Origin of the sequence: Inhella proteolytica (assembly GCF_016093275.1) — a bacterium.
Taxonomy (GTDB): Bacteria; Pseudomonadota; Gammaproteobacteria; order Burkholderiales; family Burkholderiaceae_C; genus Inhella; species Inhella proteolytica.
Genome location: NZ_JAEDAK010000009.1, coordinates 169,803 through 219,400, shown reverse-complemented (window position 1 = coordinate 219,400; position 49,598 = coordinate 169,803). Strand labels below are relative to the sequence as shown.

At 69.6% G+C, this 49,598-nt stretch carries 52 protein-coding genes (1 of these 52 only partly in view); 33 read left to right on the top strand and 19 right to left on the bottom strand.

Annotation, left to right across the window (positions count from 1 at the left end; genetic code table 11):
- The 9 genes from I7X39_RS14465 to I7X39_RS14425 all read left to right on the top strand — a co-directional run.
- Positions 1-1,125 (top strand): aminotransferase-like domain-containing protein (locus I7X39_RS14465; protein ID WP_198111873.1); only part of this gene is annotated, 1,125 nt, incomplete at its 5' end.
- Between the two features lie 85 nt (positions 1,126-1,210).
- Positions 1,211-2,665 carry a Kelch repeat-containing protein gene (locus I7X39_RS14460; protein ID WP_198111872.1) on the top strand — a complete coding sequence of 485 codons (1,455 nt, stop codon included), beginning with the start codon at positions 1,211-1,213 and terminating at the stop codon, positions 2,663-2,665.
- An 18-nt stretch (positions 2,666-2,683) separates the two neighbouring features.
- Positions 2,684-3,496 (top strand): SDR family oxidoreductase, encoded by an 813-nt coding sequence (locus I7X39_RS14455; protein ID WP_198111871.1) that lies wholly within the window; start codon positions 2,684-2,686, stop codon positions 3,494-3,496.
- Positions 3,496-4,068, top strand: a complete 573-nt coding sequence (locus I7X39_RS14450) for a dihydrofolate reductase family protein (protein ID WP_198111870.1) — start codon at positions 3,496-3,498, stop codon at positions 4,066-4,068. The genes I7X39_RS14455 and I7X39_RS14450 overlap by 1 nt, the downstream gene beginning before the upstream one ends.
- A gap of 12 nt (positions 4,069-4,080) precedes the next feature.
- Complete coding sequence (locus I7X39_RS14445) at positions 4,081-4,779, top strand: hypothetical protein (protein ID WP_198111869.1); 699 nt, start codon at positions 4,081-4,083, stop codon at positions 4,777-4,779.
- Between the two features lie 71 nt (positions 4,780-4,850).
- Positions 4,851-5,270: a GNAT family N-acetyltransferase gene (locus I7X39_RS14440; protein ID WP_198111868.1), complete on the top strand. Its 420-nt coding sequence runs from the start codon at positions 4,851-4,853 to the stop codon at positions 5,268-5,270.
- Between the two features lie 26 nt (positions 5,271-5,296).
- Positions 5,297-5,998 (top strand): c-type cytochrome, encoded by a 702-nt coding sequence (locus I7X39_RS14435; protein WP_375140791.1) that lies wholly within the window; start codon positions 5,297-5,299, stop codon positions 5,996-5,998.
- Complete coding sequence (locus I7X39_RS14430; RefSeq protein ID WP_198111867.1) at positions 5,995-7,239, top strand: c-type cytochrome; 1,245 nt, start codon at positions 5,995-5,997, stop codon at positions 7,237-7,239. The genes I7X39_RS14435 and I7X39_RS14430 overlap by 4 nt, the downstream gene beginning before the upstream one ends.
- Before the next feature lie 48 nt (positions 7,240-7,287).
- Positions 7,288-7,881 carry an ANTAR domain-containing response regulator gene (locus I7X39_RS14425; protein WP_198111866.1) on the top strand — a complete coding sequence of 198 codons (594 nt, stop codon included), beginning with the start codon at positions 7,288-7,290 and terminating at the stop codon, positions 7,879-7,881.
- 195 nt (positions 7,882-8,076) lie between these two features.
- Here the strand turns inward: I7X39_RS14425 and I7X39_RS14420 are convergent, their stop codons facing one another.
- On the bottom strand, positions 8,077-9,009 hold the full coding sequence (locus I7X39_RS14420; protein ID WP_198111865.1) for a LysR substrate-binding domain-containing protein: 933 nt from the start codon (positions 9,007-9,009) through the stop codon (positions 8,077-8,079).
- Positions 9,010-9,082: 73 nt separating this feature from the next.
- On the opposite strand from I7X39_RS14420, the gene I7X39_RS14415 reads away from it, so the two are divergent.
- The 4 genes from I7X39_RS14415 (at position 9,083) to I7X39_RS14400 (ending at position 12,891) form a co-directional block, all read left to right on the top strand.
- Entirely contained in the window at positions 9,083-9,724 is a 642-nt protein-coding gene (locus I7X39_RS14415; protein WP_198111864.1) for a glutathione S-transferase family protein, read from the top strand.
- 269 nt (positions 9,725-9,993) lie between these two features.
- Positions 9,994-11,226, top strand: a complete 1,233-nt coding sequence (locus I7X39_RS14410; protein ID WP_198111863.1) for a CmpA/NrtA family ABC transporter substrate-binding protein — start codon at positions 9,994-9,996, stop codon at positions 11,224-11,226.
- 11 nt (positions 11,227-11,237) lie between these two features.
- Positions 11,238-12,119, top strand: coding sequence for a nitrate ABC transporter permease (gene ntrB, locus I7X39_RS14405; RefSeq protein WP_198111862.1), 882 nt, complete (start codon positions 11,238-11,240; stop codon positions 12,117-12,119).
- Positions 12,112-12,891 carry an ABC transporter ATP-binding protein gene (locus I7X39_RS14400; RefSeq protein WP_232351958.1) on the top strand — a complete coding sequence of 260 codons (780 nt, stop codon included), beginning with the start codon at positions 12,112-12,114 and terminating at the stop codon, positions 12,889-12,891. Before ntrB ends, I7X39_RS14400 begins: the two co-directional genes overlap by 8 nt.
- 97 nt (positions 12,892-12,988) lie before the next feature.
- On the opposite strand, the gene I7X39_RS14395 is transcribed toward I7X39_RS14400, so the two are convergent.
- Together I7X39_RS14395 and I7X39_RS14390 are read right to left on the bottom strand one after the other, a co-directional pair.
- A complete protein-coding gene (locus I7X39_RS14395) occupies positions 12,989-13,153 on the bottom strand; it encodes a hypothetical protein (protein WP_198111861.1) in 165 nt (54 codons plus the stop codon).
- Between the two features lie 202 nt (positions 13,154-13,355).
- The gene (locus I7X39_RS14390) at positions 13,356-13,634 is read right to left on the bottom strand and encodes a hypothetical protein (RefSeq protein WP_198111860.1); all 279 of its coding nucleotides are present in this window, start codon (positions 13,632-13,634) and stop codon (positions 13,356-13,358) included.
- A gap of 372 nt (positions 13,635-14,006) precedes the next feature.
- Here I7X39_RS14390 and I7X39_RS14385 point away from each other — a divergent pair, with 372 nt between their 5' ends.
- Positions 14,007-14,213 carry a hypothetical protein gene (locus I7X39_RS14385; RefSeq protein ID WP_198111859.1) on the top strand — a complete coding sequence of 69 codons (207 nt, stop codon included), beginning with the start codon at positions 14,007-14,009 and terminating at the stop codon, positions 14,211-14,213.
- 9 nt (positions 14,214-14,222) lie between these two features.
- Here I7X39_RS14385 and I7X39_RS14380 read toward each other — a convergent pair whose 3' ends face one another.
- The 5 genes from I7X39_RS14380 to I7X39_RS14360 all read right to left on the bottom strand — a co-directional run bounded on the left by I7X39_RS14380 (position 14,223) and on the right by I7X39_RS14360 (position 20,915).
- A complete protein-coding gene (locus tag I7X39_RS14380) occupies positions 14,223-14,996 on the bottom strand; it encodes a class I SAM-dependent methyltransferase (protein ID WP_198111858.1) in 774 nt (257 codons plus the stop codon).
- Between the two features lie 9 nt (positions 14,997-15,005).
- Entirely contained in the window at positions 15,006-15,383 is a 378-nt protein-coding gene (locus I7X39_RS14375; protein ID WP_198111857.1) for a VOC family protein, read from the bottom strand.
- 61 nt (positions 15,384-15,444) lie between these two features.
- Positions 15,445-16,140 carry a helix-turn-helix transcriptional regulator gene (locus I7X39_RS14370; RefSeq protein WP_198111856.1) on the bottom strand — a complete coding sequence of 232 codons (696 nt, stop codon included), beginning with the start codon at positions 16,138-16,140 and terminating at the stop codon, positions 15,445-15,447.
- A gap of 10 nt (positions 16,141-16,150) precedes the next feature.
- Complete coding sequence (gene cphA, locus I7X39_RS14365; protein ID WP_198111855.1) at positions 16,151-18,721, bottom strand: cyanophycin synthetase; 2,571 nt, start codon at positions 18,719-18,721, stop codon at positions 16,151-16,153.
- 13 nt (positions 18,722-18,734) lie between these two features.
- Entirely contained in the window at positions 18,735-20,915 is a 2,181-nt protein-coding gene (locus I7X39_RS14360; RefSeq protein WP_198111854.1) for a cyanophycin synthetase, read from the bottom strand.
- 102 nt (positions 20,916-21,017) lie between these two features.
- On the opposite strand from I7X39_RS14360, the gene I7X39_RS14355 reads away from it, so the two are divergent.
- Positions 21,018-23,327, top strand: a complete 2,310-nt coding sequence (locus I7X39_RS14355; protein WP_198111853.1) for a cyanophycin metabolism-associated ABC transporter — start codon at positions 21,018-21,020, stop codon at positions 23,325-23,327.
- Positions 23,324-23,797 carry a cyanophycin metabolism-associated DUF1854 family protein gene (locus tag I7X39_RS14350; RefSeq protein ID WP_198111852.1) on the top strand — a complete coding sequence of 158 codons (474 nt, stop codon included), beginning with the start codon at positions 23,324-23,326 and terminating at the stop codon, positions 23,795-23,797. The genes I7X39_RS14355 and I7X39_RS14350 overlap by 4 nt, the downstream gene beginning before the upstream one ends.
- Before the next feature lie 30 nt (positions 23,798-23,827).
- Here the strand turns inward: I7X39_RS14350 and I7X39_RS14345 are convergent, their stop codons facing one another.
- Positions 23,828-25,858, bottom strand: coding sequence for a hypothetical protein (locus I7X39_RS14345; protein WP_198111851.1), 2,031 nt, complete (start codon positions 25,856-25,858; stop codon positions 23,828-23,830).
- Positions 25,859-26,028: 170 nt separating this feature from the next.
- Here I7X39_RS14345 and yihG point away from each other — a divergent pair, with 170 nt between their 5' ends.
- The 3 genes from yihG to I7X39_RS14330 all read left to right on the top strand — a co-directional run bounded on the left by yihG (position 26,029) and on the right by I7X39_RS14330 (position 28,427).
- The gene (yihG, locus tag I7X39_RS14340; RefSeq protein ID WP_198111850.1) at positions 26,029-26,946 is read left to right on the top strand and encodes a 1-acylglycerol-3-phosphate O-acyltransferase, YihG family; all 918 of its coding nucleotides are present in this window, start codon (positions 26,029-26,031) and stop codon (positions 26,944-26,946) included.
- A 223-nt stretch (positions 26,947-27,169) separates the two neighbouring features.
- Positions 27,170-27,637 carry a hypothetical protein gene (locus I7X39_RS14335; RefSeq protein WP_198111849.1) on the top strand — a complete coding sequence of 156 codons (468 nt, stop codon included), beginning with the start codon at positions 27,170-27,172 and terminating at the stop codon, positions 27,635-27,637.
- Between the two features lie 319 nt (positions 27,638-27,956).
- Positions 27,957-28,427, top strand: a complete 471-nt coding sequence (locus tag I7X39_RS14330) for a hypothetical protein (protein ID WP_198111848.1) — start codon at positions 27,957-27,959, stop codon at positions 28,425-28,427.
- Positions 28,428-28,501: 74 nt separating this feature from the next.
- Here the strand turns inward: I7X39_RS14330 and I7X39_RS14325 are convergent, their stop codons facing one another.
- Both I7X39_RS14325 and I7X39_RS14320 read right to left on the bottom strand, forming a co-directional pair.
- Positions 28,502-28,783 carry a hypothetical protein gene (locus I7X39_RS14325; RefSeq protein ID WP_198111847.1) on the bottom strand — a complete coding sequence of 94 codons (282 nt, stop codon included), beginning with the start codon at positions 28,781-28,783 and terminating at the stop codon, positions 28,502-28,504.
- 146 nt (positions 28,784-28,929) lie between these two features.
- A complete protein-coding gene (locus I7X39_RS14320) occupies positions 28,930-29,616 on the bottom strand; it encodes a pseudouridine synthase (protein ID WP_198111846.1) in 687 nt (228 codons plus the stop codon).
- 62 nt (positions 29,617-29,678) lie between these two features.
- Here I7X39_RS14320 and I7X39_RS14315 point away from each other — a divergent pair, with 62 nt between their 5' ends.
- From I7X39_RS14315 to I7X39_RS14285, 7 genes are all read left to right on the top strand, one after another.
- Positions 29,679-30,857 carry an isovaleryl-CoA dehydrogenase gene (locus I7X39_RS14315; RefSeq protein WP_198111845.1) on the top strand — a complete coding sequence of 393 codons (1,179 nt, stop codon included), beginning with the start codon at positions 29,679-29,681 and terminating at the stop codon, positions 30,855-30,857.
- Entirely contained in the window at positions 30,857-31,231 is a 375-nt protein-coding gene (locus I7X39_RS14310) for a hypothetical protein (protein WP_198111844.1), read from the top strand. The genes I7X39_RS14315 and I7X39_RS14310 overlap by 1 nt, the downstream gene beginning before the upstream one ends.
- Positions 31,228-31,752: a GNAT family N-acetyltransferase gene (locus tag I7X39_RS14305; protein ID WP_198111843.1), complete on the top strand. Its 525-nt coding sequence runs from the start codon at positions 31,228-31,230 to the stop codon at positions 31,750-31,752. Before I7X39_RS14310 ends, I7X39_RS14305 begins: the two co-directional genes overlap by 4 nt.
- Positions 31,749-32,414: a carbonate dehydratase gene (gene can, locus I7X39_RS14300; RefSeq protein WP_198111842.1), complete on the top strand. Its 666-nt coding sequence runs from the start codon at positions 31,749-31,751 to the stop codon at positions 32,412-32,414. Before I7X39_RS14305 ends, can begins: the two co-directional genes overlap by 4 nt.
- Entirely contained in the window at positions 32,411-32,842 is a 432-nt protein-coding gene (locus I7X39_RS14295) for a hypothetical protein (RefSeq protein WP_198111841.1), read from the top strand. Before can ends, I7X39_RS14295 begins: the two co-directional genes overlap by 4 nt.
- Before the next feature lie 86 nt (positions 32,843-32,928).
- Positions 32,929-34,680 carry a bifunctional isocitrate dehydrogenase kinase/phosphatase gene (gene aceK / locus I7X39_RS14290; RefSeq protein WP_198111840.1) on the top strand — a complete coding sequence of 584 codons (1,752 nt, stop codon included), beginning with the start codon at positions 32,929-32,931 and terminating at the stop codon, positions 34,678-34,680.
- Positions 34,677-35,597 (top strand): phosphotransferase family protein, encoded by a 921-nt coding sequence (locus I7X39_RS14285; protein WP_198111839.1) that lies wholly within the window; start codon positions 34,677-34,679, stop codon positions 35,595-35,597. The genes aceK and I7X39_RS14285 overlap by 4 nt, the downstream gene beginning before the upstream one ends.
- A gap of 30 nt (positions 35,598-35,627) precedes the next feature.
- Here I7X39_RS14285 and I7X39_RS14280 read toward each other — a convergent pair whose 3' ends face one another.
- Positions 35,628-37,403 (bottom strand): hypothetical protein, encoded by a 1,776-nt coding sequence (locus I7X39_RS14280; protein ID WP_198111838.1) that lies wholly within the window; start codon positions 37,401-37,403, stop codon positions 35,628-35,630.
- Positions 37,404-37,593: 190 nt separating this feature from the next.
- On the opposite strand from I7X39_RS14280, the gene I7X39_RS14275 reads away from it, so the two are divergent.
- On the top strand, positions 37,594-38,082 hold the full coding sequence (locus I7X39_RS14275) for a hypothetical protein (RefSeq protein WP_198111837.1): 489 nt from the start codon (positions 37,594-37,596) through the stop codon (positions 38,080-38,082).
- Here I7X39_RS14275 and I7X39_RS14270 read toward each other — a convergent pair.
- Positions 38,075-38,962, bottom strand: a complete 888-nt coding sequence (locus tag I7X39_RS14270; RefSeq protein ID WP_198111836.1) for a ribose-phosphate diphosphokinase — start codon at positions 38,960-38,962, stop codon at positions 38,075-38,077. The genes I7X39_RS14275 and I7X39_RS14270 overlap by 8 nt on opposite strands.
- Positions 38,959-40,509, bottom strand: a complete 1,551-nt coding sequence (locus tag I7X39_RS14265; RefSeq protein WP_198111835.1) for a thymidine phosphorylase family protein — start codon at positions 40,507-40,509, stop codon at positions 38,959-38,961. The genes I7X39_RS14270 and I7X39_RS14265 overlap by 4 nt, the downstream gene beginning before the upstream one ends.
- Positions 40,510-40,619: 110 nt before the next feature.
- Between I7X39_RS14265 and I7X39_RS14260 the strand changes: the two genes are divergently transcribed.
- Positions 40,620-42,284: a response regulator gene (locus I7X39_RS14260; protein WP_198111834.1), complete on the top strand. Its 1,665-nt coding sequence runs from the start codon at positions 40,620-40,622 to the stop codon at positions 42,282-42,284.
- On the top strand, positions 42,281-42,889 hold the full coding sequence (locus I7X39_RS14255) for a sensor histidine kinase (protein WP_198111833.1): 609 nt from the start codon (positions 42,281-42,283) through the stop codon (positions 42,887-42,889). The genes I7X39_RS14260 and I7X39_RS14255 overlap by 4 nt, the downstream gene beginning before the upstream one ends.
- Position 42,890: 1 nt before the next feature.
- Here I7X39_RS14255 and I7X39_RS14250 read toward each other — a convergent pair whose 3' ends face one another.
- Positions 42,891-43,595 carry a DUF8198 family protein gene (locus tag I7X39_RS14250; protein WP_198111832.1) on the bottom strand — a complete coding sequence of 235 codons (705 nt, stop codon included), beginning with the start codon at positions 43,593-43,595 and terminating at the stop codon, positions 42,891-42,893.
- A complete protein-coding gene (gene hppD / locus I7X39_RS14245; RefSeq protein ID WP_198111831.1) occupies positions 43,595-44,731 on the bottom strand; it encodes a 4-hydroxyphenylpyruvate dioxygenase in 1,137 nt (378 codons plus the stop codon). The genes I7X39_RS14250 and hppD overlap by 1 nt, the downstream gene beginning before the upstream one ends.
- Positions 44,732-44,845: 114 nt before the next feature.
- On the opposite strand from hppD, the gene I7X39_RS14240 reads away from it, so the two are divergent.
- Complete coding sequence (locus I7X39_RS14240; RefSeq protein WP_198111830.1) at positions 44,846-45,328, top strand: Lrp/AsnC family transcriptional regulator; 483 nt, start codon at positions 44,846-44,848, stop codon at positions 45,326-45,328.
- Between the two features lie 8 nt (positions 45,329-45,336).
- Here the strand turns inward: I7X39_RS14240 and I7X39_RS14235 are convergent, their stop codons facing one another.
- From I7X39_RS14235 to I7X39_RS14225, 3 genes are all read right to left on the bottom strand, one after another.
- Complete coding sequence (locus I7X39_RS14235; protein ID WP_198111829.1) at positions 45,337-46,203, bottom strand: HDOD domain-containing protein; 867 nt, start codon at positions 46,201-46,203, stop codon at positions 45,337-45,339.
- Between the two features lie 87 nt (positions 46,204-46,290).
- The gene (locus tag I7X39_RS14230; RefSeq protein ID WP_198111828.1) at positions 46,291-46,542 is read right to left on the bottom strand and encodes a hypothetical protein; all 252 of its coding nucleotides are present in this window, start codon (positions 46,540-46,542) and stop codon (positions 46,291-46,293) included.
- A gap of 39 nt (positions 46,543-46,581) precedes the next feature.
- Positions 46,582-46,767, bottom strand: coding sequence for a hypothetical protein (locus tag I7X39_RS14225; protein WP_198111827.1), 186 nt, complete (start codon positions 46,765-46,767; stop codon positions 46,582-46,584).
- A gap of 149 nt (positions 46,768-46,916) precedes the next feature.
- Here I7X39_RS14225 and I7X39_RS14220 point away from each other — a divergent pair, with 149 nt between their 5' ends.
- The 3 genes from I7X39_RS14220 to I7X39_RS14210 form a co-directional block, all read left to right on the top strand.
- On the top strand, positions 46,917-48,185 hold the full coding sequence (locus I7X39_RS14220) for a cytosine deaminase (RefSeq protein WP_198111826.1): 1,269 nt from the start codon (positions 46,917-46,919) through the stop codon (positions 48,183-48,185).
- 84 nt (positions 48,186-48,269) lie between these two features.
- A complete protein-coding gene (fba, locus tag I7X39_RS14215) occupies positions 48,270-49,334 on the top strand; it encodes a class II fructose-bisphosphate aldolase (protein WP_198111825.1) in 1,065 nt (354 codons plus the stop codon).
- A gap of 71 nt (positions 49,335-49,405) precedes the next feature.
- A protein-coding gene (locus I7X39_RS14210; RefSeq protein WP_198111824.1) for a CAP domain-containing protein crosses the window boundary here: on the top strand, positions 49,406-49,598 show its 5' portion. Its footprint extends 701 nt past the window's final position; the window shows 193 of its 894 coding nt (coding positions 1-193); its start codon is at positions 49,406-49,408; its stop codon lies off the right edge, out of view.

Sequence of the window (49,598 nt, the reverse complement as noted above, 5' to 3'; positions counted from 1 at the left end):
CCGCCGCCGCGCCGCAGCCAGGCCGCGCTGCGCCCCTTTGCCATGGGCCTGCCGCCGCAGGACCTGTTCCCTGGTGCGGACTGGGCGCGCCTGCAGCGCCGCCTGTGGCGCCGCTGCGAGCGCGGCGAGCTGCCGCTGGGCTACGGCCCGGCCGAGGGCGAGCCGCGTCTGCGGGCCGCGCTGGCGGCCTGGCTGCGCCACGCCCGCGGCCTGCGCTGCAGCGCCGAACAGGTGCTGATCTCCAGCGGCGCGCAGCAGGCCTTTGCCTTGCTGGGGCTGGCCTTGCCCGGGCCGGGTGAGCCGGTGGCGGTTGAGGCCCCGGGTTACCACGCCAGCTGGGCCGCGCTGCAGCTGGGCGGCGCGCGCCCGGTGGGCGTGCCGGTGGACGGGCGGGGCCTGCGCCCAGCCGCTCTGCAGGCCCTGGGCCCGGGCTGCCGAATGGCCGTCGTCACGCCCTCGCACCAGTGGCCCACCGGTGCCTGCATGGACCTGGAGCGCCGCCTGGCGCTGCTGGAGTGGGCGCAGCGCCAGCGGGCCTGGCTGGTGGAGGACGACTACGCCGGCGAGTACCGTTTCGACGGCCCGCCGCTGCCGGCCCTGAGCAGCCTGGACCGCGAGGGTCGCTGCATCTATGTGGGCAGCTTCTCCAAGCTGCTGCTGCCTGGCCTGCGCCTGGGTTATCTGGTGCTGCCGCCGGCCCTGGTGCCGCTGCTGCAGCGCGTGCGTGCCGCGCTGGACCGCCAGCCGCCGCACTTCGAGCAGGAGGTGCTGGCCGACTTCATCGAACTGGGTCTGCTGGCGCGCCATTTGCGCCGCTGCCGCCGCGCCGCCGCGCAGCGCCGCCAGGCCTTGCTGCAGGCCTGGGCGCGCGCCTTCGGGCCGCGCTGGCCCTTGCAGGCGCCAGCATCGGGCCTGAACGTATACCTGCCGCTGGCCAGCCCGGCCGAGGAAGCCCGGCTGCTGGAACAGGCGCGCGCGGCCGGGCTGACGCTGGGTGGCATCCAGGAGCTGCTGCGCGCCTGCGGCCAACCGGGGGAGCGCGCCGGCCTGGTGCTGGGCTTCGGGGCCAGCACCGAGGCGCAGCTGCGCGCGGCGGTGGCGCGGCTGGCGCAGGCCTGGGTCTAGGCGGCTGCGCGGCCCGTCACGCCGCGGTCACGCCGGGGTGCGCACAGTGGCGGCCATTCGTTCAACGCACCCCGAAAGACGGCCCATGTCACTCCCCATCCCAGGCATGCCCATGCCCTTCCGACGCCTGCGCGGCCCTGCCTGCGCCCTGCTGGTGGCCGCCGCCCTGAGTGCCTGTGGCGGCGGAGGCGCCGGCAGCCCGGCCCCCGAGCCGAACCAGCCGCCCCCCACCAACCCGCCTCCTACCAACCCCCCGCCCGGCAACCCCGCACCACGCGTGCTCAGCTTCCAGGCCGATCGCAGCGAGGTGTTTGTGGGCGGCTCCGTGCTGCTGAAAGCCGAGTTCGAGGGCCAGTACGGCCGCCTGGACCCTGAGGGCAGTGCGCTGCAGTCCGGCCAGAGCCTGCGTGTCGGGCCTTTGGATCGCGAGCGCGAGTTCCGTCTGGTGGTGGGCAGCGCGGGTCGGCAGGACGCCGAAGCCGTGCTGCGTGTGCCGGTGCGATTTCGTGACCGCTATGTGAATCTGCCGCAGCCGCTGCATCTCTCCCAACACGCCGCGCTGCTGGCCGACGATGGCAGCGTGCTGCTCATCGGCGGCTCCCGCGGCGGTGGCGCCCTGAGCGACCGGGTGGACCGCTACGACCCGCAGAGCGGCTCCATCCTGCCCTTTGGCCAGTTGCTCAGTGGACGCGCCGCGCCGGTGGCCACGCGGCTCCCGCAGGGCCAGATCCTCATCACCGGCGGCTTCCTGAGCGGGGCCGACTGGCGCGCCGCCGAGCTGCTGGACGAGCGCACGGGCCAGAGCCAGCCGGCCGGCACGATGAGCACGCCGCGCACCGACCACGCGGCCGCGCCGCTGCCCGGCGGCCGCGTGCTGGTGGCCGGCGGTGTGGTGTCATACGGCGGCAGCGCGCCGGCCATCAGCGCCACGGCCGAGATCTGGGAGCCGGCCACGCGCAGCTTCCGCCGCCTTGCCACCGGCCTGCACAGCGCGCGCACCGGCCACACCATGACGGTGCTGGCCAACGGCAAGATCCTCATCGTCGGTGGCCACAGCGACAACCCCGCGGCCCCGCTGGCCGAGCTGTTCGACCCCGCCACCGAGCGCTTCACCCCGGTGGAGAGCGGCCTGCCGCTGCGCAGCCAGCATGCCGCGCTGATGGGGCCGGATGGCCGCGTGCTGATCCTGGGCGGTGAGCTGGGGGGCGAGAACCCCCAACCCAGCGCCAGCGTGCTGCGCTTTGACCCCGCCAGCGGCCACTTCGCCGAGCTGCCGCCGCTGCGCCAGCCGCGCAGCCAGGTGCGTGGCGCCATGCTGCCCAGCGGCCAGGTGCTGCTATTCGGCGGGCAAACGGCGGCGAACAGCCATGCCTGGAGCGCCGAGCGCTACGACCCCGCGCAGGGTGGGCAGGCCCTCGCCGACCTGGCCGGCGAGCGCGCCGGCCACAGCGTGACGCGCCTGCGCAGCGGCCGCGTGCTGGTGGTGGGTGGCGAAAGTCTGCAGGGCCAGTTCAACGCTACCGTGCAGATCTACGAGTAACGATCCTGGAGGAGAAGCATGGCCGCGCACACAAGACTGCACAACAAGGTGGCGTTGATCACAGGAGCAGCGCGCGGCATCGGGGCGGCGATTGCCGAGGCCTTTGTGCGCGAGGGCGCACGGGTCTGGGTGAGCGACCTCGACGGCCCCGGCGCCCTGGCCTGCGCACAGCGCCTGGGCGCCGCGGCGCTGACGCTGGACGTGCGCCAGGAAGCCGACTGGCAGCACGCCATGGACCAGGTGCTGGCCGCCGCCGGCCGCCTGGACGTGTTGGTGAACAACGCCGGCATCAGCGGCTTGGAGCAGGGCGCCGCGCACGACCCCGAGCACGCCACGCTGGACGACTGGCGCGCCGTGCACGCGGTCAACTCCGACGGCGTGTTCCTCGGCTGCAAGCACGGCATCCGCGCCATGCGCCACAGCCGCGCGGCGTCCATCATCAACATCAGCTCGCGCTCTGGCCTGGTGGGCATTCCCATGGCGGCCGCCTACGCCGCCAGCAAGGCCGCGGTGCGCAACCACACCAAGAGCGTGGCGCTGTACTGTGCGCAGCAGGGGCTGCCGATCCGCTGCAACAGCATCCACCCGGCGGCCATCCTCACGCCCATGTGGGAGCCCATGCTGGGCGAAGGCCCCGAGCGCGCCGCGCGCATGGCCGCCTTCACGGCCGACTGCCCGCTGCGCCGCTTCGGCACGCCCGAGGAGGTGGCCGCCGTGGCCCTGCTGCTGGCCAGCGACGAAAGCGCCTACATGACCGGCACCGAGTTGCATGTGGACGGCGGCATCCTGGCCGGCGCCGTGGTCACCCCGCAAGCGGCGGAGGAGGCCTGATGCGCGCCCGTGCCCATGCCTTTCTCGCGGCCTCGCTCGACGGCTTCATCGCCCGGCCCGATGGGGGCCTGGACTGGCTGCTGCAACGCCATGCCCAGGCCCCCGCGGGTGAGGACTTCGGCTATGCCGAGTTCTTCGCCCGCATGGACGCCCTGGTGATGGGCCGCGGCAGCTACGAGGCGGTGCAGGGCTTCGACCCCTGGCCCTATGGCGACAAGCCGGTCTGGGTCTGCTCCCGCACGCCCCTGCAACTGCTGCCCGGCAAGCCGCTGCAGCAAAGCACCGAACCCCTGGCTGCGCTGCTGCAGAACTTGGGCGGGCAGGGCGTGCGCCAGGTCTATCTGGACGGCGGCCAGCTGGTGCACAGCGCGCTGCGCGAGGGCCTGCTGGACAGCTTGACGCTCACCGTGATCCCGGTGCTGCTGGGCCAGGGCCGCTCGCTCTGGGGCGCGCTGCCGGCCGATGTGGGCCTGCAGCTGGAAGCGGCCACGCCCTACTCCGATTGCGGCTTCGTGCAGCTTCGCTACCGCGTCAACGCGGCCCTCAACGACCCCGTTGCGGGCGGCCACTGAAGAGAACCGACGATGACACGAATCCTTTCCCTGGCCACCGCAGCCACCGCTTGCGTGCTGCTGAGCGCCTGCAGTGGCCTGGTGCGCGAAGCGCGCATGCAACTGCCGCCTGAGCTGAGCGCGTCGGGTGCCGAAACCCTGGGCCCAGTGGGCGCGGGCCGACGCGGCGAGTTCAAGCTGGACGGTGCGCCGCTGCGCTACGAGCGCGAGTCCTCCACCTGGCAGCTGTTCGACCGCGCGCTCGAGTTCGGCAGCGCCCCGCTGCGCTTTGAGTGGCAGCGCGCCAGCGGCCCGCGCCGCGCCAGTTGCACGGCGCGCCGCCATGAGCTGCAGGCCGGCGTGCTGGCGGTGGAGCTGCGCCCCTTCCAGTTGCGGTGTGAATGGGATGGTGGGGAAGCCGGTGAGGGCGGCCGTGCCCAGCTGAGCCTGAGCGAACGCCGCGTGCGCGCCACCCTGGATCAGCGCGAGGGCGAGTACCAGCAGGGCCAGCTGCGATTGCAAATCAGCTCGGTCCATCAATACGAGGGCAGCACGCTGCCCAGCCAGCGCCCGCTGGGTTACGTCATGCGCGTGGAGGGCCGCGTGGTCGGCGCGCTGGACCTGGTGGGTGGCACCCCGCGCCTGTGGCGCCCCGACCGCGCCAGCGCCCCGGCCGTCACCGAGGCGGCAACCGCCCTGGCCCTGCTGTGGGAGCCCGGGAGTGAGCGCTGAACGATCGAATGATGCCGATGCGAACTTCCTCGTGGACCCTTCGACCGGTAGGCCCCGGTGATGCAGGCCAGGTGGCCGCGCACGGCTGCCATCTCGATGCCGACGCCGAGCGCCGCCCGCTTTACGCGGCGTGGGTCGGTCCTCGCATCTTCTCGGGGACCTACCTGGGCTGGTTCGCTGTGGAGGGCGAGACGGTGCTGGGCGGCGCTGGCGCGGTGTTGTTGGACTGGGGGCCGACACGGGCGAATCCTGGTGGGGTCATGGCCCGCATCGTGAACGTCTTCACCACCGAGTCGCATCGTGGCAAGGGCATCGCGCGGCAGCTCCTGCAGGCTGTCTTGGCGGACTGCGAGGCACGGGGTGTGCGTGAGTTCAACCTCGGCGCCTCCGCGGCCGGACGAGGCATCTACCGAGGCTTGGGCTTTGAACCGTACGAAGCGGAGATGCGCCGGCGTTGCGCCTCCGTTGGAGACGCTTCGGTGCCGCGTTGACGGAAATCCCAGGCAGCATGGCGGTCATGTCGATGACCCTGTTTGCCGCCCTGCGGTGCGCCGGCCTGTTGCTGCTGGCCCTGGCTGGCGCCCCGGCGCCCGCCGCCCCCGCTCCCCAAGACACCCTGGCCCAGCGCCTGCAGGCCTGCACCGTCTGCCACGGCGCCGAGGGCCGTGCCACGCCCCAGGGCTACCACCCGCGCTTGGCGGGCAAGCCGGCCGATTACCTCTACCAGCAGCTGCTCGCTTTCCGGGATGGCCGCCGCCCCAACGCGGTGATGGCCGGCCTGATGGCGCCGCTCAGCGACGCCTACCTGCGCGAGATCGCCGCCTACTTCGCGACGCTGGACTTGCCCTATCCCCCGCCGGCCCGGCCGGCGGCCAGCCCGGCGCAGCTGCGCCGCGGTGAGCAGCTGGTGCGCCAGGGCGACAAGGCGCGCGGCCTGCCCGCCTGCGCGGCCTGTCACGGGGCGGGCCTGGGCGGGCGCCTGCCCGGCATCCCGGGCCTGCTGGGCCTGCCGCCGGACTACCTGCTTGGCCAGCTGGGTGCCTGGCGCGTGGGCCAGCGCCGCGCCCAGGACCCCGATTGCATGGCCGAGCTGGCACGCCGCCTGAGCCCCGAGGACGTGGCCGCCGTGACGCGCTGGATCGCCCACCAGCCGGTGCCCCCCGGCCTGCAGCCCGAAGCCCCGGCGCCCCTGCCCGAGCCCTGCGGAGCCGCGCCATGAAGCGCGCCTTGCGACGAAGCCTGGCCCTGCTGCTGCTGGGGCTCGTGATGTTTGCCGCTTGGGTGGCGTGGATGAACCGCAGCCCGGCCTCTGCTCTGGCCCAAGCCCTCTCCAGCACACCGGCCCTGATCGAGCGCGGCGCCTACCTGGCCCGCGCCGGCAATTGCGTGGCCTGCCACACGGCGCGCGGCGGCCAGCTCTACACGGGCGGGCGCGGCATCGAGACGCCCTTTGGCACCGTCTTTGCGGGCAACCTCACGCCCGCGCCGCGCACCGGCCTGGGCGGCTGGAGCGCCGAAGACTTCTGGCAGGCCCTGCACCACGGTCGCGGGCGCGACGGCCGGCTGCTCAACCCTGCCTTCCCCTATACGGCCTTCACCAAGGTCAGCCGGGCCGACAGCGACGCACTGTTTGCCTTCCTGCAAAGCCTGCCGGCGCAGGAGCGCGAGCGCCCGCCGCACGCACTGCGCTTTCCCTACAACCAGCCCTGGGCCCTGGCCGTGTGGCGCGCGCTGCATTTCCGGCCCGGTGAGTTTCTCGCCGAGCCCGCGCGGGATGCGGCCTGGAACCGTGGCGCCTACCTGGTGCAGGGCCTGGGCCACTGCGCCAGCTGCCACGCGCCGCGCAACGCGCTGGGCGGCAGCCTGGCCGACGCGGCGCTGGGCGGCGGCCTGATGCCGGTGAGCGGCTGGTACGCCCCAGCCCTGGGCGGCGCGCGTGAAGCCGCCGAGCTGCCCGGCCTGCTGCGCAGCGGCCAGTCCGTTCGCGGCGCCGCCCTGGGGCCGATGGCCGAGGTGGTGCTGCACAGCACCCAGTACCTGAGTGAGGCCGATCTGCAGGCCATGGCCGCCTACCTGGGCAGCCTGCCCGAGCCCGCAGCGGTGGAGGGCCTGCCCGACCGGCAACCCGCCCAGCAGGCCGGCCGCGCCAGCCTGGGCGCGCGGCTCTACACCCAGCACTGCGCCGTCTGCCATGGCGAGCAGGGCGACGGCCAGGGCCTCTACCCGCCGCTGGCCGACAACCGCACCCTCGCCCTGCCCAGCCCCGCCAACCTCGTCAAGGCCATTCGCCAGGGTGGCTTCGGCGCCTCCACCGCCCCCAACCCGCGCCCCTTCGGCATGCCGCCCTTCGGCCATGTGCTGAGTGAAGCCGAGATCGCCGCCGTGGCCACCCATGTGCGCCTGCGCTGGGGGCAGGGCGCGGGCGGGGTGAGCGAACTGCAGGTGCTGCAGACCCCCTGAATCGGGCCACTGGCACGGTGCTTGCACTGTGGGGACATGGCCACTCCCATGCCCCCTGCCGCCGCCCTGCGCGTGCTGCTGATCGACGACGGCGCACACCGCGTGCGCCTGGTCGCCGAGGCATTGATCCTGCAGGGCCACCAGGTGGTGGGCGTGCTGGACGAGGCCACGCGCATCCAGGCCGCGGTGGAGGAACTGCGGCCCGATGTGGTGATCGTGGACGCCGAATCCCCCAGCCGCGACACGCTGGAGCACCTGGCCCTGATGCTGGAGCGCGCGCCGCGCCCGGTGGTGATGCTGGCCGACGATGCCGCCTCGCAGACCATCCGCGCCGCGCTTCGCGCTGGCGTGAGCGCCTATGGCGTGCCCGAGCTGCAGCCCGAGCGCCTGGCTGCCGTGCTGGCGGTGGCGCAGGAGCGCTTTGCGCAGGACCGCAGCCTGCGCGAAGAGCTGAGTGCCGCCCAGCTGGAGCTGGCCACGCGCAAGCAGATCGAGCGCGCCAAGGGCCTCTTGATGCAGGAGCAGGGCCTGAGCGAGGACGCCGCCTACAAGCGCCTGCGCAAGCTGGCCATGGACCGTGGCGAAAGCCTCGCCAAGGTGGCCGAACGCGTCATTGCCGCGGCCGAATTGCTAAGAGGGTGAGTGGAAATCGTTCATGCCCGCCCTGGCCCTCAGAAGCGCCGCACTCGGCGTTGCAAGTGCTCGTTGTAGCCCGAGCGACAGCTGCGCTTTGCGCCTTGATTGCGCCACTTCTGGCGGCCCGTTCGGGCACGCCCGATCCCTCTCAGCCTCTCATCCTCTCGCGGCTGAGCACCAAGCCGGCGCAGGGTTGACCCATCACGGTGCAGGCATGCGCCATTCCGGGGGCAGGCCGGCCTGCCACGCGGCCACCTGCTCCTTCAGCCAGGCGTGCAGACGGCGCAACGGCTCCCGCCGCGCCGGGTCGCCGTCACGCGGCGTCACCCACCACAGCGCCCAAGGGTTGGGGATCGGTGCCCCCACGGCGCGCAGGCGGCCTTGGCGCAGCAGCTCGCTCACCAGGCTGAGCCGCACCAGGGCCAGGCCGCGCCCTTCCAGGGCGGCCGCCAGCACGCTCATCAGGTCGTCCACCGCCAGGGCCCCGGAGCCCGCCGGCACTTGCGGGCTCCAGAGCGACCAAGGCACGGTGGAGCAATGCAACAGGGCCGGCGGCTGGCGTGCCGGCAATTCGCCCGCCCGCAGCCACAGGCGCGGCGCCAGCTGCGGCGCGGCCACGGGCAGCAGCGCTTCCTGCATCAGCAGCTGGGCGCGGCAGCCGCGCCAGCGCCCCGGCCCCATGCGGATGGCCGCCGCCATGCCGCGCGCCGCCAGATCCACCGGCTCGCGGCCGCTGTGCAGGTGCAGCTCCAGTTCCGGGTGACGCGCCTCCAGATCGGGCAGGCGCGGCATCAGCCATTGCTGCAAGAAGCTGGGCAGCACCGAGATCGTCAGCGCCCCGGCAGGCCCGGCGCGGCGCCGGCTCTGCGCGCAGGCACGCTCCAGCAGGGCCAGGCCCTGCAGCACGCCGGGCAGCAGCTGCGCACCTGCGGCGGTGAGCACCAGCCCACGCCCCTCGCGGCGCAGCAGGGCCACGCCGCCCAGGTGCTCGCTCAGGGTCTTGATCTGCATCGACACCGCCGAGGGACTGACATGCAGGGCCTCGGCCGCGGCCGCCATCGATTGCGTGCGCGCCACCGCCGCGAACACGCGCAGGGCGTTGAGCGGCAGGCGCTGCAGGCTGGGGGTCTCCATGCGTCAGATTTTCAGATGGGTTGATCAGGGGCCTGCATCCCATGTTGTCCTGGGTGGCGGCAGCATGGCGGGCATGGAAACCCTGCAATTTTTCTATTCGCCCGGCGCCTGCTCGCTGGCCCTGCATGTGGCGCTGGAGCAGTCCGGCCTGGCCTTCGAGCCGGTGTGCAAGCGCATTGCGCAGGGCGAGCACCTGGACCCGGCCTACCGCCAGATCCACCCGCAGGCCCGCGTGCCGGCGCTGTGGGTGGGCGGCGAGTCGTTGACCGAGCTGCCGGCCCTGCTGGTCTATGTGGCGCAGCGCGCGCCCGCGGCCCGGTTGCTGCCGGACGAGCCCTTGGCACAGGCGCGCGTGCTGGGCCTGCTGGCCTGGCTCAGCAGCACGCTGCACATCGCCTTTGCGCACCTGTGGCGCGGCGAACGCTTCGCCACCGAGCCCGAGGTCTGGAAGCACCTGGAGCAGGTGGCCCGGGCCCAGCTGCCGGGCCTGTTCGAGGAGCTGGACGCGCGCCTGCCGCCCCAAGGCTGGGTGGGCGGCGCGCAGCCGGGCATTGGCGACTTCGCCGTCCTGCCCTTCGCCCGTTGGGCCCTGCGCCTGGGCGTGCCCATCGGCCCGCGCCTGCAGGCCCTGCTGGCGGCGGCCGCCGAACTGCCGGCGGTGCAGCGCGCGCTGGCGCGTGAAGGGCTCGAAAGCCTCACGCCGGCCCCACTCTGAGGCAGCGCCGCACCAAGCTGGCGCGTCCCCGGCCCCCGCAGGCCACAGCCTGGGGCAGCGCCCCGGCAAAAAAGCTGGCACGGCTCCTGCAATAGACAGGACGTCACCCGCAACGGGGCGGGTGGCAGGAATCAAGGGACCGCAAGGCCCCGGCATTCCTAAGCTGTGTTGGACAAGGGCGTCCAGCTGACAGCTGGCCGCCTGGATTGGTCTCCTGAGGCGGGCAGAGGTTGGCTGTGACGCCCTCTTTTTTTGCCTTGGAGCCACCGATGAGCGATGACCCCCTGAACACCTCCCGCCGCAGCCTGTTGGGCGCCGGCGCCGCCGCCGCCGCCAGCAGCGTGCTGCCGCGCGCCTGGGCCGCCGGCTCGGACAAGCCCGAGAAGGAAGAGGTGCGCATCGGCTTCATTCCGCTGACCGACTGCGCGTCGGTGGTGATGGCCTCGGTGCTGGGCTTCGACAAGAAGTACGGCATCAAGATCGTGCCGACCAAGGAAGCCAGTTGGGCCGGCGTGCGCGACAAGCTGGTCAACGGCGAACTGGACTGCGCCCATGTGCTCTACGGCCTGATGTACGGCGTGCACCTCGGCGTGGGCGGGCCCAAGAAGGACATGGCGGTGCTGATGACGCTGAACCGCAATGGCCAGGCCCTGACCCTGTCGAAGAAGCTGGCCGAGCAGGGCGCGGTGGATGGCGCCGGCCTGGCCAAGTTGATGGCCAAGGACAAGCGCGAGTACACCTTCGCGCAGACCTTTCCCACCGGCACCCACGCCATGTGGCTGTACTACTGGCTGGCCGCGCATGGCGTGCACCCGCTGAAGGACGCCAAAGTCATCACCGTGCCGCCGCCGCAGATGGTGGCGAACATGCGCGTCGGCAATATGGACGGCTTCTGCGTGGGCGAGCCCTGGAACCACCGCGCCATCATCGACGGCATCGGCATCACCGCCTCCACCACCCAGGAGGTCTGGCCCGAGCACCCCGAGAAGGTGCTGGGCACCACGGCCGAGTTCGTCAAGAAGTACCCCAACACCGCCCGCGCGGTGGTGATGGCGGTGCTGGAGGCCGGCCGCTGGATCGACGCCGGTCTCATCAACAAGAACAAGATGGCGGAGACGATTGCCGAGAAGGCCTACGTCAACACCAGCGTCGATGCCATCAACCAGCGCATCCTGGGCCGCTACCAGAACGGCCTGGGCAAGACCTGGGACGACCCGCGCCACATGAAGTTCTTCGACGACGGCGCCGTCAACTACCCCTACCTCAGCGACGGCATGTGGTTCCTGACCCAGCACAAGCGCTGGGGCCTGCTGAAGAGCCACCCCGACTACCTGGCCGTGGCCAAGCAGGTGAACCAGACCGAGCTCTACAAGCAGGCCGCCGCGCAGCTCAAGATCTCGGTGCCCAAGAGCGACTTCCGCACCAGCAAGCTGATCGACGGCGTGAGCTGGGACGGCAAGGACCCGGCCAAGTACGCCGACAGCTTTGCCCTCAAGGTCTGAAGGAGAACGCCATGGTTGCCGCCGTCTTCCACCAGGCCGAGGCCATCGCGCCTGCCGCGCCGACTCCCGTCATGCCTGCCGCACCCGCACGGGCGCCCAAGGCGCCCCGCACGGCGCGCGCGCCCTGGCTGCGCCGCGCGCTGCTGCCCGTCTTCGCCCCCCTGCTGGGCCTGGCCCTGCTGGTGGGCGTGTGGGCGCTGCTCACCCAAAAGGGTGGCCCCTTTCCCACACCCTCGGCCACCTTCGATGCCGCCGCGCAGCTGTTCGCCGACCCCTTCTACCGCAACGGGCCGAATGACCAGGGCATTGGTTGGAACATCCTGAACAGCCTGCAGCGCGTGGGCCTGGGCTTTGGCCTGGCGGCGCTGGTGGGCATTCCGCTGGGCTTCCTGATCGGCCGCTTCAGCTTCCTGGCGGCCATGCTGAACCCCCTGGTGAGCTTGCTGCGCCCGGTCTCGCCGCTGGCCTGGCTGCCCATCGGCCTGCTGGTGTTCAAGAGCGCCAACCCGGCAGCCATCTGGACCATCTTCATCTGCTCCATCTGGCCCATGATCCTCAACACCGCCCAGGGCGTGCAGCGCGTGCCGCAGGACTACCTGAACGTCGCCCGCGTGCTGAACCTCTCCGAGTGGAAGCTCATCACGCGCATCCTCTTCCCCGCTGTGCTGCCCTATCTGCTGACGGGGGTGCGCCTGAGCGTGGGCACCGCCTGGCTGGTGATCGTCGCGGCCGAGATGCTGACCGGCGGCGTGGGCATCGGCTTCTGGGTCTGGGACGAGTGGAACAACCTCAACGTCGCCCACATCCTGATCGCCATCTTCGTCATCGGCTTTGTGGGCCTGCTGCTCGAACAGCTGCTGCTCCTGCTCGCCCGAAAGGTTTCCCATGATTGAGATCCAACACGTGGACATGGTGTTCGACACGAACCGCGGGCGCTTCCATGCGCTGCAGGACGTGAGCCTGAACATCCGCCGTGGCGAATTCATGAGCCTGATCGGCCACAGCGGCTGCGGCAAGAGCACGCTGCTCAACCTGATCGCCGGCCTGCTCAAGCCCACGAGCGGGGCGCTGATCTGCGACAAGCGCGAGATCGATCGCCCCGGCCCCGAGCGCGCGGTGGTGTTCCAGAACCACTCGCTGCTGCCCTGGCTGAGCTGCTTCGAGAACGTGCTGCTGGCGGTGGAAACCGTGTTCGGCAAGCGCGAAAGCCGCAGCCAGCTGCGCGAGCGCACCCAGGCCGCGCTGGAGCTGGTGGGCATGGCACACGCCGCGGGCAAACGCCCTGCGGAGATCAGCGGCGGCATGAAGCAGCGGGTGGGCATTGCCCGTGCCCTGGCCATGGAGCCCAAGGTGCTGCTGATGGACGAGCCCTTCGGCGCGCTGGACGCGCTGACGCGCGCCAAGCTGCAGGACGAGTTGCTCGCCATCGTGGCCCGCACCGGCTCCACCGTGGTGATGGTCACGCACGATGTCGACGAGGCGGTGCTGCTGTCGGACCGCATCGTCATGATGACCAACGGGCCGGCGGCGACGATCGGCGAGGTGCTGAGCGTGGACCTGCCGCGCCCGCGCGACCGCGTGGCCCTGGCCGAGGATGCCCGCTACATGCAGGCGCGCAAGGCGGTGATCGACTTTCTCTACACCCGCCACAAGGCGGCCGCCTGAGGCCCTGAAAGGACAAAGCCCGGTGGGGCCGGGCTTTGCGCTGCAGGCGGGAGGACCCCGGTGGGCGCGCGGCTCGAGTGCGCGCCCCGGGCCGCCTTCAGGTCTTGGTGCTCTGGCTGCTCTTGGCGATCAGCAAGGCATTGGGCTTGGTGGGGTTCGTCTCGGTCTGCTTGCTGAGCAAGCTGGCACCGACAAAGGCCAGACCCACCAAGGCCAGTGCGGCCAGCAGATCACTCAGCAGGGGCGGCAGGCGCAGGTTCATGGTGGGGTCTCCGGTGAGAGAAGCGATGACTGGACTGTGCGCTGCCGGCCGGCGCGGCGCGAGCCGGCTGCGACGAACTGCGGTTTGCGGCGGGCGAATGGCTCGTTGCGCCGCTCAGAGGTGAAAGCCCGGCGACGCCGGGCTGAAAGCAAACAGCCCGGCGGTGCCGGGCTGTTTGAGGTATCGCGGAACGCTGCGGGGATCAGCAGACCGCTGTACCTGAAGGCGCGCAATTTGCGGCGGCCACGCGTTCGGCCTGCTCCGCCCGCTTGGCGGTGATCACCACGGTGGGCAGCTGGTGCACCACCTGGTGGGCACGCGGCACCACCACTTCCACCGGCGGCAGCACCGTCACCGCATGCAGCTCTTCATGCAGCGGGGCCGGGGCGTAGGTGGCGAGGGCGGCGGCGCTGGCGAAGGTCAGGCCGGCCATCGTGACGAAGGTCAGGACATCGGCGAGGCGGGAAGTGGTGCGGCTCATGGTGGGCTCCTTGGGGTTCAGCGTTGCGATGGCTGAACTGTGCGGGATTGCCCTAATCGACACGAGTGGCTTGCGACGACCTGCTGATTTCGGGCCCTGAATCGACGTCCAGCGTTGTGGGCTGCGCTGCCGGCGGTGATTTGTCGCACCTGCGGCCGCTCCTCCTTCGTCCGACTGAGGCCGGAAAGACTTTGTGGCATGACACTGCCATCTGTAACAAAGAGTGGCAGCCTCAAGGTGTCAACAATGGGAAGAAGAATGACGTCGGTCGCGCGGGCCCAAGCGCGCCCGCAGGCTCCGCTTGGCGCGGACAAGCGCAGTCAGAACACTCAGGCCGAAGTCTGGGTGACGGGAAGCCAGGAGCAAGGTTGGTTGACCTGGCCTGCTCAGGCGGTGCAGGGCGGGCGGCCCGTGCGCTTTGAGTTGTGCCTGAACCCCGACCAGGACGGTTATGTGCTCAGCTACCGATCCGAGGACGGTGAGCTCAGTGGCGACACCTGGCATCGCAGCGAAGCCGAGGCCCGCAGCGTGGCAGAGCAGGACTTCAATGTGCGTAGCGAGGCCTGGCGACACGTCTGAGCCCAAGGCTCAGGCGCGCAGGCTCCCCAACAGGCAGACGGTTCGGTAGGGCAGCTCCACGCGCCCGTTCGCGGCATGGCGGCTGAATAGCGCCGCCAGAAGAGGCATCAGCGCCTGCCCAGCCGCGCTGTCGCGCGCCGGCATGTAAGAGCGCGAAAACACCAAGGCCTGCAGGCCCGCCAGGTCCAGGCTGTGGCTGTGCGGACCCGTCCATTGCTGCAGGCCGGCGCCCAGAAATTCAAGGGCGCGGGCGCGATCGTCGTCCGCCGTCTGCGCGGCCCGGCCGCTGCCGCCGAACTCGGCCAGCAAGGCGTCCAGTTCGCGGTTCAAGGCAGATTCCGCCACGCGATCGTTCCACACCAAAGCCACCCGCCCCCCTGGGCGCAACACGCGCGCGAATTCCTGGCGTGCCGGCTCTACGTCAAACCAGTGGAAAGCCTGCGCGGCGGTGATGAGGTCGAAGTCGGCAGCGTCCGCCGGCAGGGCCTCGGCTTGGCCGGCCGCACTTCGGTAGCGCGGGTAGGCGCCCAGGCGCGCATCGCAGGCGGCGCGCATGGCCGCGTTGGGCTCTACCGCCAGCACCTCCCAGCCCCGCGCCAGCAGGCTTTGGGTGAAGAGGCCGGTGCCAGCGCCCAGGTCAAGCACCCTGAGGTGGCTCGGCAACTGGCCGGCGAGCCAGTCGAACAGGCCCGCCGGGTAGTCGGGCCGGGCCGCCTGGTAATCGGCCACCTTGGCGGCAAAGAGCTGGGTCAGCGGTGCGTCAAAGGCGGCCTGCAGGTTCATGCCGGCATATTAGGAGGCCGTTGGGCAGAACACCCGCACCCGGTGCCCGTCCGGGTCGGCCGTGGTGGCGGTGTAGCCGAAGTCCATCGCCATGGGGGCTTGCAGATCGGGCCAGCCCGTGGCCAACCAGGCGGCGTGGCGGGCATCCACCTCGGCCGGGCTGGCGCACTGGATGACCAGTTCGGCGGCGCCCGGCGCGGCCTCTGCCACCGGCAGCACGTCTGCCCGGGCCCACAGGCCCAGCACCATGCGCTCGCCGAGCTGGAAGCTGGCGAAACCCGGGTGGTGCTCAAGCGGGGCGGCGCCCAGCAGGTGGCGGTAGAACTCGACGCTGTGCGCGACGCTGGCGACGTAAAGAATCAGGCAGTTGGGGATCAGGGCTTGCATGAAGGGCTCCGGTTGAAAAGCCGCCATGCTCGGGCGTGGCACTGTCAGATCCTGTCAGCAGTCATTCCAGCGGCGGGATGCCTTCGCGGGCGCGCCATTCGGCCAGCAGGGCCTGGCGCGGCCGCGCGTAGCTGCTGTCCAGCAGCTCCAGGGTCTGCAGGCGGTCCAGACGGAAGTGGCGGTAGTCCTGACGCAGCTCGCACCAGGCCGAGAGCACGCGCGCCTGCTCGAAAAAGCCCAGGGCGAAGGGCCAGAGCACGCGCTCGCTGAAGCGGCCCTGGGCATCGCGGTAGCCCACGCAGATGCGGCGCTGCTGGCGCAGGGCCTGACGCAGCAGGCCAGGCCAGCGCGGGTCACTGCGGGTCTGCTCGACGGGGGGCACCAGCAGGGGGTTGTGGTCCAGTTCGTGCCGCAGCGCGGCGGGCAGCGCGGCGCGGATGCGCGCCAGAGCCTGGCGGGCGGCCTCGCCCAGGGCTGGGTCGGCACTGCGCTGGGCCACCCAGCGGGCCCCCAGCGCCAGGGCCTCGATCTCCTCGACGCCGAACATCAGCGGCGGCAGGCTGTGGCCGGGGCGCAGCAGGTAGCCCACCCCCGCCTCGCCCTCGATCGTGGCGCCCTGCGCCTGCAGCGCGGCGATGTCGCGGTACAGGGTGCGCAGGCTGATGCCGAGCTCACCTGCCAGTTGCTCGCCGCGTACCGGCCGGCGGTGGCGGCGTAACCGTTCCAGCAGGGCCAGCAGGCGCTCGGCCCTGCTCATGGGGACGAACTTACTCGCTGCAGCGGCGGCGCAGATGCGCCAGCGCTTCCTCGACCTGGTCCACCAGCACCAGGCAGAGATCGCCCTCGTCCAGGCTGGAGAGCGCGTGGTCGATGGCAACGAACTCGCCGCGGATCTCATCCACCTGGCGCGTGCGGGCGGCGCCCTCCAAGCCCTTGCGCAGCAGGGCCAGCACCTCGCCGTCCTCGCGGCCGCGCTGGCAGGCGTCCTGGTACAGCACGACCTGGTCGAACGCCGCGCCCAGGATCTGGGTCTGTTCCGTGATGTCCTGGTCGCGCCGGTCGCCGGCGCCGCTGATGACCACCGAGCGCTTCTTGGCCGGCAGGGCATCCACGGCGGCCACCAGGGCGCGCATGGCGTCCGGGTTGTGGCCGTAGTCGGCAATCACGGTGGCGCCGCGGTACTCCATCACGTTGAAGCGACCCGGGGCATTGTCGCCATCGCTGTTGAAGCTGGCCAGGCCGCGGCGGATCGCGTCCCAGGCCAGGCCGGCGCCCCAGGCGGCGGCGACGGCGGCCATGACGTTCTCCACCTGGAAGCCGAGCAGGCCACCGCGCGTGATGGGGATGTCGCGCAGCGGAATCGATTCGCGCCAGGCGCCGTCGCTGGCCACCACCGCGCCTTCGTCCACGAACACGCAGCGCCGGCCTTGTGCCCGGTGCGTGGCCATCAGCGGCAGGTGGCGATCGGCGCAGAAGTAGATGATCTGGCCGGGGCATTGCGGGGCCATCGCAGCCACCAGCGGGTCGGCCGCGTTCAGCACCGCGTAGCCGCTGGGGGCGACGTTCTGCACCACCACGGACTTGAGGCGGGCGATGTCCTCCACCGTCTCCAGGTAGTTCATGCCCAGATGATCGCCAGCGCCTACATTGGTGACAACGGCGACCTGGCAGCGGTCGAAGCCGAGACCCTCGCGCAGGATGCCGCCGCGCGCGCACTCGAACACCGCGGCCTCCACATCGGGGTGCATCAGCACATTGCGCGCGCTCTTCGGGCCGGAGCAATCGCCGCTGTCGATCTGACGGCCGTCCACATAGACGCCGTCGGTGTTCGTCATGCCCGTCGTCATGCCGCTGGTGGCAAACAGGTGCGTGATCAGGCGCGCCGTGGTCGTCTTGCCGTTCGTGCCGGTGACGGCGACGACCGGGATGCGGCCGTCCTCGTTCTTGTCCGAGCCGTAGATGCTCTGGATCACCGCCTTGCCCACATTGCGCCCCTTGCCGTAAGAGGGCGAGAGGTGCATGCGCAGGCCCGGCGCGGCGTTCACCTCGACGATGCCGCCGTTCACTTCTTCGAGCGGCCGCATCACGGTCTCGGCCACCACATCGACCCCGCAGACATGCAGGCCGACGATCTGGGCCGCCGCGATGGCGCGCTGCGCCACCTCGGGGTGCACGTCGTCCGTCACGTCCGTCGCACTGCCGCCGGTGCTGAGGTTGGCGTTGTTGCGCAGGATCACGCGCTGGCCCTTCTCGGGCACCGCATCGGGCGTCAGGCCCTGCAACGCCAGGCGGGTGATGGCGATGTCGTCCAGGCGGATCTTGGTCAGCGAGGTGGCGTGGCCGTCGCCCCGGCGCGGGTCCTCGTTGACCTTGGCCACCAGCTCGCGCACGGTGTGCACGCCGTCGCCGCTGACCTGCGGCGGGTCGCGCCGCGCCGCGGCCACCAGCTGGTTGCCGACCACCAGCAGGCGGTAGTCGGAGCCGGGCAGGAATTTCTCCACCATCACCTCGCCGATCTCTTCGGCGGCCTTGTAGGCGGCCTCGAAGCCCTCGCGGGTGCTGACGTTGACGGTCACGCCCTTGCCCTGATTGCCGTCCTGCGGCTTCACCACCACCGGCAGGCCGATCTCCTGCGCGGCGGCCCAGCCGTCTTCCACGCTGTCCACCGGGCGGCCATGCGGCACCGGCACGCCGGCGCTCTGCAGCAGGCGCTTGCTCAGGTCCTTGTCCTGCGCAATGGACTCGCTCACAGCGCTGGTGGCATCCACCTCCGCGGCCCAGATGCGGCGCTGCTTGTGGCCCCAGCCGAACTGCACCAGGCTGCCTTGCGTCAGCCGGCGATAGGGCACGCCGCGCGCCACGGCGGCGTTGACGATGCTGCCGGTGGAAGGGCCCAGGCGCACGTCTTCGTCCATTTCGCGCAGGGCCTTGATGACGGCCTCGTCATCCCAGTCCTCGCGGCCTTCCAGCGCGGCTTGCATCAGCTTGATGGCTTCGTCGCAGGCCAGGCGGCCCACGTCTTCCTCGCTGTACTCCACCACCACCTGGAAGTGCCCGGGCGTGGGCGTGCGGTGGGTGTGGCTGAAGGTGACCGGGCAGCCCGCCTGGGCCTGCAGGGCCAGCGTGGCCTGCTCCAGCACATGGGCCAGGCTCACGGGTTCCTTCTGCGGGCTGTGCAGCGGGCCCACGCCGGGGAAGAGGGCGCGCAGCCGGGCTTCGAAACCGGGCAGGTCGTTGATGTCGCACTCGGCCGGGGTGCACACCACCACCGCCTCGATGGCGATGTGGCGGCTCCAGATGTTCGGGCCACGCAGGGCGCGGATGCGGGAGATTTCCATGTTGTCTCTCGGGTCAGGCTGCGGGGATGAAGGTTTCGAGGCCGGCGGCAATCAGCTCGGGCGAAATGCCGAGTGCCCAGGCACTGGCCACCGCGGCCAGCACGGCCGGCGCCTCGCAGCTCAGGCCCGCCGCGGCGTAGCGGCGCAGCAGGGAATCGACGTTGGCGCCGACCACCTCGCCCTCCGGGCCCAGCAGCCAGGCCTGGCCGGTGCGCAGCACCACCGCGCGGCCTTCGCCGTGGCGGTGGGCCACCAGCGGGGCGGCCTGCTCGTTGCAGCTGTAGAAGATCACCTCGCCGTCGCACAGCTCGGCCATGCTGGCCACCTGTTCGTCTTCGGCGTTCAGCACCGCCGCGCCCTCGGGCAGCACCACGTCCACCTGGGTGCGCAGCACCTTGAAGAGCTGGGCCTGCTCGCGCACATCGTGGTGGTGCAGCTGGTCGTTCAGGTTCAGATCGGTGACGACACCGACCAGGCAGCGGTCGTAGGCCAAACCATCGTTCAGGATCGAGCTGGCGTCGTTCTCGGCCACCACGGCGTCCACGCGGCGGTTCATCAGCAGGCGGTGCGCGGCGTCAAAGGGCCGCTTGACCTGCTTCTCCACCTGGCGCGGGCCGAGGAACAGTCCGGCGTGGCAGGCCAGGCCCACCTGCTTGCCGTGCAGGTGCAGCAGCCAAGCCACCAGGCGCGCAATCGGGGTGGTGCCGTTCGGGCTGTTCGTGCCGGTGACGCCGACGATGGGAATGCGCCCGCTCTCGTCCTCGGCGAAGAGGTGGTCCACGATGGCCTGGCCGACGGGCTGGGGCACGCCCTCGGCGGGCTTCAGGTGCATCAGCAGGCCGGGGCCGGCGTTCACCTCGACGATGGCGCCGCCCTGCTCCTGCAGGGGCTTGCCGATGTCCTCGCACACCAGATCGATGCCGGCGATGTCCAGGCCGACGGTGCGGGCCGCCAAGCCCACGGCATGGGCCACCTCGGGGTGCACCTCGGCCGTGCAGTCGATGGCCACATTGCCGTTGCGCTGGATGAGTACGCGCTGGCCATGGGCGGGCACCGAGCTGGGGCTGAGGTTCTGGCGCTGCAACTCCAGCAGCACCACCGGGTCTTCCTCGGGGGTGACGCGGTTGAGCGGGAAGTCCTCCGTCAGGCCGCGGCGCGGATCGGTGTTGATCTGCTGGTCGATCAGCTGCTGCACGCTGTGCTTGCCGTCGCCATGGATCCAGGCCGATTCGCCGCGCGCGGCGGCCACCACCTTGCCGCCCACCACCAGCAGGCGGTGCTCGTTGCCAGGAATGCAGCGCTCCACCAGCACTTCCGAGCCCTCGGTCTCGGCCAGCGCGAAGGCGGCGTGCACGTCCTGCTCCGTCTTCAGGTCCAGGGTAACGCCTCGGCCATGGTTGCCGTCGCTGGGCTTCACCACGACCGGCAGGCCCAGGTCCTGCGCGGCCTCCCAGGCCGCCTCGGCACTCTTAGCCACCACGCCATGCGGCACGGGCACCCCCACGGCCTGCAGCAGGGTCTTGGTGAGGTCCTTGTCGCGGGCGATGCCCTCGGCGATGGCCGAGGTCCGGTCGGTCTCGGCCGTCCAGATGCGGCGCTGCTTGGCGCCATGGCCCAGCTGCACCAGGTTGCCGTCGTTCAGGCGGATGTGCGGGATGCGGCGCTCGGTGGCGGCCGCCACGATGGCCGCGGTGCTGGGGCCGAGGTAGCAGTCGTCAATCGTGTCGCGCAGGCGCGCCACGGCGGCCTGCACATCAAAGCGCTCGTCGTTGATGGCGGCCATCAAGAGCGCATGGCCTTCCCGCAAGGCAGCGCGCGCCACCTGCTCGTCGCGGGCGCGGAACACCATGCGGTAGACGCCGCGCTGGGAGGTCGAGCGCGTTTGGCCAAAGCCCGTGGGCATGCCGGCCAGGTTCAGCAGTTCGATCACCACATGCTCCAGCACATGGCCGCACCAGGTGCCTTCCTGCAGGCGCTGCAGGAAGCCGCCGCGCTCGCCCACGCCGCAGTGGTGTTCCACCAGGTTGGGCAGCCAGCTGCACAGGCGCTCGTTCAGGCCGGGCAGCTGGTGGCTGGGGTGGTCTTCCAGTTCACCCAGGTCCAGCCACACTTCCAGGCAGCTGCGGTAGGTCCAAATGTTCGGGCCACGCAGGTAGTTGATGCGCAGCAGCTGGATGTCGTTCTTTTTGCTCATGGACGGGACCGTTTCGACGCCGATGGGGCTGGATTCTGCTCTGGACTGTTACGAAGGGCGGCTCACGCACAATTCGTCGCCTGCCGACCCGAAGAACAAACCATGCAGCCCTTTCCCCTGAGTGACGCCTTGCGCCAACACCCCCTGTGGGAGGGCGAGGGCGGCTTGCGGTCGCAGTTGCAGGCCGGCGAGAACGTCATTGCGCTGGCGGCCGTTGACCTGAGCCGCGAGCTGGCCTTCGCACCCGGGCTGCTGGCCCTGGTCGAGGCGCCGCAGGGGGCGTTCCGCTTGCTGGATGTCGGGGCGCGCAAATCCTGGCTGGTGCAGCCAGGTCTGCAGCTTCGCTGCCACGACCACGCCGGCCTGGGCTGCCTGGAGCTGTGCGACGCCCAGCAGCGCCTGCAGCACTGGCACTTCACCCTGGCCGAACAGCTGGGCGTGACGCGCCTGCAGGACGGCTTCGCCCAGGCGCTGGACCAACTGGCCGGCCAGGCCCCGCCCGAACGCGGCGAGGATGCCGCCCTGTGCCCCACCTGCCAGGCTCCGCTGCCCCCGGACAGCGAGGAATGCCCCACCTGCCACCGCGAGCTGCACACGCCGCCCAGCACCTGGGTGCTGCTGCGCCTGTGGCGCTTTGCCAAGCCCTACCAGGGCCAGCTGCTGCTGGGCTTTTTGCTGATGATGGGCGCCACCGGCGCCACGCTGGTGCCGCCCTACCTGACCATGCCCTTGATGGACCAGGTGCTGATCCCCTTCCAGAACGGGCAGCCGATCGACACCGGCCTGGTGGGCCTGCTGCTGGCCGGGCTGTTCGGTGCGGCCCTGGTGAGCTGGAGCCTGGGTTGGGCCAAGACCTACATCCTGGCCCTGGTCTCGGAACGCATCGCAGCCGACCTGCGCACGGCCACCTTCGAACACCTTCTTGGCCTGTCCCTTGAATACTTCGGCAACAAGCGCACCGGCGACCTGATGGCCCGCATCGGCTCCGAGACCGACCGCATCTCGGTGTTCCTCAGCCTGCACGCGCTGGACTTCATTACCGACGTGCTGATGCTGGCCATGACGGCCGTCATCCTGTTCAGCATCCACCCCGGCCTCGCCCTGGCCACCTTGGTGCCTTTGCCCTTCATCGCTTGGCTGATCCATCTGGTGCGCGACCGCCTGCGCACCGGCTTCGAAAAGATCGACCGCGTTTGGGGCGAGGTGACCTCCGTGCTGGCCGACACCATCCCCGGCATCCGCGTCGTCAAGGCCTTCGCGCAGGAGCGCCGGGAGGCCATGCGTTTCAAGGAGGCCAATGCCAATAACCTGGCCGTCAACGACAAGCTGAACAAGACCTGGAGCTTGTTCGGTCCCACGGTGGCGCTGCTGACCGAGATCGGCCTGCTGGTCGTCTGGGCCACCGGCATCTGGCTCGTCAGCCAGGGCTCGGTGACAGTGGGTGTGCTGACCGCCTTCCTGGCCTACATCGGGCGCTTCTACGGCCGGCTGGATTCGATGAGCCGCATCGTCTCGGTGACGCAGAAGGCCGCGGCCGGTGCCAAGCGCATCTTCGACATCCTCGACCACGTCTCGAACGTGCCCGACCCGGCCAACCCGGTGCCCTTCCAGAAGGCCCAAGGCGCCTTGAGCCTGCAGGGCGTGCACTTCCGCTACGGCAGCCGCGCCGTCATCAAGCGCCTGGACCTGGACATCCGCCCCGGCGAAATGATCGGCCTGGTGGGCCACAGCGGCTCGGGCAAGAGCACGCTGGTGAACCTGATCTGCCGCTTCTACGACGTCACCGAGGGCAGCATCCGCGTGGACGGCGTGGACCTGCGCCGCATCAAGGTGGCCGACTACCGCCGCCACATCGGCCTGGTGCTGCAGGAGCCCTTCCTGTTCTTCGGCACCATTGCCGAGAACATCGCCTACGGCAAGCCCGATGCCACGCGCGAGGAGATCGTGGCCGCGGCGCGCGCCGCGCATGCGCACGAGTTCATATTGAGACTGCCCCATGGCTATGACAGCCTGGTGGGTGAGCGTGGCCAGGGCCTGAGCGGCGGCGAGCGCCAGCGCATCTCGATTGCCCGCGCGCTGCTGATCGACCCCGCCTTGCTGATCCTGGACGAGGCCACCAGCGCGGTGGACACCGAGACCGAGAAGGAAATCCAGAAGGCGCTCGACAACCTGGTGAAGGGTCGCACCACCATCGCCATCGCTCACCGCCTCTCCACGCTGCGCAAGGCCGACCGTCTGGTGGTGATGGACCGCGGCGAGATCGTCGAAGTGGGCGGGCACGACGAGCTGATCGAGCAGCAGGGCCACTACTGGCGTCTGTGGGAGGCGCAGGCCCGACGCGTCGATGAAAGCGAGGACAGCGGTCTGATGGTCGTTTCGCCCAACCCCAACCAACATGTGGTGAGCGCATGAGTGACTGGACCCTTGCACGCGACGCCTTCGGCAAGCTGGTGCTCACAGACGCCCAGGACCAGGCCCATGTGGGCGTGAACCCGGTGCGCGCCCATCCCATCAGTGCGCCCGACGAAGGTTTGAGCCTGATCGGCCCCGATGGCCATGAGCTGGCCTGGGTGGACCGGCTCTCCAGCCTGCCCGAAGCGCCGCGCCGCCTGATCGAGGACGAGCTGCGCAGCCGCGAGTTCCATCCGCAACTGCAGCGCCTGGTCGCGGTCAGCACCTTCTCCACCCCCAGCCAGTGGACGGTGGAGACCGACCGCGGCCCGCTGCAATTTATCCTCAAGACCGAGGAAGACATCCGCCGCCTCGGCGGCCCGGGCGAGGGACGGCTGCTGATCACCACCAGCCATGGCCTGCAGCTCTTCGTGGCCGACCGCTGGGCGCTGGACCGCGCCTCGCGCCGTTTGCTGGAGCGCTTTCTCTAGGCGCCCGCCGAGTGGGAGGGCGCCGGGTTCTCAGCGCGCGCGGGGCAGTTTGGGTCGGCCGCTGTGGTCATGCAACTGCGCTTCCTTGCGCATCAGCGCGAGCTCGGCCTTGCTGGGGCTGACGGCCGACGAAGCACGCCGTACCGGTGCTCCCGCTGCACCGAGGTTGGCAGTCCAGCTCTCGCCCACGCGCATGGGTTTGGGTGCGGGCAGGGCGTCCACCAGGCCAGCATCCAGCCAAGGTGACATCTGTTCCAGCACCAAACGGGCGCGTGGCTTGATGCGCGGATCGCCCACGCGGCCCCGCTGACCCCAGCGCACGATGATGGAACTGCCGGTAGCGCCGGCCTGGATGCGGTCGGTCAGTGCCACGTCGCGCTGGTAGCCCAGCCGGCTGGCCAGCAGAGCTTCCTCAAACAACATGGCAGCGTCTTCGCGCGCGGTCGAGTAGGCGTAGAAGTCCGTCGCACGGTCGGCCTCGAAGGCGGCACCCAATTGGGCCGGCGTGTAGGCGGTCTGCGTGGCATCCGGGCTCTGACCCTGGAACAGTACTTGGCCCAGGCCCTTCCATTCGCTGGAGCTGAGTGGGTGGGCGGCAGTCAGCAGGTCGGAGACGATCCGGCGCTGCGAGTAGCGCGGCCAGATGTTGGCCCAGACGCCTTGGGTGGTATCCAGACCGGCGTAGGTGCCGGGCGGCAGGAAGTCGAGCGCATGGCCGAGCTCGTGGTAGAGAAGGGCGGCCGACTCGTTGAGCACTTCGTCCGTTGAGCGCGTGCGTCGCTGCTCGGGGTCGTAGTAGCTGAACATCGAGCGGCCGTCGCGCACATAGCGCCAGAGCTGGCTGAACTGCAGAGCCGAGCCGAAGCCGCTGCGGTAGTCTGGGGCCTCGTTCAGGGTGTCACGCTCGTCCGGATTGAGCCAAAAATTGTCGGCATCAAGATAAATGGCGCCCGTAGCAGCGAAATAGAACGAGGGCCGCACCTGAGCGCCGATGACGACGGCGGTGGTGCTCATCAGCATGCGACGGAAGTCGCCGCGACTGTCATGCTGGCGTAGCAGGGCTTCAAAGTTCCGGCCCATCCAGTCGTGCGAGACCACCACCCGTGCCATCACCTGCTCTACGGTGGGCAGGGCGCCACCGGTTTCCTGGGCCAATAGGGGCAGGCGGCTCAAGGGACAGAGGGTGTCGTCGGTTTGTGCGGCGTCGTATACACAGGGCACAAGATGATCGGCATGACGTCCACCCGGCAAGTAGGGGTGCACGCGAGAGACATGCTGATCGCTCCAAATTGCGCTCGGGTTGTCGGCCTTGGCCTGGGCATACTTTTCCACCAGGACCAGGGCTTCGTCCACATCCGTGACTCCGCTGCGGGTGGTGAGCGTGGCGCGCAGTCGAATCAGGGTGTCGCGACTGACGGCCGGCGCGGTAAATAGGGCTAAGCGTGGGTCGCGCGTGTCCAAGGTCACCGAGGGACCTTCAATCTGTTCCCAGCGAATGGACTGCACACTGCCGGCATCGGCGGGCCATGCGCGCACCGAAGCTTTGCCCCCTTCGCGGACGGAATGGCTGCCACGCAGTACCAACAGGTTGGGGCGCTGGCTGACGGGCACGTTCAGGCTGACGCTCTGCTCGTGAGCCGCACCGTTGGCGTCACGAAAACTGAGCTTGAAGCGGTAGGTGCCGGCCTGTGCGGGCTCCAAAGCCAGGGTCTGGCTGCGCTCGGCCAGCATTCGCAGAGGCTGACCATCCAGCTGCTGCCAGCGCATGTCACTCAGTGGCCCAGTACAGCCGAGCACGCTGACGGCGCTGCTCTTGCCTGGGCCGAGGCCATGGGCCAGAGTCGCTGCAGGGGCACTGCCACTGACGCAGGGGTCGCTGGGTGCGTTGTTCAGGCTGATGGGTGGAAGCGGCGCGGGTGCCGGGCTGGGGGCAGGTGCCGGGCTGGGCGCGGGTGGCACCGGAAACTTGGGGCGGCCGGCCTCGCTATCGCGACCGCCGCCGCAGGCGGACAACAACAGAAGCAGCGCCAACCCGGTGGCGCCCTGCAAGGGCTTGGACATGAAATTCCCTGAATTGTCTTGTTGGATAGGCGGTGACATCTGGCACCGCGTGCGGGGGGCGCATTTTCACCAGCCCGGGAGCAGGTGCTTGCGGTGCGTCAAGAGCCGTCGGCAGCGACATGCAGCCTCGCCCGCAGAATGCGCATTCTTTTCAAGTCTGCGTTGACCCCATGGCCGCTAATGCGCTGGCCGCCCCCTTGGGCGTGCTGAGTTCCGTTCTCCTGGGCCTGAACACCCTCTTCTGGTGCACCCCGCTGTTCCTGCTCTCGCTCGTCAAGCTGCTGCTGCCCTTCCAGGCGGCACGCCAGGCCATCGACCCCTGGCTGAACCGCATCGCCAAGAGCTGGATCGCCTGCAACAGCGCCTGGATCGCGCTGATCAACCGTGCGCCCTGGGACGTGCAGGGGCTGGAGCAGCTCAAGCCCGGCGGCTGGTACATGGTGAACTGCAACCACCAGAGCTGGGTCGACATCTTTGTGCTGCAGAAGATCTTCAACCGGCGCATTCCCTTCCTGAAGTTCTTTCTGAAGCAGGAGCTGATCTGGGTGCCGGTGATCGGCGTGGCCTGGTGGGCGCTGGACTTCCCCTTCATGCGCCGCCACGGCAAGGCGGCGCTGCGCAAGAACCCGGCGCTACGCCACCAGGACATGGAGACCACCAAACGCAGTTGCGCACGCTTCGCGCTGGCACCCACCAGCGTGATGAACTTCGCCGAGGGCACCCGCTTCACGGCGGACAAGCACCAGCGCCAGGAATCGCCCTACCGCCATCTGCTCAAGCCCAAGAGCGGGGCGCTGGCCCTGGCGGTCAACATCCTGGGCGAGAAGTTCCGCGCCCTGCTGGACGTGACCCTGGTCTACCCCGACGGCGTGCCGACCTACTGGGACCTGGCCTGCGGCCGCGTCGGGCGGGTGATCGTGCGCGTGCATGAGCGCGACATCCCCGCCGAGTTCGTGCAGGGCGATTGCATCGAGGACTCGGTGCTGCGCAAGCGCTTCGGAGCCTGGTTGCAGGCTCTCTGGGAGGAAAAGGACCGCGAGATCGACGCCCTGCAGGCCGCGGCATGCCAAGGCGCACGGTGCCGGTAGTTACACCAATTGCCAAGCCTCTCCTGTGACTTTTCGGGGCGTTTGAAAACGGGCACAAGATCGCTGTCAGGCCTTCGGAAACGGGGGCTCTGACCCCTGCCGCTGCGTTCCCCGCGGCGCGCGACGCAAGGTGCTACGGCCGGGGTTTGACTTCAGATCCGGCGTGGGCATGGGCCCGCGCTGGGCTCTGGGTTCGTCAAACCAACGCCCCTTGGAGAGCACCATGACCCGCACCCGTCTGCAATCTTTCGCCCCCCTGCTGGCCGCCGTGCTGGCGCTCGGCTCCGGCGCCGCCCAGGCCCGTGACGACAACGCTCATCTGGACCGCGTGGAAGTCGCGGGCCAGTCGATGCGCGTAGACGTGAACCGCACCTGCCCGAACCTCGCCGCCGACCTGAGCGACGCGCTGGCCCGCAGCATCTATCGCGTGAACCTGGATGCCGACTACCAGGTCCGCTTCGACCTGCAGGGTGACCGTGTCAGCGCCGTGCAGGCCTTGGGCGGCCCGGTGGACTACCGCCAGGCCGTGCGCACCGCCATGCGCAAGGTCGACTGCCAGGACGCCCAGACCGCCGGCCAGGCGCAGCGCTTCGCCTTCGTGCTGGCGATCCGCAACAGCGACGAACCCGGCGGCGCGCAGCGCTTTGCCATCCGCGAGCTGCCGCAGCCGCTGACCGCCAGCGCCAACTGAAGCCCATTCGGCGGCTCCATCGGCCCCCTGCGACGCCAGGCCGACCTTCGGGTCGGCCTTTGTCTTTTTCAGTGCAAATCAGGTGCTAACCCTGATTGCTTCAGGGTCGTTTTTAAAGGTTGTGACGATTTGTTGCTGCGCGCAGAATCGACGCCCTGGTCGCCATACCTCAGGGGGGTGGGTGACCGGTTCCGGCCGCCGTCGTCTCGTGGCGCGCGACTCTGGGTGCTCCGGCCGGAAATCCACAGGCTGCGAAGGCGGGCGATGGCCCGCAGGGCCGTGGCTTGTACTCCGAACGACAAACCGAATGGAGAGCACCATGTCTGGAATGGGAACAACAAGAATCCTGCTGGGCGCTTGCGCGCTGTGCGTGAGCCCGCTGACTGCAGTGGCCGCGGACCCGGCGGCCCTGGATCGTGTGGAGGTATCGGGTCAGCACCAGGGCTTGCGCGTGGATGTGCAGCGCACCTGCCCGACGATGGCGGTCAGCCTGGATGACCGCCTGGCACGCAAGGTCGCGGAAATTGGACGTGACGCCGATTACCAAGTGCGTTTCGAACTGCGCGACGGCGTGATCAGCGGGGTTGAGACCCGCGGTGGGCCCATGGAGTACCGCCGCGCCGTGCGCAGCGCGGTCCGCTACTCGGAATGCCAGGACAGCCAGGCCTCAGCGGGCAAGACGCAGCGCTTTGCCTTCTTCCTGGCCATCCGGCCGGGGGCCGAGCCGGGTGCGGCGCCCACCGTGGCGATGCGCGAACTGGATCAGCGCACGCTGGCGCAGTCCGACTGACGCCTTTCGGCGGCGTGATCCGCCATGAAAAAAGCCGACCCTTGGGTCGGCTTTTTCGTCAGCGCAGCTTGGGCTTACTGGGCCTTCAGCTTGCCCTTGCGGTAGCTGAACTGGTGCTCTTCCACGGCCGGCTTGCCGGCGGCGGTGGGATTGGCGGCCAGCACCTTGGCGGGGTCCAGGCTGGCCAGGTACAGGTTGTACTGGCGCTCGTTGCAGCCCAGCTTGCCCTTGGTGTAGACGAACTCGTACTCGTTGGCGGCATTGCCTTCGCGGGCGGCGCATTCGGTACGCAGGCTGTCGTTGGCGGCAAAGGCGCTCAGCGGGGCGAGCAAGGCGATCAGGGCGAACTTCTTCATGGGGTTACCTCGGCGGGGCTGTGAATCAGGAGCCGCCGAACAGGCAGCCACTGCCCGGAATTTAGTCGGGATGCGGCGCCGGCGCATCGGGGCCAGTACCGCCCAATCGCGGGATGCAGCCGCTGATCCGGTGACTTAATACCGCTTCAAAGATCAGCCGGGTCGGCCCAGGTCCAGGCACCGGGGGGCAGATCGGCCGGGATGCGCAGCCGCCCGAAGCCGCTGCGGTGCAGGGCCTCCACGCGGTTGCCCACCGCAGCCACCATGCGCTTGACCTGGTGGTAGCGCCCACCCGTCAGGGTCAGGATCAGCCGCGTAGGTTCGAGCAGCTCGGCCGCGGCGGCCTGGATGGGTTCGGGATCGTCGTTCAGCACCACGCCCTTGAGCAGCTGCTGGCGCGCGGCCTCGTCCATCGGGTGCTTGAGCGTGGCCTCGTAGAGCTTCGGCACCTTCTTCTTCGGGTGCGTCAGGCGGTGGATGAGCGCGCCGTCGTCGGTCAGCAGCAGCAAGCCGGTGGTGTCCTCGTCCAGCCGGCCCACCGGCTGCACGCCACGCACGCGCAAGGGGCCGGGCAGCAGGCTCAGCACCGAAGGGTGGTGCTTGGGCTTCATGCTGCATTCAAAGCCGGTGGGCTTGTGTAGCAGGATCAGGGCCTTCTCGTGCACCGGCCAGTCCTGGCCTTCGATGGTCAGCACCAGGCCTGCGGGGTCGAGGTCGAGCTCGGGGTCGTCCAGCACCGCGCCGGCGCGCGAGACGGCGCCGTTGACGATCATGCCCAGGCACTCGTGCCGGGTGCCGAAGCCTTGGGAAAACAGGATCTGGGTCAGTCGCATGGCCGGCATCGTAGGGGGCGCTCCCTAGAATCCTTCTCTTTTCGGAAACTGCAGGTAACCCCATGAATCTCCCAGGTCTTGACTTCCAGTTGGGCGAGGACATCGACGCGCTGCGCGACGCAGTGCGCAGCTTCGCCGAGGCCGAGATCGCCCCGCGTGCCGCCGAGGCCGACCGCAGCGACCAGTTCCCGATGGACCTGTGGCGCAAGATGGGCGAGCTGGGCGTGCTGGGCATCACCGTGCCCGAGGAGTACGGCGGCGCCAACATGGGCTATCTGGCGCACATGGTGGCGATGGAGGAGATCAGCCGCGCCTCGGCCTCGATCGGCCTGAGCTACGGCGCGCACAGCAATCTGTGCGTCAACCAGATCAAGCGCAATGGCAGCGAGGCGCAGAAGCAGAAGTACCTGCCCAAGCTGATCAGCGGCGAGCATGTCGGCGCGCTGGCGATGAGCGAGCCGGGTGCCGGCTCCGACGTCATCAGCATGAAGCTCAAGGCCGAGGACAAGGGCGGCTACTACCTGCTGAACGGCAGCAAGATGTGGATCACCAATGGTCCCGACGCCGACACCATGGTGGTCTACGCCAAGACCGAGCCCGAGCTGGGCGCACGCGGCGTCACAGCCTTCATCGTCGAGAAGGGCATGAAGGGCTTCAGCACCGCGCAGAAGCTGGACAAGCTGGGCATGCGCGGCAGCCACACAGGCGAGATGGTGTTCCAGGACGTCGAGGTGCCGGCCGAGAACATCCTGGGCGGCCTGAACCAGGGCGCCAAGGTGCTGATGAGCGGCCTGGACTACGAGCGTGCCGTACTGGCCGCCGGCCCGATCGGCATCATGCAGGCGGTGATGGACAACGTGGTGCCCTACATCCACGACCGCAAGCAGTTCGGCCAGAGCATCGGTGAGTTCCAGCTCATCCAGGGCAAGGTGGCCGACATGTACACCGTGCTGCAGGCCGGCCGCAGCTTCTGCTACACGGTGGGCAAGAACCTGGACAAGCTGGGTGCCGCCCATGTGCGCCAGGTGCGCAAGGACTGCGCCTCCGTCATCCTCTGGTGCGCCGAGAAGGCCACCTGGATGGCCGGCGAAGGCATCCAGATTTATGGTGGCAATGGCTACATCAACGAGTACCCGCTGGGCCGCCTGTGGCGCGACGCCAAGCTGTACGAGATCGGCGCGGGCACGAGCGAAATCCGCCGCATGTTGATTGGCCGCGAACTCTTTGCGGAGACGATGTGATGGTGCTGGCCTTCGGCGCATTGATGGTGGTTCTGGGCCTGCTCTCGGGCGGGGTGCTGACGGCCGCCGCGCTGGAGGTCACGAAGCTGCAGCCGGGCTGGACGGCCTGGCTGGCCTACCCGGGCCTGACCCTGCTGGGCTACGGCCTCTTCGTGGTGCCGGCCAATGACGGGCCGATCCAGCTGATGACCAAGGTCAGCGGCGCCCTGTGCCTGCTGCTCGGCATGGTGGCCATCGCCGTGCTGGTGCTGCGCTCGCTGGGCTTTCTGGCCTTCGAGGGCGGCACCTTCACGCTCTGGTGGGTGTTCGGCTGCAGCCTGCTGCTGGGGCCGCTGGGCTGGCTGGGGGCGCGGGTGCCCAAGGCGGGCGTATGAGCGAGGAACGCATCGAACTGGGCCTGCCCGGCTGGCAGTTGCGCCGCTGGCGCGAGGCTGATGCCCCGGCGCTGCAGCGGCTGGCCGACGATGAGCGCATCGCGCGCTGGATGGTGGACACCTGGCCCATGCCCTACACGCTGGACGATGCGCGCTGGTGGGTCACTGAGGGCCACCAGGCCGGCAGCACCTGGGCGATCTGCCTGAACGATGCGCCGCAGGGCGGCTCCGGCTTCCACCCCGGCCAGGGCCCGCTGCGCTGCAATGCCGAGGTGGGCTGGTGGCTGGCGCCCACCTTCTGGGGCCTGGGCGTGACCAGCCGCGCGGCGCGGGAGGTGGTGGCGCAGGCGCTGGCCCAGCCGGACATCACGCGGGCCTTCGCCGGCATTTACGACGGCAATGCACCCTCCCGGCGCGTGGCCGAGAAGATCGGCATGCAGTACGAAGGCCTGCAGCGCCAGAGTGTGATCAAGCAAGGGCGGGTCCTGGACCGGCATCTGTACGCAAGCTATCGAGCATGAGTCAGGATCTCGACGAACTGTTTTCCAAGAACCGCGACTGGGCGGCCGCGCAGGAAAAGCGCCAGCCCGGCTTCTTCACGCGCCTGCTGGGCCAGCAGACGCCGCAATACCTGTGGATTGGCTGCGCCGACAGTCGCGTGCCGGCCAACGAGCTGGTGGGTCTGTTGCCCGGTGAGTTGTTCGTGCACCGCAATGTGGCGAACCTGGTGGTGCACACCGACCTGAATGCGCTCTCGGTCATCCAGTTCGCGGTGGATGGGCTGAAGGTGCAGCACATCATCGTCGTCGGCCATTCGCAATGCGGCGGCGTCAAGGCCGCGCTGGCCGGCGCCCGCCTGGGGCTGGTGGACAACTGGCTGCGCCATGTGCAGGACGTGCGCGACCAGCATGCCGCACTGCTCGAAAAGATCCCCGAAGCCCTGCGCGTGGACGCACTGGTGGAGCTGAACGTGCTGGAGCAGGCGCGCAACGTCTGCCACACCACGGTGGTGAAGGATGCCTGGGGGCGCGGCCAGTCGGTGGTGGTGCATGGCTGGGTCTATGGCCTGCACAACGGCCTGCTGCAGGACCTGCGCATCACGGCCGCCGGGCCGGACGATGTGATGCCGGCCTACCAGAAGGGCCTGGAGCGGGTGGCGCGGCGTTACCTGGCCGAGGAATGAGGTCCTGCTGGGGTGCACTGGTGATGCTGCTGGCTGCAGCCGCCCACGCCCAGGACGCACCGCGCATTGACGAGCTGCTGCGCTGCGACCCCGAGCGCGCCCTGCGCCTGCCCCTGCAGGGCTGCCAGCGCAACCCGGCTGCCGACGCGCGCGAGCTGGCTGCCGCCTGGGCCGATTGGCAGGCCCGCAACCAGGCCGCAGCGGACGCGGTGCGCCTGGGCTGCCGCCAGCAGTGGCTGCAGCGCGGCCGCGCCCGGGGTCAAACGGACGCGGACGCTCTGGCGCCTTACGAGCGCGCCTACCGCAGCCTGGACCAGCTGATGGCCACCGCGCCACCGCCTGAGCCGGCGCAGTGCGCCGCGATGGTGCGCAGTTTGCGCGAAGACGTGGTGCCCAGCCCACAACCGGCGGCCTCCGGCACGCGCTGACTTCGCCCGGCGCGGATGCTCGCGCCAAAGGCCTGGCGCGGCCGGGATAGTCTGGGGACTTGTGCAGTGACCGGACGGAGCCCGCGGTGTTTCCCCATCAGCTCAACGACCCCCGCGCCTACGAGATCGCGCAGGCCCTGCTGGGTGGCTTCAACCGCCACTTCCGCCTGTTCCGTGAGACCACCGCGAAGGCCAAGACGCGCTTCGAAAACGCCGACTGGCATGGCCAACAAAAGGCCCAGGCCGAGCGCATCGCCTTCTACGACCAACGGGTGGGCGAGTGCGTAGAGCTGCTGGAGCTCGGCTACGAGGCCTCGCAACTGCCCATGGATGTGTGGCAGCAGGTCAAGCTGCACTACATCGGCCTGCTGACCAACCACCTGCAGCCCGAGCTGGCCGAGACCTTTTTCAACTCGGTGTGCACGCGCATCCTGCACCACAGCTATTTCCACAACAGCTTCCTGTTCGTGCGCCCGGCCGTCAGCACCGAGTACATCGAGAACGACGAGCCCGCCGCCAAGCCCACCTACCGCGCCTACTACCCCGAGCCCGGCAAGCTGGACCAGACCTTCCGCCGCATCGTCACCAACTTCCAGCTCAAGGCCCCGTTCGAGGACCCCGAGCGCGACACCCGTGCCGTGATGGCCGCGGTGGATCGCCAGATGGCCGGCGCCAAATGGCGCACCAATTTCCAGGTGCAGGTGCTCTCCAGCCTGTTCTTCCGCAACAAGGGCGCCTATGTGGTGGGCAAGATCATCAACGGCTTCCACGAGACGCCGTTCGCGCTGCCCATCCTGCATGGCGACAAAGGCCTGGTGATCGACGGCGCGCTGTTCGGCGAGGACGACCTGCTCATGCTCTTCAGCTTCGCGCGCGCCTACTTCATGGTGGACATGGAAGTGCCCTCGGCTACGGTGCAGTTCCTGCGCAGCCTGATGCCCAGGAAGCCGCGCGCCGAGCTCTACAACGCCATCGGCCTGCAGAAGCACGGCAAGAACCTGTTCTATCGCGACCTGCTCTACCACTTGCGCCACTCCAGCGACAAGTTCCGCATCGCCCCCGGCATCAAGGGCATGGTGATGCTGGTGTTCGACCTGCCCAGCTTCCCCTTCGTGTTCAAGCTGATCAAGGACTTCTACCCGCCGCAGAAGGACACCACGCGCGAGCTGATCCAGAGCAAGTACCTGCTGGTCAAGCAGCACGACCGCGTCGGCCGCATGGCCGACACGCTGGAGTACAGCAACGTCGCGCTGCCGCGCCACCGCTTCGAGGAGGAGCTCATCAAGGAGCTGCGCCATTTCTGCCCCAGCCTGCTGGAGGAGAACGGCGACGACATCGTGCTCAAGCATGTCTACATCGAGCGCCGCATGGTGCCCCTGAACATCTACTTGCAGGACGCCAGCGACGCGCAGCGCGAGGCCGCGGTGCTCGAGTACGGCAATGCCATCAAGGACCTGGTGGCGGCCAACATCTTCCCGGGCGACATGCTGTGGAAGAACTTCGGCGTCACCCGCCAGGGCAAGGTGGTGTTCTACGACTACGACGAGATCGAGTACCTCACCGACTGCAACTTCCGCAAGGTGCCTGCACCGCGCAACGAGGAAGAGGAGATGAGCGGCGAGATCTGGTACACGGTCAACAAGGGCGACGTGTTCCCGGAAACCTTCGGCCCCTTCCTGCTCGGCCACCCCGGCGTGCGCGAGCCCTTCATGAAGCACCATGCCGATCTGCTGGATCCGGCCTTCTGGCAGGGCCACAAGGAACGCATCCTGGCCGGCCATGTGCATGATGTGTTCCCCTACGACGCCAGCCGGCGCTTTGCGCGCTCCACTGCATGAATGAATTGAAGTTCCCCGCGTTCGACGGCCCGGCCGGGTTCGACGCCCTGCACGACGAGCCGCAACGCTGGCAACCGCTGCTGACCGAGCTGGCGCGTGGCCTGGGGCTGGCGGGGGCGGTGCAGCCCCTGGGCGAGGGCACGGTGCTGGTGGCCGGCGTGGGCGAGCAGCAGATCCTGAAGCTCTACCCGCCTTTTCTGCGCGATCACTGGGCCTTCGAACGCGGCCTGCTTCAGCGCCTGCACGGGCGCCTGGCCGTGCCGACGCCCGAACTGCAGGCCAGCGGCGAGCAGCAGGGCTGGGCCTGGACGCTGATGAGCCGCCTGCCCGGCCAGCCGCTGAGCCGCATCTGGCCGCAGCTGGACGAAGCCCGACGCGGCGCGCTGCTGCGCCAGATCGGCGCGCTGGCCGCGCAGGTGCATGCGCTGCCGGTGGGGGAGCAGGCTGCGTTGGCGCCGCGCTGGGAAGATTTCATCGCTCGCCAGCGCGCCGGCTGCCTGGCCCGCCAGCGCCGCACCGGCCTGCCCGAGCACCTGCTGGCCGAGGTCGAGGCCTGCATCGCCGGCCCGCTGCCCGCGGGCCCGGACGTGCTGCTGACTGGCGAGTACACGCCCATGAACCTGCTGGTGGATGCCGAAGGCAAGCAGCTCACCGGCATGTTCGATTTCGGCGACGGCCTGGTGGGCCCAGCCGCCTACGACCATGGAGGTCCGTTGTGCTTCCTGGCCGCCGGTCATGCGGCGCGGGTGGCCGCGTACTTCGACGGCTATGGCCTGCGCCAGTGGGACCGCGAGGTGCAGCTTCGCCTCCTGCTGCTGCATCGCTACAGCTGCCTGCGCCTGCAGCTGGCCGGCTGCCCGGGCTGGGAGCAGGCGACCAGCCTGGCCGATCTGGCGCGCCGGCTCTGGCCGGACTGACGGCCGCTCAGACCCCGGGGCGGAAGCCGTTCAGGCGCTGCCGGCGTGGCGTGCCTGGGCGTCGCGCACATAGGCCAGCGCGGCCTCGCGCATCAGCGGCACGAAGACCTCCGGGTGCTTGACCGGTACCGAGCGCGCCTCCCACCCGTCCTTGCCCACCGCCAGTCGGTAGGCCAGCTTGGCCTGCCGCTGCCGTTCCTGGGCTGCGATGAAGTCGGCCGCGTTCTTCCACGGGCGCAGCGCCAGCCCCGGCGTGTGCGCCAGCTCGTGCGCCACGCGGGCGCGGTGCAGCTCGATCACCTCTTCCAGCGGCAGCGAGGCATCGACGAACAGCACGTCCACTTGCGGCCCGCCGCCAAAGTAGTTGCGGCCGCGGCTCTGGCTGGTGATGAGCTGGCGTCCGTCGCTGAACTCGGTCTCCAACTCGCTCACCTGCAGGGCGGCCACCGCGGTGCTCAGCAGCGTGGCCTCGCCGGACGGATGGGGCCAGACGCCGGTCAAGGTGATGGCGCCAAAGCGCTCGGAGTAGTCCTGGATTTCGATCCAGGCCAGGCGCTCGAAGCCGAGCTGCTGCATCTGGGCATCGAACTCGGCCAGGCGCGGGTGCAGTTCCGCCGCGCGCGGGTGCGCCTCGCGGCAGCGCAGGGGCTCGAAGGCAAGCAGGCCGGCCAGCTTGGGGGCCAGGGTCTGCGCCAGGGCTTCCAGTTCGGCCAGCTCCTCCGCGCTGGGGGCGCTGTTTTCGGCCTCGATGGCGGGACGCGCCTCGGCCAACTGGCCTTCCAGCTCACTGCGCAGGCGGGCCATGTTCTCGTTCATCTCGGCCAGGAAGGCCGCGGCCGCCTCGCTGCGCGGGGGGCTGTCGGCGCCTTGCCCCAGGCGCGCCACGGCCTCTTCCAGCCCACCCAGCAAGTCGTCGGAGAGGGCGCTGCGGCCGGCGGCGCAGCGCCGCGCCCAGTCGGCGGACTCGGTGGCCGCGTCCTCGTCGCCCTGGGCGCGCCAGGTCTGGGCGGCGGCTTCGAAGGCCTGGGCGGCGGCCGCAAAGTCACTCAGGCCCAGGTGCAGGCGGGCGCGCAGGTCCAGCAGCTCGGCGTCCTGGGGCTGCGCGGCCAATGCAGCGTCCACCGCCTGGTGGGCGCGGCGGCACAGGGCCGGGTCGTGCAAGCCGCCGGCGTAGTCCACCGCAAAGCCCACCGGGGGGCGCTCGTCCGGCGTTTCAAAGTCCGGCCCCTGGTGGGCCAGGGACGCCCAGGCCAGCGCCCGTTGACGGCGCAGTGCCGGGGCCTCGGGCCAGCGGGCGCCAGCGCGCAGCGCGATGGCCAGCAGGCTCCAGTCCTGCCCGAACACGCGTTCCTGCCAGCCTTGCAGCAGTTGCTCTACAAAGTCGGCATCGGCCTTCGGGTGCTGGGCCAGGCGGCGCAACTCTTGCAGGGACAGCTGCTCCAGGGCCAGGCGCTGGGCCTCTTCGGCCTGGGCGGCTGCTTCGGCCGCTGCGTCGTCCAGTTCCTCGTCTTCGTTTCCGTCGTACGCCGGCGCGGCGAGATAACCCGCCCAGCGGTGGCGGTGCAGGGCCAGGGTCAAAGCGCTCTGGAGATCGTCCGCATCGGCCTGCACCAGGGCGCTCAGGTCCTCGATCTGCAGTTCGCGCAGGCCGATGGCTTCGCTCAGGCGCAGGCGCAGCTGGCGCAGCGCCCGATCCTGCGGGGCCGCCGCAATGGCCTGCCCCAGGCGCGCCAGCAGCTCATCCAGATCGGTTTCGCTGTCGTCCTCGAAGGCGGCATCGACGGCGCGGGCAAGGTCTGCGTGCATGGGGAGCGGGGCGGAAAGGTTGGGGTGATCAGCATAGGTCGGAAGGACCGTTCGCCGGGGGATGCACTTCGGCATGGGACAGTTGCATGAATGAACCTGCGGCGTCACCCCTGCCGGCTTCTGGCCCTGGCGCTGACCGCGTCAATGCGGAGGGTGGCCGACGACGCCGCGCGACTGCTGAAGGAACCCCATGAATTGGCATGAGTTTTGGGAAATGGCCAGCTTCGTGGTCACCGTGATCGGCCTGCCTTTTGCCGTCATCGTGTTCATGAAACAGGAACGCGCCGAGCGCGAGAACGAGGAGGAGGAGGCCTACCTGCTGCTGGCCAATGCCTACAACGACTTCCTCAAGGTGGTGCTGGCCAACAGCGACCTGCAACTGCGCACCACCGCTGCGCTGGAGAACCCCACGCCCGAGCAGCGCGAGCGCATGCAGGTGATCTTCGACATGCTGGTCAGCCTGTTCGAGCGCGCCTACCTCGTGGCCTACAAGGAGGACATGAGCGCGAGCGAGCGGCGGCGCTGGAACAGCTGGGACGACTACATGCGCGAATGGTGCGCGCGTGACGACTTCTTCTTCAGCCTGCCGGCCCTGCTGCGCGGCGAGGACGCCGGCTTCCAGGCCTACATCCAACGCGTCGCGCAAGAGGTGCGCGGCAGCGCCATCCTGCTCAGTTGAGCAGGGCCTGCGCCAGCAGCGGCGCCACCGCCACCGCATTGCTGGGGTGGGGCACGCAGTCGCTGCTCCAGATCTGACCCACACCGGCCGCGCGCACGCGCGCCTCGGCCTCGCCCACGAACAGCGCATGCGTCACGGCCACGTCCACCGAGGCGGCGCCGGCCGCCAAGGCCAGGCGCGCGGCCAGGGCCAGCGTGCCGCCGGTGCTGGCCACATCGTCCAGCAGCACCACGGCACGGCCCTGCCAGTCCAGCCCCGTGGGCAAGGCGATCTGCACCTGCAGATCGCCGTGGCGCTCCTTGTGGCAGACGGCATGGGCGAGACCCGTGGCGGCGCCGGCCGCGGCCACCCATTGCTCCGCCTCGCCATCCGGTGCCAGCAGCAGCGCGCCGGGGCGCTGCGCGGCCACAAAACGGCCCAGCAGGGGCGCGGCACTCAGGGCCACGCCCTGGCAGCCGGGCATCACCGCGTCCAGCGTGGCCACGCGGTGCAGATGCGGGTCCACCGTCAGCACGGCGTCGAAGGCCCGTGCCAGCAGGGCACCCATATGGCGTTGGCTCACCACCTCGCCGGGTGTGAACTCGATGTCCTGACGCATATAGCCCAGATAGGGCGTGACGAGGCGGAGTCGCTGCGCGCCCAGCTCGCGCGCGCCGCCGGCCACCAGCAGCAGCTCGGCCAGGCGCTCGTTCGCCTGCTGCAAGCCGCGCAGCAGCACGGTGTGGGCAGGCAGGCGGGGCGGCAGGCGCAGGCGGCTCTCGCCATCGGGGAAGCGGTGCACCTCCACCAGGGCCAGCGGGCAGCCCAGCTCTTGCGCCAGCGCCTGGGCCAGCGCGGCCTCGTCGGCCCAGGCCAGCAGCAACTGCGGGGCGCTGCTCATTCGGAGGCCACGAAGTCACGCGGCAGCTCGGTGCTGCTGCCAATGCGCCAGCCGCTGTCGGTCTCGGCCAGTTCGCGGGCGAACTGCAGGTCGGCGTCGAAGCGGGCGTGGATGCGGTAGAGCAACTGGCCTTCCTGCACCGTGTCGCCCAGGCGCACGCGCAGGTCGATGCCAGCTTCGGGCACCTGCGGGGCGCCGGAGAGCCGGGCGATGCGCGCCAGCCGGTGGTTGTCGGCCGCCACCACCACGCCGGAGCGCGGTGCGCGTACCTCGTGCAGCAGCGCGGCCGTGGGCGATGGCGCGCCGCGCCGGCCCTGGGCGTCGATCAGGGCCTGCATCTGCGCCAGCGCACGGCCGCTTTCCAGGATGTCGCGCGCGATGCGCCAGCCCTCGCCGCCGCGCACGTCGGGGTCGAACTCGATCATGCGGCCGGCCAGCCAGAGCGCTTTCTGCCGCAGGTCCTGCGGCGCCTCGGGGTCGTTTTGCAGCACCTGCATCACGTCACGCGCTTCCAGCACCGGGCCCACGCCGCGGCCGATCGGCTGGCGGCCATCGCTCACCATCACCTCCAGCTGCAGGCCCAGGCGGCCGGCCACGTACTCGAACAAGCGCTTGAGCCGGTTGGCTTCGGGCATCGAGCGCACCTTGGCGCTGGGCCCCACGGGGATGTCCAGCACCAGATGGGTGGAGCCGGCGGCGATCTTCTTGCTCAGGATCGAGGCCACCATCTGGCCGGGCGAGTCGATGGCCAGCGGCCGCTCGACCGAGATCAGGATGTCGTCGGCCGGCGAGAGATCGGCCGTGCCGCCCCAGGCCAGGCAGCCGCGCGTGCTGCGCACGATCTTCTGCAGGCGCTCCATCGGCAGCTCCACCTCGGCCAGCACCTCCATGGTGTCGGCCGTGCCGGCCGGGCTGGTGATGGCGCGCGAGCTGGTCTTGGGGCACCACATGCCATGGGCGGTGACGATGGGCACCACCAGCATCGAGGTGCGGTTGCCCGGAATGCCGCCGATGCAGTGCTTGTCCACCACCGGGCCCAGGCCGATGTCCTGGCGCCAGTCGATGCGCTGGCCGGCGGCGATCATGGCCTCGGTCAGATGCAGCACCTCGTCACGGTCCAGCTCGAACTGGTTGGTGGCCACCACAAAGGCCGCCAGCTCGATCTTCGAATAGCGCGCGGCGGCGATGTCGGCCATCACTGCGAACAGATCGGCGCGCCCCAGGCGCTCGCCGGCGATCTTGCGGTGCAGGGCGGCGATGGACGGCGGCGGCTCGGCGTGCTCGATGCGTGCGGCATGCCCTTCCTCGACCTGCAGGCGTGCGAAGGCCTCCTTGGAAAGCCCGAGATCGCAGGGCGGCACGATGCGCTCGTCGTCCACGACGTTCAGCACCGCGGCGATCGCCTGGCCATTGGCGTGCACGGTCACCTTGGAGAGGGCCTGGAAGCCCTCGGCGCGCACCACCGGGCAGTCCCGGTGCAGATAGGCCACGTTCTCTCGCCAGGTGTCGATGCCGACACGGCGGATGTGCAGGGTGGGGTTTTGCATAGGACAAGCCTACCGTGAGCGAGTTGCCAAAGCCGTGCGCCAGATCAGAGGATGCGCGGCGACGCAGCGCGTAAGCTCTCGAAGGCCAATCCAGGCAGGGAGACTCAAGGGTGCGAATCGACAACCCCTATGCCGGCATCGAGGCCCTGGTCGTCGACGACATGGCCACGCAGCAGACCACCTTGCGCAGCCAGCTGCACATGGTGGGCATCGAGCATGTGGATGCGGCCGGATCGGCCGAGGACGCGCTGCGCCAGATCCGCAACAAGCGCTACCAGCTGATCCTGTGCGACTACAACCTCAACCACAAGACCGACGGTCAGCAGCTTTTCGAGTACCTGCGTGACAACAGGATCCTGGCACCCGACTGCCTGTTCTTCATGGTTACGGCGGAGAGCAACTACAGCGCGGTGGCCTCGGCCAGCGAGCAGGTGCCTGATGCCTACCTGCTCAAGCCCATCACCGCGGGCGATATCGAAGAGCGTCTGAAGGCGCAGCTGGAAAAGCGCCAGGCCCTGCTGCCCATCACCAAGGCCATCGCCAAGGAAGACCTGAACGCCGCGCTGGCCGCCGCCGACGAGCTGCTGGCGCGCAAGGACCGCTGGTTCATGCAGGCCTTGCAATACAAGGGCCAGCTGCAGCTGCAGCTGGGCATGGTGGACGAGGCCAAGCTGGCCTACCAGCAGGCCCTGCAGCTGCGCCCCGGCCTGCTGTGGGCGCAGATCGGCCTGATGCGCGCCTACAAGGCCGGCGGCGCCTTTGAGGCCTGCCGCAACCTGGCGCAGGAGGTGCTGGCCAGCCGCGATGGCGCGAAATGCCTGGCCGCCTTCGATCTGCTGGCCGAAGCCCTGGAAGGCCAGGGCGACACGGCCGGCGCGCTTGAAGCCATGAAGCAGGCCGCGCAGGCCGTGCCTTCCACCCGCCGCCAGCGCCTGATGGCCGACACCGCCTACCGCAGCGGTGACCTGGGCGCCGCCAAGCAGGCCTATGCCAAGGCCTACAAGGGCAGCCAGGGTTCGATGATGGGCCAGCCGCAGGATGCGCTGGCGCTGGCGCAGACCCTGGTGGAGCAAGGCGAAACCCAGGAGGCGCTGACCCTGCTGACCGAGGCCCACGCGCGCGGGACCCGCGGCGCCGCCTTCGACCAGGTGGCCCTGGCCATCAAGGCCCAGGCGCTCGCCGCCGCGGGCGAGACCGAGCGCGCCCAGGCCGCCGCCCGCCAGGCGCTGGAGATGCAGGCCGGCGCCGGCAGCAAGGGCGACTTCGCCACCTTGGCGCTCGCGCGTGCGGCGCTGGCCACCGGCCAGAACGATCGCGCCTTGGCCCTGATGCGCCAGGCCCTGTGCGCCGACCACGAGAACAAGCGCATGCAGCAGCTCGTCACTCGCGCGCTGCAGGATCACGGCCAGGGCGAGCAGGCCGAGGCCCTGATCGCCAGCGCCACCCAGAGCCTGAAGACGCGGCTGTTCGAGGCCAAGCGCCTGCTGCGCAGCGGCAAGCTGGATGAAGCCCTCGCGGCCATCGAGGAAGAGCTGCGCGAGTACCCCGAGAACACCACCGTGCTGCTGGAGTGCACGCAGATGAACTGCATGTGGCTGCGCCTGAACAAGAGCCTGGACCCCGTGCGCCTGGAGCGCGTGCGCGACTACCTGGAGCGCCTGGAAACCCTGCTGCCCGGCCATGAGCGCGTGGCGCAGATGCGCCGCTACCTGCGCGAGACCCTGGCCACGCTGCAGCGTGACGGCAACTTCAGCATCAGCAAAGACAAGGCGTGAATCGCGAACTCGTGGCCCTGCTGGCGCACGACCTGAAGAACCAGCTCGGGCAATTGGAAGCCGAACTGGCCAGCCTGAGCCTGCAGCCGGATGCCGCCCGCGCCACGCGCGCGCACCAGCATTGCGCCCAGCTGCGCCAGCGCCTGGTGGCCTACCTGACCCTGTACGGCGGCCGCCAGGGCCTGCGCGCGCAGCTGGAGGACGAAGCCCCGGCCGACTTCCTGCGCACCTTGGAGCACATTGCCTCGCGCCCGGAAGGGGCGCCGCTGCACCTGTGTCCGGCCGCGGGGCTGCCTCCCTACTGGTACTTCGACGCCCGCCTGGTGCGCCTGGCGCTGGAAGCCGCGCTCCACAACGCCTGGCGCTTCGCACGCGCCGAGGTGCTGCTCTCGGTGCAATCGCAGGCGGGTGGGCTCCTGTTCACGGTGGAAGACGACGGCCCGGGCCTGGGCAGTCAAGATCCCAGCGCCCAGAGCTCCACCGGCCTGGGGATGCAGCTGTGCGCCGCCGTGGCGCGCGCGCACCGGCGCGAGGCCGTGCGCGGTCGGGTGGACCTGCTGCCGCGCGTGGGCGGAGGCACGCGCTTCGAGCTCTGGTTGCCCTGATTCAGGCCATCAGTTGGGGCAGCGCCCCATCTGAGTCGCCCGTAAACAGGCGCTGCGCCCAGTCCTGCTCGCGTGCTTGCACCGTGCCCAGGAACTCCTGCGCCCCACGCATGGCGCGGAAGGTGTCGAAGCCGCATTCCAGGAAGTCTTGCAGCTCGTGCAGGCCGGCCAGTTGGGCCGGGCCACGCATCAGGCGCAGTGAATGGCGCAGCAGCGGCTTGCGCGTGTAGACGTCGAGCGCGCGGCCCACGGCCAGGGTCAGTTCGATCTGGCGCTGGCGTGCCTCGGGCTGGCCCACGGCCTGCCAGGCGGCGATGTAGTCCGGCGCCTTCACGCCCGAGCCGAGCAGGCGCTCGGCCATGGCGGAGTCCAGCTCTTCCGAGAGCGCGTGCAGCTGTGCCAGCGTGTGTACGGTGTCCACCACCTCGCTGGGGAACAGCCGCACCAGCGGCCGCACGATGCGCTGGAACTGCGCGTCGCGGCGGCTGAAGTCGGCCGGACCGTACAGCTCCTCCAGGAAGAACTTCGCCGCGCCGGCATAGCGCGGCGTGGCCAGCAGGTCGCCGTAGGCACGGCGGAAGCGTTCCTGCTGGAAGGCCTTGAGGCGCTGGGTGGTTTCGCCCAGCGCCGCTTCGACGGCACGCCGCTGGCGCTGGCGCTCGACCCGCGCCAAGCAGTCCAGGATCTGCGCGCCGACCGGTTCCATTACGCCGGAGTGGCTTCGTCCTTCAACACGCCGCGGCGGATCTGGTCCAGCTCGATGCTTTCGAACAGGGCCTGGAAATTGCCTTCGCCGAAGCCTTCATTGCCCTTGCGCTGGATGATCTCGAAGAAGATCGGGCCGATCACTTCCTTGGTGAAGATCTGCAGCAGCAGTTCCTTCTCGGCGCCCAGGTGGGCGGCGCCGTCGATCAGGATGCGCAGGCGGCGCAGCTCGGCCAGGTTCTCGCCGTGGCCGGGCAGGCGCTTGTCGACCAGGTCGAAGTAGGTCTCGATGGTGTCCTGGAACTCCACGCCGCCTTGCTTCATGCCGTCCACGCTGCCGTAGATGTCGCTGGCCGACAGGGCCACGTGCTGAATGCCTTCACCGTTGTAGGTGTGCAGGTACTCGGCGATCTGGCTCTTGTCGTCGCTGCTCTCGTTGATGGGGATGCGGATCTTGCCGCAGGGGCTGGTCATGGCCTTGCTCTTCAGGCCGGTGAGCTTGCCCTCGATGTCGAAGTAGCGCACCTCGCGGAAATTGAACAGGCGCTCGTAGAAGTCCGCCCATTCCTTCATGCGGCCGCGGTAGACGTTGTGGGTCAGGTGGTCGATCAGCCCCAGGCCATAGCCCGGCACCTCGCTGCTGACCGGCTTGCCATCGGCGTCGGTCAGCGGCACGAAGTCGACGTCGTAGATGCTGATGTTGCCGATCTGACCGGGCTGGCCGCCGTCCTTGCCATGCCAGCGGTCGACGAAATAGATCAGCGAGTCGCCGATGCCCTTGATGGCCGGGATGTTGAGCTCCATCGGGCCGGTCTTGTTGTCAAAGCCCCAGGCACCCAGCTCCAGCGCGCGCTGGTAGGCGTAGGCGGCGTCCTTGACGCGGAAGGCGATGGCGCAGATCGAGGGGCCGTGCAGGCGCACGAAGCGCTGCGCGAAGGAATCCTGCTCGGCGTTGATGATGAAGTTGATCTCGCCCTGGCGGTACAGGGTGACGTTCTTGTGCCGGTGCTTGGCCACGGCGCGGAAGCCCATGGTCTCGAACAGGCGACCCAGGGCGGCGGGATCGGGGGCGGCGAACTCGATGAACTCGAAGCCGTCGGTGCCCATGGGGTTGTCCCAGGGAGTGAACTGCGCCATGGTGGTCTCCTGTTTGAGTGAACCCAGCACTGTAGGCCTGCGCGCGCGCAGGTTTCCTGCGATTGAAGGCGCGCAGGCGCGCGCTTTGCGCATGATCAATGCATAATTGTCTGAATGAGTGCACCTGTTGAGCTGGATGCGATTGATCGACGCACGATTCAGGCCCTGCAGGCCGACGGCCGCTTGACCTTCGATGCCCTGGCCGAGCAGGTCGGCCTGAGTCCCTCGGCCGTGCTGCGCCGGGTGCGGCGCTTGGAGCAGGCCGGGGTGATTGCCGGCTACCGCGCCGTCGTCGTGCCCGAGCGCCTGGGCCTGGGCCTGACGGCCTACGTGAACGTGCGCCTGGAAAAGCACACGCCCGACCTCCGACGCAGCCCGATGGAGAGCTTCCGCGCTGCGGTGCAGACCTGGCCCGAAGTGGTGGAGTGCGCGGCGCTGGCCGGCGAGATGGACTACCTGCTGCGCATCCTGGTGCGCGACATGGAGCACTACGCGCGCTTCCTGCGCGACACCCTGCTGGCCCACCCAGCCGTGCAAGATTGCAAGACCAGCTTCGTGCTGGAGCGGGTGAAGAGCGCCGGCGCGGTCTCGATCTAACCCACGCTTCAGCGCAGGCTCGGCCCGCTTTCGCGGTCGATGTCCTGCAGCAGGCGCAAGGTTGGCTCAGGCCCCAGGTTCAGGAGGGCGCTGATGTCCTTCACGTCGTCCGGAATGGCGGGGTTCTCCCAGCTCTGGCTGCTGTGCCGCGCCACCCGTACCGCTAGGCGCACGCATTGGGTTTGCGGGTCGTGGTGGTGGCGGTCGTCGGTGATGTGGGCCAGCAGCGGTGGCAGGTGCCAGGTTTTCATCAAGGCCTGCTCCAGCGCGGCCAGCTCGATGCCCAGCACCTGTTGCTGCGCCTTGATGCTGCGCAGGTTCGGGTCCAGGGCCTGCAGGCGGCGGATCTCCTGCGCCAGCGCGGGGGCGTGGCACCAGAGCAGCAGTTCGGCGAAATCGTGCAGCAGCGCGGCGCTGTGCAGGATCTGCGCGTCCTGGTCCATGCGGTGCGCCGCAAAGGCCAGGGCGTAGCGGGCGGCCCGCTCGGAGCGGCGCAGCACTGCCTCGGCGCCATCACGCGCCTGCGGCTGCCCCACCAGCCAATGCTCGAGCGTGGGCTGCGGGCCGAAGGTGGTGAAGAAGGGCGTGATGCCCATCAGCACCACGGCGCTGGTGACGGTCTCGGCGTCGGCATTGCGGCGCTCGCGGCCGAGTTGCGCGGCGGCGACCAGGACCTTCAGGCTCATCAGCGGGTCGCTGGCAAAGGTCTCGCCGATCAGGTGCGCGTCCACCGAATCCTCGTCGGCGCGCAGCTGCTCCAGCGCCTCGGCGCTGGTGGCCAGCACGGGGATCTCGCGGCCGGCGAAAGCCTGCACCCAGGCCGACAGGCTGGGCAGCGGGCGATCGATGGGCGGGAGAGCTGGGCTGTCGTTCATGAGGCACCCCGGGAGTCCGGCCATGATAGGAGCGGCCCCAAAAACAAAGGCCCGCAGAAGCGGGCCTTTGCGGCTTGATTGCGTGAATTACAGGCGCTCCAAACCTTGCAGGAAGGTGAAGCGGCGCACGCCATCCTCGTAGAGCGCGCCTTGGCCGGTGGCCGGGTCGAACCGGTATTCCAGGTGGCCGCTGGGTTCAGCAGCGGCCGGCTGGGCCGGTTGGGCCAGTTGGGCGGCCAGGTGGTCCAGGTGGCGGCTCCCCGCGTGCAGGGCACGGATCAGGAGCTGGCGGGGGAGTGAGCGCCCGGCGCTGCGGGCAGTGAGTGCGATGGCGTGCATGGTGTTCTCCTGCTGGGCCGCTTCTTGCGGCTCAGACTTTCAGTCGTGGCGGGGTGGGCTCCAGAGTTCGCGCAGGGTCTGCGCCAGCTCGATACGGGCGGCCTGACGGGCATGGGCGGCGCGGTGGGCACCGGCCTTGCGCATCTGGCTGGGGGCGACCCAGGGATTGCGCGGCTTGCGCAAGGCGGTGCCGGTACTGGGGCGCGGCGAGGTGAATTGCGGCATGGAAGGCTCCTGATCAAGGAAGTGAGCTAAACGAGTGGCGAATGATAAATAAAGCTTATTCATAAGCGCAAGCGTTTTTTGTTGTTGACTTGGCGCGCGGTGGCGGGCAGCGCCGACACTCCGCGGCTCATTCGATGTGGAGGCCCGCCATGCTGCTGTTGCGCAATGTCTCGCTGCCCGATGGCCGGACCGGCCTGGACCTGCTGGTGCAGCAGGGCCGCATCGCCGCCATCGGCCCACAGCTGCCGGCGCCGGCTGGGGTGGAGTGCCTGGATGCGCAAGGGCAGTTGCTCAGCCCGCCCTTCGTCGATGCCCATTTCCATCTCGATTCCGCGCTCACGCATGGCCAGCCGCGCGTCAACCAATCGGGCACCCTGCTGGAGGGCATCGCGCTCTGGGGTGAGCTCAAGCCCAGCCTGACGCACGAAGCGGTGGTGGAGCGCGCGCTGCGCTTCTGCGATCTGGCCGTGGCGCAAGGTGTGCTGGCCATCCGCAGCCATGTGGATGTGTGCGACCCGCGCCTGCTGGCGGTGCGTGCGCTGCTGGAGGTGCGCGAGCGCGTGCGGCCTTACCTTGATCTGCAGCTGGTGGCCTTTCCTCAAGACGGCCTGCTGCGCCACCCCGGCACGCTGGGGCAGCTGAAGCAGGCCCTGGAGCTGGGCGTGGACCTGATCGGCGGCATTCCGCACCACGAGCGCAGCGCGGCGGAGGGGGCGCAGAGCATCCGCCTGCTGTGCGAACTGGCGGCCGAGCGCGGGCTGGGCATGGACCTGCACTGCGACGAGACCGACGACCCGAACTCCCGCCATGTCGAGACCCTGGCCGCCGAGACCCTGCGCCTGGGCCTGCAGGGGCGCGTCACGGCCTCGCATTTGTGCTCGCTGCACAGCATGGACAACGCCTATGCGGCGCGCCTGATCGGGCTGATGGCCGAGGCGCAGCTCAGCGTCGTCGCCAACCCCTTGATCAACATCCTGCTGCAGGGCCGCTACGACAGCTACCCAAAGCGCCGCGGCATGACGCGCGTGCCCGAGCTGCTGGCCGCCGGTGTGCCGGTGGCCTTCGGGCAGGACTGCGTGCTCGACCCCTGGTACCCGCTGGGCAGCGCGGACCTGCTGGAGGTGGCGCATATGGGCCTGCATGTGGCCCAGCTGAGCTCGCAGGCCGGCATGCGCGCCTGCTTCGACGCGGTGACCCGCACGCCCGCCCGCCTGCTGGGCCGGCCCGAGCACACCTTGCAGCCGGGGGCGCCGGCCGATTTCGTGCTGTTGCAGGCGCGCGATCCGATCGAGGCCCTGCGCACGCGTGCGCCGCGCCTGGCGGTGGTGCGCGGCGGCCAGGTGCTGAGCCGCTGCGAGCCTCTGCGGCCGCGCCTGAACCTGCCCGGCCGGCCCGCCCAGTTGCAGCCCGCTCCGTAGAATCTCGCCCAGTTACGAAGCGGTTACAGCGCAGCCTGCGAGCCGGCTTCCCCAGGATTCCTCCACTCTTCCAAGGACTTCCCCATGCCACTCGTTTCGATGCGCCAGCTGCTCGACCACGCCGCCGAGCACGGCTATGGCATCCCGGCCTTCAACGTCAACAACCTGGAGCAGGTGCAGGCCGTGATGGCCGCCGCCGACGAGGTGGGCGCGCCGGTGATCCTGCAGGCCAGTGCCGGCGCCCGCAAATACGCCGGCGAAAGCTTTATCAAGCACCTGATCCAGGCCGCCACCGAGGCCTACCCGCACATCCCGCTGGTGATGCACCAGGACCACGGCACCAGCCCCAAGGTCTGCCAGGGCGCCATCGACCTGGGCTTTGGCTCCGTGATGATGGACGGCTCGCTGCGCGACGACGGCAAGACCCCGGCCGACTTCGCCTACAACGTCGAGGTCACGCGTGCCGTGGTCGAGATGGCGCACAAGGTGGGCGTCTCGGTCGAGGGCGAGCTGGGCTGCCTGGGTAATCTGGAAACCGGTGACGCCGGCGAGGAAGACGGCATCGGCGCCGAGGGCAAGCTCAGCCACGCGCAGATGCTGACCGACCCGGAAGAGGCCGCGCAGTTCGTCAAGGCCACCCAGCTGGACGCACTGGCGATTGCCATTGGCACCAGCCATGGCGCCTACAAGTTCAGCCGCAAGCCCACGGGTGACATCCTGGCGATCAGCCGCGTCAAGGAAATCCACGCGCGCATCCCCAACACCCACCTGGTGATGCATGGCTCGTCCTCGGTGCCCGCTGAACTGCTGGCCGTCATCAACCAGTACGGCGGCAAGATGAAGGAAACCTACGGCGTGCCGGTCGAGGAGATCCAGGAGGCCATCAAGCATGGCGTGCGCAAGATCAACATCGACACCGACATCCGCCTGGCCATGACCGGCGCAGTGCGCAAGTTCCTGGCCGAGAACCCCGACAAGTTCGACGCCCGCGAGTGGCTCAAGCCCGCCCGCGCCGCCGCGCAGGAAATCTGCAAGCAGCGCTACCTGCAGTTCGGCTGCGAGGGCCAGGGCCGCAAGCAGAACAACCGCAGCCTGGTGGACATGGCCGCCGCCTACGCCAAAGGCGAACTGGCTCAGGTCGTGGTCTGAACCCGTATTCCCACTGTTCAAAGGGGCGCCGCGGCGCCCCTTTTGCATGGCTGCGGCGAAACTCGCGCCCCATGCGCCGAATCGCCCAACTCCTGCTCCTGCTGTTGCCGCTTGCCGCGGTCCATGCCGAACCGGCCCCGGCCTACGGCGTCCTGCCCGAGGTCCGTCAGGCCTGGCTGGACGCCGCGCCGAGGGTGCTGGACAGCCTGAACCGCGAACGCACCCGCCTGGGGCTGGGCGAGCTGGCGCGCCAGCCCCAGCTCG

What these genes read in the sequence shown, in the direction of transcription:
- I7X39_RS14450 (WP_198111870.1), top strand. Translation starts at nt 3,496, where the DNA reads ATGCGCGCCCGTGCCCATGCCTTTCTCGCGGCCTCGCTCGACGGCTTC.
- I7X39_RS14335 (WP_198111849.1), top strand. Translation starts at nt 27,170, where the DNA reads ATGACCCGCACCCGTCTGCAATCTTTCGCCCCCCTGCTGGCCGCCGTG.
- I7X39_RS14265 (WP_198111835.1), bottom strand. Translation starts at nt 40,509, where the DNA reads ATGCAAAACCCCACCCTGCACATCCGCCGTGTCGGCATCGACACCTGG.
- I7X39_RS14320 (WP_198111846.1), bottom strand. Translation starts at nt 29,616, where the DNA reads ATGCGACTGACCCAGATCCTGTTTTCCCAAGGCTTCGGCACCCGGCAC.
- fba (WP_198111825.1), top strand. Translation starts at nt 48,270, where the DNA reads ATGCCACTCGTTTCGATGCGCCAGCTGCTCGACCACGCCGCCGAGCAC.
- I7X39_RS14250 (WP_198111832.1), bottom strand. Translation starts at nt 43,595, where the DNA reads ATGGAACCGGTCGGCGCGCAGATCCTGGACTGCTTGGCGCGGGTCGAG.
- I7X39_RS14315 (WP_198111845.1), top strand. Translation starts at nt 29,679, where the DNA reads ATGAATCTCCCAGGTCTTGACTTCCAGTTGGGCGAGGACATCGACGCG.
- I7X39_RS14435 (WP_375140791.1), top strand. Translation starts at nt 5,297, where the DNA reads ATGTCGATGACCCTGTTTGCCGCCCTGCGGTGCGCCGGCCTGTTGCTG.
- I7X39_RS14455 (WP_198111871.1), top strand. Translation starts at nt 2,684, where the DNA reads ATGGCCGCGCACACAAGACTGCACAACAAGGTGGCGTTGATCACAGGA.
- I7X39_RS14445 (WP_198111869.1), top strand. Translation starts at nt 4,081, where the DNA reads ATGACACGAATCCTTTCCCTGGCCACCGCAGCCACCGCTTGCGTGCTG.
- I7X39_RS14325 (WP_198111847.1), bottom strand. Translation starts at nt 28,783, where the DNA reads ATGAAGAAGTTCGCCCTGATCGCCTTGCTCGCCCCGCTGAGCGCCTTT.
- yihG (WP_198111850.1), top strand. Translation starts at nt 26,029, where the DNA reads ATGGCCGCTAATGCGCTGGCCGCCCCCTTGGGCGTGCTGAGTTCCGTT.
- I7X39_RS14430 (WP_198111867.1), top strand. Translation starts at nt 5,995, where the DNA reads ATGAAGCGCGCCTTGCGACGAAGCCTGGCCCTGCTGCTGCTGGGGCTC.
- I7X39_RS14425 (WP_198111866.1), top strand. Translation starts at nt 7,288, where the DNA reads ATGCCCCCTGCCGCCGCCCTGCGCGTGCTGCTGATCGACGACGGCGCA.
- I7X39_RS14275 (WP_198111837.1), top strand. Translation starts at nt 37,594, where the DNA reads ATGAATTGGCATGAGTTTTGGGAAATGGCCAGCTTCGTGGTCACCGTG.
- I7X39_RS14380 (WP_198111858.1), bottom strand. Translation starts at nt 14,996, where the DNA reads ATGAACCTGCAGGCCGCCTTTGACGCACCGCTGACCCAGCTCTTTGCC.
- cphA (WP_198111855.1), bottom strand. Translation starts at nt 18,721, where the DNA reads ATGGAAATCTCCCGCATCCGCGCCCTGCGTGGCCCGAACATCTGGAGC.
- I7X39_RS14395 (WP_198111861.1), bottom strand. Translation starts at nt 13,153, where the DNA reads ATGAACCTGCGCCTGCCGCCCCTGCTGAGTGATCTGCTGGCCGCACTG.
- I7X39_RS14410 (WP_198111863.1), top strand. Translation starts at nt 9,994, where the DNA reads ATGAGCGATGACCCCCTGAACACCTCCCGCCGCAGCCTGTTGGGCGCC.
- I7X39_RS14285 (WP_198111839.1), top strand. Translation starts at nt 34,677, where the DNA reads ATGAATGAATTGAAGTTCCCCGCGTTCGACGGCCCGGCCGGGTTCGAC.
- I7X39_RS14305 (WP_198111843.1), top strand. Translation starts at nt 31,228, where the DNA reads ATGAGCGAGGAACGCATCGAACTGGGCCTGCCCGGCTGGCAGTTGCGC.
- I7X39_RS14270 (WP_198111836.1), bottom strand. Translation starts at nt 38,962, where the DNA reads ATGAGCAGCGCCCCGCAGTTGCTGCTGGCCTGGGCCGACGAGGCCGCG.
- I7X39_RS14375 (WP_198111857.1), bottom strand. Translation starts at nt 15,383, where the DNA reads ATGCAAGCCCTGATCCCCAACTGCCTGATTCTTTACGTCGCCAGCGTC.
- I7X39_RS14350 (WP_198111852.1), top strand. Translation starts at nt 23,324, where the DNA reads ATGAGTGACTGGACCCTTGCACGCGACGCCTTCGGCAAGCTGGTGCTC.
- I7X39_RS14345 (WP_198111851.1), bottom strand. Translation starts at nt 25,858, where the DNA reads ATGTCCAAGCCCTTGCAGGGCGCCACCGGGTTGGCGCTGCTTCTGTTG.
- I7X39_RS14360 (WP_198111854.1), bottom strand. Translation starts at nt 20,915, where the DNA reads ATGAGCAAAAAGAACGACATCCAGCTGCTGCGCATCAACTACCTGCGT.
- I7X39_RS14355 (WP_198111853.1), top strand. Translation starts at nt 21,018, where the DNA reads ATGCAGCCCTTTCCCCTGAGTGACGCCTTGCGCCAACACCCCCTGTGG.
- hppD (WP_198111831.1), bottom strand. Translation starts at nt 44,731, where the DNA reads ATGGCGCAGTTCACTCCCTGGGACAACCCCATGGGCACCGACGGCTTC.
- can (WP_198111842.1), top strand. Translation starts at nt 31,749, where the DNA reads ATGAGTCAGGATCTCGACGAACTGTTTTCCAAGAACCGCGACTGGGCG.
- I7X39_RS14240 (WP_198111830.1), top strand. Translation starts at nt 44,846, where the DNA reads ATGAGTGCACCTGTTGAGCTGGATGCGATTGATCGACGCACGATTCAG.
- I7X39_RS14235 (WP_198111829.1), bottom strand. Translation starts at nt 46,203, where the DNA reads ATGAACGACAGCCCAGCTCTCCCGCCCATCGATCGCCCGCTGCCCAGC.
- I7X39_RS14310 (WP_198111844.1), top strand. Translation starts at nt 30,857, where the DNA reads ATGGTGCTGGCCTTCGGCGCATTGATGGTGGTTCTGGGCCTGCTCTCG.
- I7X39_RS14415 (WP_198111864.1), top strand. Translation starts at nt 9,083, where the DNA reads ATGGAAACCCTGCAATTTTTCTATTCGCCCGGCGCCTGCTCGCTGGCC.
- I7X39_RS14225 (WP_198111827.1), bottom strand. Translation starts at nt 46,767, where the DNA reads ATGCCGCAATTCACCTCGCCGCGCCCCAGTACCGGCACCGCCTTGCGC.
- I7X39_RS14295 (WP_198111841.1), top strand. Translation starts at nt 32,411, where the DNA reads ATGAGGTCCTGCTGGGGTGCACTGGTGATGCTGCTGGCTGCAGCCGCC.
- I7X39_RS14460 (WP_198111872.1), top strand. Translation starts at nt 1,211, where the DNA reads ATGTCACTCCCCATCCCAGGCATGCCCATGCCCTTCCGACGCCTGCGC.
- I7X39_RS14230 (WP_198111828.1), bottom strand. Translation starts at nt 46,542, where the DNA reads ATGCACGCCATCGCACTCACTGCCCGCAGCGCCGGGCGCTCACTCCCC.
- I7X39_RS14370 (WP_198111856.1), bottom strand. Translation starts at nt 16,140, where the DNA reads ATGAGCAGGGCCGAGCGCCTGCTGGCCCTGCTGGAACGGTTACGCCGC.
- ntrB (WP_198111862.1), top strand. Translation starts at nt 11,238, where the DNA reads ATGGTTGCCGCCGTCTTCCACCAGGCCGAGGCCATCGCGCCTGCCGCG.
- I7X39_RS14220 (WP_198111826.1), top strand. Translation starts at nt 46,917, where the DNA reads ATGCTGCTGTTGCGCAATGTCTCGCTGCCCGATGGCCGGACCGGCCTG.
- I7X39_RS14330 (WP_198111848.1), top strand. Translation starts at nt 27,957, where the DNA reads ATGTCTGGAATGGGAACAACAAGAATCCTGCTGGGCGCTTGCGCGCTG.
- I7X39_RS14420 (WP_198111865.1), bottom strand. Translation starts at nt 9,009, where the DNA reads ATGGAGACCCCCAGCCTGCAGCGCCTGCCGCTCAACGCCCTGCGCGTG.
- I7X39_RS14280 (WP_198111838.1), bottom strand. Translation starts at nt 37,403, where the DNA reads ATGCACGCAGACCTTGCCCGCGCCGTCGATGCCGCCTTCGAGGACGAC.
- I7X39_RS14390 (WP_198111860.1), bottom strand. Translation starts at nt 13,634, where the DNA reads ATGAGCCGCACCACTTCCCGCCTCGCCGATGTCCTGACCTTCGTCACG.
- I7X39_RS14400 (WP_232351958.1), top strand. Translation starts at nt 12,112, where the DNA reads ATGATTGAGATCCAACACGTGGACATGGTGTTCGACACGAACCGCGGG.